The sequence below is a fragment of the Bombella favorum genome (assembly GCF_014048475.1).
In the GTDB taxonomy this organism is placed as follows: Bacteria; Pseudomonadota; Alphaproteobacteria; order Acetobacterales; family Acetobacteraceae; genus Bombella; species Bombella favorum.
Genome location: NZ_NWUS01000001.1, coordinates 344,672 through 402,342 on the forward strand (window position 1 = coordinate 344,672; position 57,671 = coordinate 402,342).

53 protein-coding genes and 3 tRNA genes (2 of these 56 running past the window's edge) are annotated in these 57,671 nt (G+C 49.3%); 31 read left to right on the forward strand and 25 right to left on the reverse strand.

The features are described from left to right. The 3 genes in view from CPA57_RS01630 to CPA57_RS01640 are tightly spaced (at most 22 nt apart) and all read left to right on the forward strand, a layout consistent with a single transcriptional unit that may run on beyond the window. Window positions 1-1,360 carry the 3' portion of an ATP-dependent helicase gene (locus CPA57_RS01630; RefSeq protein WP_182081763.1) on the forward strand. Its footprint begins 851 nt before the window's first position, so 1,360 of the gene's 2,211 nt are visible here — the last part of the coding sequence; its start codon lies off the left edge, out of view; the stop codon is at window positions 1,358-1,360. A gap of 17 nt (window positions 1,361-1,377) precedes the next feature. Continuing rightward, window positions 1,378-2,283, forward strand: coding sequence for a 50S ribosomal protein L11 methyltransferase (locus tag CPA57_RS01635; RefSeq protein WP_182081764.1), 906 nt, complete (start codon window positions 1,378-1,380; stop codon window positions 2,281-2,283). Between the two features lie 22 nt (window positions 2,284-2,305). After that, window positions 2,306-4,087: an aminopeptidase P family protein gene (locus tag CPA57_RS01640; RefSeq protein ID WP_195805404.1), complete on the forward strand. Its 1,782-nt coding sequence runs from the start codon at window positions 2,306-2,308 to the stop codon at window positions 4,085-4,087. A gap of 80 nt (window positions 4,088-4,167) precedes the next feature. On the opposite strand, the gene CPA57_RS01645 is transcribed toward CPA57_RS01640, so the two are convergent. After that, a complete protein-coding gene (locus CPA57_RS01645) occupies window positions 4,168-4,392 on the reverse strand; it encodes a DUF3126 family protein (protein ID WP_077395500.1) in 225 nt (74 codons plus the stop codon). A gap of 138 nt (window positions 4,393-4,530) precedes the next feature. On the opposite strand from CPA57_RS01645, the gene CPA57_RS01650 reads away from it, so the two are divergent. Beyond that, complete coding sequence (locus CPA57_RS01650) at window positions 4,531-5,241, forward strand: hypothetical protein (RefSeq protein ID WP_229709183.1); 711 nt, start codon at window positions 4,531-4,533, stop codon at window positions 5,239-5,241. 57 nt (window positions 5,242-5,298) lie between these two features. Here CPA57_RS01650 and CPA57_RS01655 read toward each other — a convergent pair whose 3' ends face one another. From CPA57_RS01655 to CPA57_RS01670, 4 genes are read right to left on the reverse strand one after another with little or no spacing between them, the layout of a single operon-like run. Next, window positions 5,299-5,994 (reverse strand): pyridoxine 5'-phosphate synthase, encoded by a 696-nt coding sequence (locus CPA57_RS01655; protein ID WP_182080933.1) that lies wholly within the window; start codon window positions 5,992-5,994, stop codon window positions 5,299-5,301. A gap of 19 nt (window positions 5,995-6,013) precedes the next feature. Next, the gene (gene pdxA, locus CPA57_RS01660) at window positions 6,014-7,018 is read right to left on the reverse strand and encodes a 4-hydroxythreonine-4-phosphate dehydrogenase PdxA (protein WP_182080935.1); all 1,005 of its coding nucleotides are present in this window, start codon (window positions 7,016-7,018) and stop codon (window positions 6,014-6,016) included. An 18-nt stretch (window positions 7,019-7,036) separates the two neighbouring features. After that, the gene (locus CPA57_RS01665) at window positions 7,037-8,461 is read right to left on the reverse strand and encodes a M20/M25/M40 family metallo-hydrolase (protein ID WP_182080937.1); all 1,425 of its coding nucleotides are present in this window, start codon (window positions 8,459-8,461) and stop codon (window positions 7,037-7,039) included. Continuing rightward, the gene (locus CPA57_RS01670; protein WP_182080939.1) at window positions 8,445-11,648 is read right to left on the reverse strand and encodes a glycosyltransferase; all 3,204 of its coding nucleotides are present in this window, start codon (window positions 11,646-11,648) and stop codon (window positions 8,445-8,447) included. Before CPA57_RS01670 ends, CPA57_RS01665 begins: the two co-directional genes overlap by 17 nt. A 236-nt stretch (window positions 11,649-11,884) precedes the next feature. On the opposite strand from CPA57_RS01670, the gene CPA57_RS01675 reads away from it, so the two are divergent. The 4 genes from CPA57_RS01675 to CPA57_RS01690 all read left to right on the forward strand — a co-directional run bounded on the left by CPA57_RS01675 (window position 11,885) and on the right by CPA57_RS01690 (window position 13,714). After that, a complete protein-coding gene (locus tag CPA57_RS01675; RefSeq protein ID WP_182080941.1) occupies window positions 11,885-12,217 on the forward strand; it encodes a LapA family protein in 333 nt (110 codons plus the stop codon). A gap of 12 nt (window positions 12,218-12,229) precedes the next feature. Next, window positions 12,230-12,949 (forward strand): orotidine-5'-phosphate decarboxylase, encoded by a 720-nt coding sequence (pyrF, locus tag CPA57_RS01680; RefSeq protein ID WP_182080943.1) that lies wholly within the window; start codon window positions 12,230-12,232, stop codon window positions 12,947-12,949. After that, entirely contained in the window at window positions 12,946-13,599 is a 654-nt protein-coding gene (locus CPA57_RS01685) for a phosphoribosylanthranilate isomerase (RefSeq protein WP_326831332.1), read from the forward strand. The genes pyrF and CPA57_RS01685 overlap by 4 nt, the downstream gene beginning before the upstream one ends. A gap of 24 nt (window positions 13,600-13,623) precedes the next feature. Continuing rightward, window positions 13,624-13,714: transfer RNA gene (locus CPA57_RS01690), tRNA-Ser, on the forward strand. A gap of 109 nt (window positions 13,715-13,823) precedes the next feature. On the opposite strand, the gene nfsB is transcribed toward CPA57_RS01690, so the two are convergent. Next, window positions 13,824-14,480: an oxygen-insensitive NAD(P)H nitroreductase gene (nfsB, locus tag CPA57_RS01695; RefSeq protein ID WP_182080945.1), complete on the reverse strand. Its 657-nt coding sequence runs from the start codon at window positions 14,478-14,480 to the stop codon at window positions 13,824-13,826. A gap of 359 nt (window positions 14,481-14,839) precedes the next feature. On the opposite strand from nfsB, the gene bfr reads away from it, so the two are divergent. Then, window positions 14,840-15,334: a bacterioferritin gene (gene bfr / locus CPA57_RS01700; protein WP_182080947.1), complete on the forward strand. Its 495-nt coding sequence runs from the start codon at window positions 14,840-14,842 to the stop codon at window positions 15,332-15,334. A 39-nt stretch (window positions 15,335-15,373) separates the two neighbouring features. Here bfr and CPA57_RS09060 read toward each other — a convergent pair whose 3' ends face one another. Further along, window positions 15,374-15,691, reverse strand: a complete 318-nt coding sequence (locus CPA57_RS09060) for a (2Fe-2S)-binding protein (RefSeq protein WP_407647552.1) — start codon at window positions 15,689-15,691, stop codon at window positions 15,374-15,376. Between the two features lie 395 nt (window positions 15,692-16,086). Here CPA57_RS09060 and CPA57_RS01710 point away from each other — a divergent pair, with 395 nt between their 5' ends. Then, the gene (locus CPA57_RS01710; protein WP_182080951.1) at window positions 16,087-17,382 is read left to right on the forward strand and encodes an MFS transporter; all 1,296 of its coding nucleotides are present in this window, start codon (window positions 16,087-16,089) and stop codon (window positions 17,380-17,382) included. A 190-nt stretch (window positions 17,383-17,572) separates the two neighbouring features. After that, window positions 17,573-18,325, forward strand: a complete 753-nt coding sequence (gene gpmA / locus CPA57_RS01715; RefSeq protein ID WP_182080953.1) for a 2,3-diphosphoglycerate-dependent phosphoglycerate mutase — start codon at window positions 17,573-17,575, stop codon at window positions 18,323-18,325. 51 nt (window positions 18,326-18,376) lie between these two features. On the opposite strand, the gene CPA57_RS01720 is transcribed toward gpmA, so the two are convergent. The 8 genes from CPA57_RS01720 to gatC form a co-directional block, all read right to left on the reverse strand. Continuing rightward, complete coding sequence (locus CPA57_RS01720) at window positions 18,377-19,831, reverse strand: LTA synthase family protein (RefSeq protein WP_182080955.1); 1,455 nt, start codon at window positions 19,829-19,831, stop codon at window positions 18,377-18,379. Between the two features lie 534 nt (window positions 19,832-20,365). Next, window positions 20,366-22,456 carry a glycosyltransferase family 2 protein gene (locus tag CPA57_RS01725; RefSeq protein ID WP_182080957.1) on the reverse strand — a complete coding sequence of 697 codons (2,091 nt, stop codon included), beginning with the start codon at window positions 22,454-22,456 and terminating at the stop codon, window positions 20,366-20,368. A 253-nt stretch (window positions 22,457-22,709) separates the two neighbouring features. Then, entirely contained in the window at window positions 22,710-23,867 is a 1,158-nt protein-coding gene (locus CPA57_RS01730; protein ID WP_182080959.1) for a polysaccharide biosynthesis/export family protein, read from the reverse strand. Window positions 23,868-23,876: 9 nt separating this feature from the next. After that, on the reverse strand, window positions 23,877-24,932 hold the full coding sequence (locus CPA57_RS01735) for a hypothetical protein (protein ID WP_182080961.1): 1,056 nt from the start codon (window positions 24,930-24,932) through the stop codon (window positions 23,877-23,879). A gap of 1,261 nt (window positions 24,933-26,193) precedes the next feature. Next, window positions 26,194-26,286, reverse strand: a tRNA-Ser gene (locus tag CPA57_RS01740). A 94-nt stretch (window positions 26,287-26,380) separates the two neighbouring features. Continuing rightward, complete coding sequence (gene gatB, locus CPA57_RS01745; RefSeq protein ID WP_182080963.1) at window positions 26,381-27,841, reverse strand: Asp-tRNA(Asn)/Glu-tRNA(Gln) amidotransferase subunit GatB; 1,461 nt, start codon at window positions 27,839-27,841, stop codon at window positions 26,381-26,383. Then, window positions 27,838-29,325, reverse strand: a complete 1,488-nt coding sequence (gene gatA / locus CPA57_RS01750) for an Asp-tRNA(Asn)/Glu-tRNA(Gln) amidotransferase subunit GatA (RefSeq protein ID WP_182080965.1) — start codon at window positions 29,323-29,325, stop codon at window positions 27,838-27,840. Before gatA ends, gatB begins: the two co-directional genes overlap by 4 nt. Continuing rightward, window positions 29,325-29,612, reverse strand: a complete 288-nt coding sequence (gene gatC / locus CPA57_RS01755; protein ID WP_077395469.1) for an Asp-tRNA(Asn)/Glu-tRNA(Gln) amidotransferase subunit GatC — start codon at window positions 29,610-29,612, stop codon at window positions 29,325-29,327. The genes gatA and gatC overlap by 1 nt, the downstream gene beginning before the upstream one ends. 71 nt (window positions 29,613-29,683) lie before the next feature. Here gatC and ruvX point away from each other — a divergent pair, with 71 nt between their 5' ends. Beyond that, window positions 29,684-30,148, forward strand: coding sequence for a Holliday junction resolvase RuvX (gene ruvX, locus CPA57_RS01760; protein WP_182080967.1), 465 nt, complete (start codon window positions 29,684-29,686; stop codon window positions 30,146-30,148). A 66-nt stretch (window positions 30,149-30,214) separates the two neighbouring features. On the opposite strand, the gene CPA57_RS01765 is transcribed toward ruvX, so the two are convergent. After that, window positions 30,215-31,459, reverse strand: a complete 1,245-nt coding sequence (locus tag CPA57_RS01765) for a Gfo/Idh/MocA family protein (protein WP_182080969.1) — start codon at window positions 31,457-31,459, stop codon at window positions 30,215-30,217. A gap of 1,605 nt (window positions 31,460-33,064) precedes the next feature. On the opposite strand from CPA57_RS01765, the gene CPA57_RS01770 reads away from it, so the two are divergent. Then, entirely contained in the window at window positions 33,065-34,147 is a 1,083-nt protein-coding gene (locus CPA57_RS01770; protein WP_182080971.1) for a peptidoglycan-binding protein, read from the forward strand. Here CPA57_RS01770 and CPA57_RS01775 read toward each other — a convergent pair. From CPA57_RS01775 to CPA57_RS01785, 3 genes are all read right to left on the reverse strand, one after another. Continuing rightward, window positions 34,028-34,558, reverse strand: a complete 531-nt coding sequence (locus CPA57_RS01775; protein WP_182080973.1) for a hypothetical protein — start codon at window positions 34,556-34,558, stop codon at window positions 34,028-34,030. The genes CPA57_RS01770 and CPA57_RS01775 overlap by 120 nt on opposite strands. 47 nt (window positions 34,559-34,605) lie before the next feature. Further along, window positions 34,606-34,797 carry a hypothetical protein gene (locus CPA57_RS01780; protein ID WP_182080975.1) on the reverse strand — a complete coding sequence of 64 codons (192 nt, stop codon included), beginning with the start codon at window positions 34,795-34,797 and terminating at the stop codon, window positions 34,606-34,608. Window positions 34,798-35,273: 476 nt separating this feature from the next. Then, window positions 35,274-35,348, reverse strand: a tRNA-Val gene (locus CPA57_RS01785). A 14-nt stretch (window positions 35,349-35,362) separates the two neighbouring features. Between CPA57_RS01785 and CPA57_RS01790 the strand changes: the two genes are divergently transcribed. After that, window positions 35,363-36,277, forward strand: coding sequence for an N-formylglutamate amidohydrolase (locus CPA57_RS01790; protein WP_268235191.1), 915 nt, complete (start codon window positions 35,363-35,365; stop codon window positions 36,275-36,277). 29 nt (window positions 36,278-36,306) lie between these two features. Here CPA57_RS01790 and CPA57_RS01795 read toward each other — a convergent pair whose 3' ends face one another. The 4 genes from CPA57_RS01795 to CPA57_RS01810 all read right to left on the reverse strand — a co-directional run bounded on the left by CPA57_RS01795 (window position 36,307) and on the right by CPA57_RS01810 (window position 39,225). After that, window positions 36,307-36,663 carry a hypothetical protein gene (locus CPA57_RS01795; protein WP_182080977.1) on the reverse strand — a complete coding sequence of 119 codons (357 nt, stop codon included), beginning with the start codon at window positions 36,661-36,663 and terminating at the stop codon, window positions 36,307-36,309. Between the two features lie 142 nt (window positions 36,664-36,805). Next, a complete protein-coding gene (locus CPA57_RS01800; protein WP_182081768.1) occupies window positions 36,806-37,180 on the reverse strand; it encodes a VOC family protein in 375 nt (124 codons plus the stop codon). A 776-nt stretch (window positions 37,181-37,956) separates the two neighbouring features. Beyond that, window positions 37,957-38,265: a hypothetical protein gene (locus CPA57_RS01805; RefSeq protein WP_182080979.1), complete on the reverse strand. Its 309-nt coding sequence runs from the start codon at window positions 38,263-38,265 to the stop codon at window positions 37,957-37,959. 588 nt (window positions 38,266-38,853) lie between these two features. Then, window positions 38,854-39,225: a hypothetical protein gene (locus tag CPA57_RS01810; RefSeq protein ID WP_182080981.1), complete on the reverse strand. Its 372-nt coding sequence runs from the start codon at window positions 39,223-39,225 to the stop codon at window positions 38,854-38,856. 313 nt (window positions 39,226-39,538) lie between these two features. Between CPA57_RS01810 and CPA57_RS01815 the strand changes: the two genes are divergently transcribed. Continuing rightward, a complete protein-coding gene (locus CPA57_RS01815; RefSeq protein WP_182080983.1) occupies window positions 39,539-40,939 on the forward strand; it encodes a hypothetical protein in 1,401 nt (466 codons plus the stop codon). A gap of 71 nt (window positions 40,940-41,010) precedes the next feature. Here the strand turns inward: CPA57_RS01815 and CPA57_RS01820 are convergent, their stop codons facing one another. Next, the gene (locus CPA57_RS01820; RefSeq protein WP_182080985.1) at window positions 41,011-43,083 is read right to left on the reverse strand and encodes a GNAT family N-acetyltransferase; all 2,073 of its coding nucleotides are present in this window, start codon (window positions 43,081-43,083) and stop codon (window positions 41,011-41,013) included. Then, the gene (locus CPA57_RS01825) at window positions 43,058-43,858 is read right to left on the reverse strand and encodes a hypothetical protein (protein ID WP_229709186.1); all 801 of its coding nucleotides are present in this window, start codon (window positions 43,856-43,858) and stop codon (window positions 43,058-43,060) included. The genes CPA57_RS01820 and CPA57_RS01825 overlap by 26 nt, the downstream gene beginning before the upstream one ends. A 203-nt stretch (window positions 43,859-44,061) precedes the next feature. On the opposite strand from CPA57_RS01825, the gene CPA57_RS01830 reads away from it, so the two are divergent. The 16 genes from CPA57_RS01830 to CPA57_RS01905 form a co-directional block, all read left to right on the forward strand. Continuing rightward, the gene (locus tag CPA57_RS01830; protein ID WP_182080989.1) at window positions 44,062-46,893 is read left to right on the forward strand and encodes a hypothetical protein; all 2,832 of its coding nucleotides are present in this window, start codon (window positions 44,062-44,064) and stop codon (window positions 46,891-46,893) included. Further along, the gene (locus CPA57_RS01835; RefSeq protein WP_182080991.1) at window positions 46,890-49,406 is read left to right on the forward strand and encodes a hypothetical protein; all 2,517 of its coding nucleotides are present in this window, start codon (window positions 46,890-46,892) and stop codon (window positions 49,404-49,406) included. Before CPA57_RS01830 ends, CPA57_RS01835 begins: the two co-directional genes overlap by 4 nt. Before the next feature lie 72 nt (window positions 49,407-49,478). Next, window positions 49,479-50,177: a hypothetical protein gene (locus CPA57_RS01840; RefSeq protein ID WP_182080992.1), complete on the forward strand. Its 699-nt coding sequence runs from the start codon at window positions 49,479-49,481 to the stop codon at window positions 50,175-50,177. A 16-nt stretch (window positions 50,178-50,193) separates the two neighbouring features. Next, a complete protein-coding gene (locus tag CPA57_RS01845; RefSeq protein ID WP_182080994.1) occupies window positions 50,194-51,258 on the forward strand; it encodes a major capsid protein in 1,065 nt (354 codons plus the stop codon). Then, window positions 51,255-51,692, forward strand: a complete 438-nt coding sequence (locus CPA57_RS01850) for a hypothetical protein (protein WP_182080997.1) — start codon at window positions 51,255-51,257, stop codon at window positions 51,690-51,692. Before CPA57_RS01845 ends, CPA57_RS01850 begins: the two co-directional genes overlap by 4 nt. Before the next feature lie 7 nt (window positions 51,693-51,699). Beyond that, window positions 51,700-51,996: a hypothetical protein gene (locus CPA57_RS01855; RefSeq protein ID WP_182080999.1), complete on the forward strand. Its 297-nt coding sequence runs from the start codon at window positions 51,700-51,702 to the stop codon at window positions 51,994-51,996. Between the two features lie 6 nt (window positions 51,997-52,002). Further along, on the forward strand, window positions 52,003-52,971 hold the full coding sequence (locus CPA57_RS01860; protein WP_182081001.1) for a hypothetical protein: 969 nt from the start codon (window positions 52,003-52,005) through the stop codon (window positions 52,969-52,971). Next, entirely contained in the window at window positions 52,968-53,417 is a 450-nt protein-coding gene (locus tag CPA57_RS01865) for a hypothetical protein (RefSeq protein WP_182081003.1), read from the forward strand. The genes CPA57_RS01860 and CPA57_RS01865 overlap by 4 nt, the downstream gene beginning before the upstream one ends. Further along, a complete protein-coding gene (locus CPA57_RS01870; RefSeq protein ID WP_182081005.1) occupies window positions 53,414-55,045 on the forward strand; it encodes a glycoside hydrolase family 32 protein in 1,632 nt (543 codons plus the stop codon). The genes CPA57_RS01865 and CPA57_RS01870 overlap by 4 nt, the downstream gene beginning before the upstream one ends. A gap of 8 nt (window positions 55,046-55,053) precedes the next feature. Next, on the forward strand, window positions 55,054-55,680 hold the full coding sequence (locus CPA57_RS01875) for a hypothetical protein (RefSeq protein ID WP_182081007.1): 627 nt from the start codon (window positions 55,054-55,056) through the stop codon (window positions 55,678-55,680). Further along, on the forward strand, window positions 55,677-56,111 hold the full coding sequence (locus CPA57_RS01880; RefSeq protein ID WP_182081009.1) for a hypothetical protein: 435 nt from the start codon (window positions 55,677-55,679) through the stop codon (window positions 56,109-56,111). Before CPA57_RS01875 ends, CPA57_RS01880 begins: the two co-directional genes overlap by 4 nt. A gap of 67 nt (window positions 56,112-56,178) precedes the next feature. Beyond that, window positions 56,179-56,517, forward strand: coding sequence for a hypothetical protein (locus tag CPA57_RS01885; RefSeq protein ID WP_182081011.1), 339 nt, complete (start codon window positions 56,179-56,181; stop codon window positions 56,515-56,517). Window position 56,518: 1 nt separating this feature from the next. Then, window positions 56,519-56,926 carry a structural protein P5 gene (locus CPA57_RS01890; RefSeq protein ID WP_182081013.1) on the forward strand — a complete coding sequence of 136 codons (408 nt, stop codon included), beginning with the start codon at window positions 56,519-56,521 and terminating at the stop codon, window positions 56,924-56,926. After that, window positions 56,923-57,174: a hypothetical protein gene (locus CPA57_RS01895; protein ID WP_182081015.1), complete on the forward strand. Its 252-nt coding sequence runs from the start codon at window positions 56,923-56,925 to the stop codon at window positions 57,172-57,174. The genes CPA57_RS01890 and CPA57_RS01895 overlap by 4 nt, the downstream gene beginning before the upstream one ends. Before the next feature lie 42 nt (window positions 57,175-57,216). Further along, the gene (locus tag CPA57_RS01900; RefSeq protein ID WP_182081017.1) at window positions 57,217-57,525 is read left to right on the forward strand and encodes a hypothetical protein; all 309 of its coding nucleotides are present in this window, start codon (window positions 57,217-57,219) and stop codon (window positions 57,523-57,525) included. Then, a protein-coding gene (locus tag CPA57_RS01905) for a hypothetical protein (RefSeq protein ID WP_182081019.1) crosses the window boundary here: on the forward strand, window positions 57,522-57,671 show its 5' portion. Its footprint extends 87 nt past the window's final position; the window shows 150 of its 237 coding nt (coding positions 1-150); the start codon lies at window positions 57,522-57,524; its stop codon lies beyond the right edge, outside the window. Before CPA57_RS01900 ends, CPA57_RS01905 begins: the two co-directional genes overlap by 4 nt.

Genomic DNA, 57,671 nt, shown 5'->3' on the forward strand with positions numbered 1-57,671 from the left:
AAAAGATTTTCCCGGAGCAAAAATCATTCGGCTGGAACAGAATTATCGTTCTACGCCTCGTATCCTGAATGTAGCCTCACAGGTTATTGCCCATAATGAAGGTCGGTTGGGCAAAGTCTTACGTCCTGGACTGGAGACTAAAGATGGTGAGCCTATCGAAGTGATCAATACGCCGGATTCAGATGATGAAGCCCGTGTTATTGGACGGCGTATTCAAGATTTACATACAGCAGGTCAGCCCTACGGTTCTATTGCCATTCTCATGCGAGCGGGTTTTCAGACACGTCCCTTTGAAGATGCACTCATGAAAATGGGGATTCCCTATCAGATTATTGGTGGTTTAAGATTCTATGAACGGGCTGAAATACGAGATGCTATCGCTTATATGCGAGCGGTCTTATACCCTACTGATGATCTCGCCTTTGAACGTATCGTTAATCTACCTAAGCGAGGCTTTGGTAAGGTTGCTTTAACCCGTTTGCGCACGGCAGCAAAAAGCATGGGGAGGTCTCTTCAACAGACCCTTCAGTATCAATTACAGCAGGGAGACTTGAAGGGTAAGTTAGCGTCTAGTTTGACGGACCTAATGAATCTTCTTGTGAAGATGCGGGAAGTTGTCAGTAAGGAAGGGCATGTTGTCGCAACGGATATGGTGCTGGAAGAAAGTGGCTATCTGGATATGTGGCGGGATGATCCTAAAACCGTAGAAGCAGCAGGACGCCTTGATAATATACGGGAATTGCTTCGGGCAATTGGTGAATTCCCGACAATGGATGCGTTTCTGGAGCATATCGCCCTTGTTATGGACAGCGATAATGCACAGGATGATCCGGATAAGGTTAGTTTAATGACCTTACACGCTGCTAAAGGGTTGGAATTTCCGAATGTTTTTCTCCCTGGTTGGGAAGAAGGTCTCTTCCCTTCTCAGCGTTCTTTGGATGAAGGGGGGAATAAGTCCTTGGAAGAAGAAAGGCGGTTAGCTTATGTTGGATTGACCCGCGCTCGTGAGCGGGTAGTTATAACGTATGCGAATAGTCGAAGACTTTATGCCAACTGGCAAGATTCTGTACCAAGCCGTTTCCTTGATGAACTACCTGAAGACCAAATCATCAGAAATGTTGCAAAAGCTGGACATGCCCTAGGTTCAAAAACATTTTTTAATCGTCAGGCTCCTTCGCCAACAAAACGCGCCATAAACCCCTCCCCCGTACAATCGACTATCCCTATAGGGGCAACTGTACGCCATAATCGTTATGGTGAAGGGGTAGTCATTGGGGTGGAAGAAGATCGTCTGTCTATCAATTTTGAAAATATCGGTCTGAAACGGATCATGGCCGGTTTTGTGGAGATCGTATCGTGAAGACTAAACAAAGTCCCATTGCCCCGTCCCATGTTGGCACCCGCCACGCCCGGGCATTGGAAACACTCTCCATCGTAGTAGAGGAAATTCATGTGCCTCTCTTCGAACAAGCTCTTCTTGGAGTTTGCGATACAGTCGGGATGTTTGAAGAAGATGATGAACAACGTTACTGGCGGCTAGAGGCCGTTAAGGAGAAAGGCCGGAATGAAGAGGAGTTAGACAATGCCCTAGCCCTTGTCCGTGCCATGACGGGTGTGGAATCTCCCCTACATCGGCAGAATACCGAGGCAGAAGGCTGGCTTGCACGCACGCAGGAGGCTTTCCCTCCACAATATGTAGGACGACGTTTCTGCATCCGGGGAACGCATTTGCAGGAAACACCCCCTTCTAACAAACTAAACATCACATTAGATGCCGGCATCGCCTTTGGTTCTGGAGAACATGGTTCTACCCGTGGGTGTCTGCGAGCACTAGAAATGATTGCCCATCGCCATCCCCGGCATATTCTGGATATGGGGTGTGGGTCGGGCATTCTTGCTATGGCAGCGGCCAGTCTACTTCGTCGCCCTGTTCTGGCCGTGGATATTGAGCCATGGTCTGTCCGTGTCGCTGCCTCGAATGCTCGGCTGAACGGTATTGGCCCACTGCTTGACTGCCGCTTCGGCAATGGCTGGCATACAGAAGCCGTCCGCCGAAAGGCACCGTACGACCTTGTATTTGCCAACATTCTAGCCCGCCCGCTTTGTCGCATGGCCAAGGACCTCGCCCGTAACCTGCAGGCTGGAGGAACGGCCATTTTGGCTGGTCTTCTCAATACGCAAGCTCGTATGGTGCTAGTGGCCCACCAGAGACAGGGATTAGTTCTAGAGAAACAACTTCGTGAAGGCCCCTGGAGTACGCTCATCCTTCGGAAACCCGCCTAATCTTTCCCCTTCCGTTTTTTCAATGGTAGCGCTTGTGTCTCTCTCTTCCATCCCCCTGCAGGAACGTCCTGCCCTCGTTCGCCAATATTTCAATAAACTGGGCATTTCTGGGGTCATCATCACGCGTGGCGATGAGTATCTAGGGGAATATGTCGCCCCACATTCCGAAAGACTAGCTTGGCTAACAGGATTCACTGGTAGTGCTGGGCTTGCCATTCTTCTGGGAGAAAAAGGCAGCGTCTTTTCAGATGGCCGCTACACAGTCCAAATGGCCGAACAAGCACCTTCCACTTTATGGGAAACTCATCATAGCGGGCAAGTTCCTCCCCGGCAGTGGCTATCCCAAAATGGGCAAGATCTGCGTATTGGATATGACCCCAGACTAACTAGCCAGAGGGATCTCTCCTCATGGCAAACTGCTGGAGTTCAGTTGATTCCTCTATCGGAAAACCCGATTGATTTGGCTTGGCACGATCAGCCTCCTCCTCCAGCTGGTCTAATTTATCATCAACCTTTCAACCTTACGGGCGAAACCAGCCAGAGCAAGCGAAAACGTCTAGCCCAACAGCTGCGTGAAGAAGGACAGGATGCCATCATCCTTGCGGACTGTCCGTCCCTTGCTTGGCTTCTAAACATCAGGGGGCAAGACATTGCCATGACCCCCGTTGCTCACGCTTATGGTATCCTTCATGCTGACAGTACGGCGACTATTTTCGCCGATGCTTCACGTTTTCATGATAAAATTGAAGATCCAGGTATACACCCATGCCACCCTAATGAACTTCCCGATGCTCTGAAGGCTCTTTCCAACAAAGTGGTCCGAGTAGACCCGGCGACCACACCCGTCTGGTTTAACATGATGTTAAAGGAGGTCGGAGCTCATATTGTTGATGCAACGGATATTTGCACCCTTCCGAAAGCCATCAAAACAATTGTGGAGCAAGATGGCAGCCGTCGGGCGCATGAGCTGGACAGTGTCGCTCTTGCTCGTTTCCTTTACTGGCTGGAAGAGCATGGTATCGGCCACCATGAAACGGAACTGGCAGAAAAACTTGAAGCTTTCCGCGCTATGTCCCCAGCCTATAAAGGTCCCAGTTTCGAGACGATTTCAGCTGCTGGACCAAACGGAGCCTACCCTCATTATCGGGCAGAGGCTGGACGTGATAGCATCCTCCAGAAAAATAGCGTTTATCTGGTTGATAGCGGTGCGCAATATCCTTTCGGCACTACGGATATTACACGAACAGTCTGGACCGGCCCGGATGAGGCTCCCTTTAGCATCCGACAGGCTTTTACGGCTGTTCTAAAAGGTCATATCGCCCTCAGTCGCCAACGTTTTCCCGTGGGCCTCCCCGGTTACCGACTGGATAGTCTCGCTCGCTCAGCCCTTTGGAATCAAGGGCTAGACTTTGATCACGGAACTGGCCACGGCATCGGCAGCTATCTTTCCGTGCATGAAGGGCCTCAGTCCATTTCCATGGCACCGCGGCCAACTGGCCTTGTGCCGGGAATGATTCTCTCCAATGAGCCGGGCTATTACGAAGTAGGTGCTTATGGCATTCGTATCGAAAATCTGCTTCTTGTGCGAGAAAGCTCCCTCCCCGAAAACACTCGACCTTCCCTTGAGTTTGAGGTTTTAACCCATACACCTATCGATCGCAGACTTATCGCCATAGAGCAGCTAACCACAGAAGAGCGTTACTGGTTAGACCAATATCACGCTGTGGTTTTAGACAAATTGCTCCCGCTGTTGGAAACAGAACTTCATCCTTGGCTGAAGCGTAATTGTGCGCCTCTATCGTGAAGGCGAAAGCATTAAAAAAAACCTCTCACTTTTTAAGGTGAGAGGTTTCATATTAGTGATCAACAGGTTGTCCTGTTTAATCAGGCTGGGGGAAGATCTTCTTCCAACACCGTCATGTTGATGGCGTAAGACACTTCGCCTTCATCTTCATCACGATAAACGGTTCCAACGACCTCACCAGCCACTGCAATTTCTACACTCATGCCCTTACGGGGTGGAAGCTGCACCGTCAATTCCGGCGAACCCAGAAGGCGACGTAGTGCTTTCTGCAAACGGGGGGCTTCAGCAGCTGAAATATCGGCCATAAAGAAAACTCCAAAAATGGGAAACGGCCCTCTTCTCTAACCGATTGCTCCAGAGACTAAAACCCATCTTTCCGACAGAAAGAAAAACATGATACAGCATCTCATACTTACCTGCCTTTCTACTCTTATGGAGAGAGAATGACGTTGCGGAAAATCCTATTCCGGCTTACCTGTCTACTACCCATACCTTTGTCTGCTTGTGGTTACTGGGATGCTCTAGAAGCCCACAAAGCACAATATGAAATGGTGGGCATGACAACATTTGATCTGCAGGCCTGCGCGGGGGCACCCAACTCTACCAAAGCCCTAACCAATGATGTTGCCATATGGGAATATGATATAACCCGCTCTGTTGCGACAGTCAGCAGTACGCAAGGTACATCTCTTTTTCCTATCAATATCCCTGATGTCATCAACGGGTATCAACAGCTTTTTGGTAAACCAGGTTCAGCATGCCGCATGCTCGTCCGTATCGACCATGACCGCATCTCTGAGATCCATTACGCTGGAGACAATGACGAATATGTCGGTGAAGATGGTATCTGCTCCATGATCACCCGCGGCTGCGCACGGCAGCCTGAAGGCACAATGCGCAGTGCCCCAGGCTTCTGGCCAATGGGGCCGATTTCAGCTTTCCATTCTATGCCAACAGAAGAGCAACGCTCAGAGGCTACCTATTCCGACAAATCTGGAAAATTTGTTCCAAACTACGATCATAAACGGAGCGAACCTCTTATCCAGCCCGCTCCCAAGGATGGAGCTATCCCGAAGGTCTATCGGAATAATGGATTGCTCAACATCCATCAGGGCAACGACGGTTTGCCCATTATCAACATGCAATCCAAGTAACAACAATGGGAGAGTTTCCGCATCGGCAAGGAAACTCTCCATAAAAAACTACTTCTTTTAAGAAAGTAGATCTTTCATTCGCCGTACAGATTCTCCCAACCCTACAAAAACAGCCTCACTGATCAAAAAATGCCCAATATTGAGTTCTTTCAGGCCAGGCAGTTTTGTAATGGGAGACACGTTTTCGTAAGTCAGCCCATGCCCTGCATGAAGTTCCAGCCCACATTCTATGGCAATTTGAGCAGCCTTGTGCAGACGCTCCAATTCACCTTCCTTCCCCAAGGCATAGGCCCCCGTATGTAGTTCAATCACCGGAACGCCCAGCGAAGCTGCCATACGGATGGTTTCTGGTTCTGGATCAATGAACAATGAAACACGGATCCCCGCTTCCAAAAGACTTTTGATAGGCAGCGCTATGCTATCCCGTAATCCTACGACATCCAGCCCCCCTTCAGTCGTCAGCTCTTCCCGTCTTTCAGGAACGAGACAACAGGCGTGAGGCTTCAGGTCACAGGCCATAGCGACCATCTCATCCGTAACCGCCATTTCAAAATTGAGGGGTGCAGACAGAGCTCTAAGACGCCGTATATCCTCATCCCGAATATGACGACGGTCCTCACGTAGATGGGCAGTGATGCCATCAGCCCCATGCTCCAGAGCAAGCCTAGCGGCACGGACAGGGTCCGGGTAACACTCACCTCGTGCGTTACGCAATGTCGCAACATGGTCAACATTGATACCAAGACGGATCATGGACCGTTCCTTTCCCTCTTTATGAAGTCTGCGCATCACTCATGATACGCTGGAGAGCCATATCATGGGCCATAGCGAGAGCAGACAAAAGGCTTGAAATACTTGCCTTTCCTGTTTCTTCCGGCCCAACAGCAATATCAAAGGCCGTGCCGTGGTCTGGCGACGTGCGGATGATCGGCAGCCCTAACGTGATATTCACACCTCCAGCCATATCGAGCGTCTTAACTGGGATCAGCCCTTGATCGTGATATAAACAAATAGCCGCATCATACCGGGGGCGGGCAGCTGCGCTGAACATCGTATCTGGTGGCATAGGACCGATTACATTCATTCCTTCTCTTCGAAGGGCCTCTACAGCGGGCTGGATGGTCCGAATCTCCTCATCCCCCATCATACCTTTTTCCCCGGCATGAGGATTCAAGCCTGCTACAGCAAGACGTGGCTGTCGGAGGCCAAAATCACGTCGGAGTGATGCTTCTGTCACCCGTGACACAGCGACGATTCGATCCACTGAAAGTGTATCAATAGCTTTCTTTAAAGAAATATGGATACTAGTCAGCGTGACCTTGAGCTCCGGGCAGGCCAACATCATGACTTCCTGCCCAGTTGCCCCACATAAAGCTGCAAGAAATTCTGTATGTCCCGGATGCGGAAAGCCGGATGCGGAAAGCACATGCTTGGCAATCGGATTCGTCACAACAGCACTAGCAGCACCTTCTAGAGTGTAATGGACAGCCTTTCTGATACTCTCAATCACCGTTACGGCATTACCCGGCGAAGGGCGGCCAGGATAGACCGGCTCCGGGCAAGATAGCGGCAGCACTGGCAAGGAATCAGCAAAACAGGCGGCCGCTTCTGAGGGATGTCGTATCTCCCGATATGGAGTACTCCTCCCCAGTAAAGTAGGGTCACCTATCCAGAAAAACACCTGCTCACTGGCCTTAAGGCTGTTCCATACACGACGCGTCAATTCTGGCCCTATGCCGGCCGGGTCTCCCATAGTCAGGGCAATAGGCAATACCATATCAGCCTCCTGTAGGGATCAACGCGCCAGAGCTGCCAGTATACGCACCCATGAGCGGATGCCATGGAAGAACGAATCCAGACCATATTGCTCATTGGGCGAATGAATCCGATCATCAGCCTGAGCAAAACCAACCATGAGTGCATCCATCCCCAGAGCTTCACGGATTTCCTCGGCTACCGGGATCGACCCCCCGCACCCAGTCATGACGGCCCGCTGCCCCCACTCCGCACCTAACGCCTCCAACGTTGCCAGCAGGAAGGGACTTTCGCCATTCACCGCAAAGCCAGGGGAAGCTCCATGACTCGTAAAAACAACGTCGACATCTTCAGGAAGAGCGGCACGAACGTAAGCCCGAAAAGACTCTCGAATCTTTAAAGGGTCCTGCCCCGGCACCAGACGGAATGACAATTTTGCGGAAGCCCGTGCAGGAATGATGGTCTTGAACCCATCATCCTGATAACCGCCCGTCAGGCCATTGACTTCAAAACTCGGACGGCACCACGTCTGTTCAATAGCACTGAAACCCCGCTCCCCTGCCGCCTGAGAAAGACCACCCCCCTCCAGCAGGGCCGCATCATCAGGATAAAGAGCCCGCCACTGCGCACGCACCTGCTCATTTGGTTCAGTCACACCATCATAGAAGCCGGGCAGTGTAACCCGTCCCTGTTCATCACGCAGGCCACTAATAATCTGACAAAGCAGAAAGGCCGGATTGGCAGCTGCATTGCCATACATGCCAGAATGAAGATCCTGACAAGCAGCGACAAGTTCTATCTCCTCTGCCACAGTGCCACGAAGAGAGGTCGTGATAGCAGGTGTCTTCCGGTCCGGCATGGCGGTATCGCAGATCAGAGCGACATCGGCTTGTAGTTCTTCCAGATTTGCCTTGAGGAAGGGTAACAGATTCTCCCCTCCGGATTCTTCTTCACCTTCCAACAAAAAACTCACGGCGACAGGCAATTCACCGTGGACAGCCTTCCATGCCCGACAAGCCTCAATAAAGGTCATCACCTGCCCTTTATCATCACTCGCCCCCCGCGCCACGATGACTTTACGGCCATCATCAGTTTCCTTCAGGCAAGGTTGAAACGGGTCTGTGTTCCAAAGCACTTCAGGATCTGTCGGCTGCACGTCGTAATGACCATAAAATAAAACATGCGTCTGCCCGCTCTTTACCTTTTCTTCATTGGCTTCATCATGCCCAACTACCATCGGATGCCCGGGCTCTGCCCATGAGACCTCTCGAAGAGAGGCTGTAAAACCAAGCCCCCGCAGTTCATCAACCAACCAGCCCGCAGCTTTTCGGCAATCATCGGTGTGGTGCTTTTGTGTAGAAATGCTGGGAATACGCAGCAGATCACACAGTCTTTCCAAAGCCGCATCCCCATTGCTCTCCACATAGCGGAGAACCTCTGCCATTCTTTCACGCATTTTCAGCATCCTCCTTCTGGCCCCGCTGTTCCTCTGGCAATGTCACGCCCAAACGGGTGGGGAGTGGCATGAGTTCGTCTTCCAACTCTTCGTCAGGCTCTTCTGAATTTTCTTTTACAGAGGATGACGTCTCGCCACCGGACTTCAGCACAATACGCAGGGGGGATGGCGCAAAAGCCCGGCGCTGTGGCCTGCTCTCCTCCCTAAAAGGCCGTTCCATCGTGGTAGGCCCCTTAAGCAACGTCTCAATAAACTGTCCGAACATCCTATGCAGACGGTCATGACCATGCCTTTCACGCACCGTGTCATGCGCTTTATGGCGTATCCGGCTCCAGAGCTGCGGGTCCTCGTAAAGACGGATGATCTGCTGAGCAAAGCGCTGCGGATCATTAAATCCACCATCCAACGCTTCTTCTTCATCTTTCCAGCCAAGACGCTCCATTTGGACGCTATTCAATACGGCAGGCACTCCCCGCCCTGCAGCTTCCAGTATTTCGGTAGCCTGTGTTGTGAGAACTCGTGATGGATCCATAAGAATACGGCAGCGATCCATCATGCTCGGCAATGTATCCATCTCGGCTAGTCCGTCCAGCGGTGCCAAACGTTCATAAAAGCCTAAATCAACCAGAGGGTGATGATACCCCCCAATGCCGATAGAGGGCTGTGTACCGAAGTGGCGTTGCAGATACGGCATTACAGAAAGGCAAAACCAGTCAAAACCATCATGTCCGGCATCTCCGGTACGATAGATGGACAAGGGAAAGAGAATACCCTGACGCCGCCCGAATTCGTCATCCCTCCCCAACTGGCGAGAAGAAACGGCATAAGGAAGAGACGTTACGATGCCATAGCCTAGCCTGTGCAACAATGCAGCCGTCTGCTCATCTCCTGTTACAATCCCCTGACAGAGCCAAGCATATTCCAGCTCCTTCCGGGCCTCTCTCATGAGGCGTGCCGGTTCATCCACGACACCAACCAGACGCCGTAGATGCTCCTCCATAGCCTTGAGGGACGTGCCATCCTGATTGACGGTATCCAGAACGATCAGCCTGTCTTGGACAGCAAAGTCTCCTGTCGCAAGAACAGGGCCAAGGCTGGACAGAACCTGCGTCCCACTAAGCCAAAGCATCTTCATATCGGCCTGCCATTCCCGCAAGAAGGATGGAAAATCCTCTATGCCTCGCCAGCATTCCACATCAGCCGGATAATCATGGGGGACAACCAGCCGATCCTCATGCCTCCGCTCCAGACCAACAATAAGCACACGCCACCCTAGCCAGCGGAAGGCGTCAATCTGTTGCATAACCCGCTGTGTTGGCCCCCCCTCAACCAAACGTGGCAGATGAGGGAAAACCATCATAACAAGAGGACGATAACTTTTCCCAGTTTTGACACTTCCTCCAGCTATGGCGTGGCCGGGCAGAAAGATAGGAAACAATCGCCGTAATGCCTCTCTTTCCATGGTCCGGCTTGTGTAACTTTCCGGCGTGGTATTTAGCATTTTGGCCTGAACAGTGGGCCAATATGACAACGTCCTTCCCGTTGCCCTCAATGCTATGGAGAAACAAGGAAAGAAAGGTTCTGCTTTGTACCCGTTCAAATACCCCAGAGCGTCTTCCAGTCCTTTGCGATGGCAGAATAGCATCCCTCCCTGCACAGCCTCCACAATTCGCTGGAAACTGACGGACTGCGCTTGTGCCTTCTCTCCTTGCCCGTGGCAGGTAATACTACCATCACGCCATACGGCACTGCCTGCCTCCAGCACAGTATTGATGCTTGTTAGCAGTTTACCGCCACCTTCAGTTCCTTCCTCCATCATGAAGGTCAAAGCGGTAGGAAGAGTCATTGGCAGCAGCTGCACACCAGATTCCAACAACAGAATGCGCTCTCCAGCAAGAAACGGGATAGCCCGTTGCAGTTGCTGCGCCAGTGGCAAGAGCTTGTCACTGACGATATGCTGCAGACCTTCAACGGCCTGATCTAGCCGTTGCCGGGACAGAGCATTACCCGTCCCCACTACGATAACCTGTAGATTAGGAAGACCCTGTGTATGCAGGGAGGTCAGCGTGGCAATGTCGAGCAGGTAATTACCCTCTGAAAACAGAACAACACTCAGCTGCGGCTGCGCTTGCTGGACAAATCTCAGTGGACGACGAAAAAGGGAAGGCAGGCTGGCCTCTACCTTCTGCAATGCCAGCTTGTTGGCTGCTGTTACGGATATCTCGGGAGAGGTAGAACTAATCTGCCCCTCTTGCCGCAAAACCCACAGCAGAAATGGATTATCAACATGTGCTAGATTAAGCACACGGGGCAGGTCCAACGTTGCCACAAAAGACCGGAAGTCTAGGTCTGAAGATGGGCTGCGCTGCTCATCAATGCCCGCCCGTATGAAGTGGGCATAACCATTGCGGAACACTCCGCTTCTAACGGCTTCCGCAACATCGGGATTCTGTGCCAGATAATATGATTCATCGAAATACGGGTTCGGATCATAATCCCCCGGATTGTCACAGCTCATGTAATGATGAAGAGGACTTACAAACACCCCATCATTGATCAAATCTGTAACCTCAGGATAACGTTCAAGATACCAAATAGGGTCAAAGTACCATGATGTTCTAATCGTCCTGACATCCGAATTCTCAAGGGACAGGTATTGGCTAAAAGCCCCTTGCGAAGGATCGAACGGAATATTCTCCCTTAAACATTCACGAATAAAAAGTTCGGCATCAAACAGAAAATGGGGTGAACGGAACCCATAATCTCCCACACAAAGGAAATGGTCATACGCATTAACATAGCCAGCATCACGCATGGCCCGGAGGCTATAATCTGTATTTTCTCTGAGATAATACTCGGCCAAAAAAAGCCAGTGCCCTGAACAACTTTGATAGCCAACATCTACGTAATGTTGGAAACCACTCTGGAAAATGCCTTTTTCCTGCACGCCACGCCGGACATCGGGATAGGCTTTCAGATACCATTCTTCATCAAAATATCTGTTGGGAGATGCGCCTTCTTTTTCTTTATGCCCCTGCCATCTTTCGGCGAGCTGGGCATCCGTCCAAGTAGCTCCTGATTCTGCCAACTGACGAGCATAACGGCGGCGATACCACGCAGCATCAAATTCACACCAGACAGGAGCCCTTGCCCGATCGTCTACAACTGCTTCCAAAGAGGTCCCGTCCGTGTTCATTTTGTTTCCACAAGCCCTTCCATCATTAGGATGACGCCCAAGTGGCTATACCAGAGTTTCTTCCTTTTAGGGAGGATAACACCTCCCCCCATTAGGGGCATCATGTAAAGATGAAACCCATAGATGACATAATGGGAGAGTTCTTCTAAAGTCCGCCAACGACATTCAACAGCATTCTTCATCCCTCTCTTGGTCTATCTTGTTCACTGCCATGAGGCAGGATAGGAGCAGTCTTCATGATTCGCCTTTTAATCATCGTTCTTTTTCTGGCTTTCACAGCCATTTTTGCCATGAGCAATCTGGATGATGCGACCGTTTGGTTGGCGTCATTCGGTTTCTCCATCAAGATGGGGAAACTTATCGCTCTTCTCGCTGTCCCTTCCCTTATGCTGGGAATTCTGCTCGGCCTGACCGGTGAACTGCGCCAGCGTCGGCGGGCTCGCAAAGCCGAATCACAGCTGCGCAGCTCCCACAAACAGCTCATTGAGCTCCATCAGCGTCTAGACCAGCTCAAGACCAGCAGTTCTGCCTCGGGCACAGAGACGGCCCAGCTTTCCTCACAGAAATAAGATCTACTCCCTATGTCTGCTCATCGTACCCGCCTCATCGCCGCACTGGATACCGCTTCTTATGACCAAGCCCTACACTGGGCAACTGCACTTGATGGCATAGTTGATGCCATCAAGCTGGGGCTGGAATTTACCTACGCCTGCGGGCTAGATGCCGTAAAAACTCTGGGGAACCGGCAAGATCTGTTTCTTGATCTGAAACTGCATGACATCCCCAATACAGTTGCCTCAGGCCTGAGAGCATTAACCCCTATCAAGCCAAGCTTGATGACCATTCATGCACTCGGCGGTGCCGAAATGATCAGCCGCTCCCGTGCTACGCTGGAAGATGCTTTCGGTAATGATGAAAAACGGCCCAGACTGCTTGCTGTGACCGTATTAACAAGCATGAATGAACAGAGCCTTAGTGAAATTGGCATCAATGCCACTCCATTAGACGAAGTAGTGCGTCTAGGGCAGATGGCCATTCGCGCTGGGGCAGATGGACTTGTTTGCTCCGCTCATGAGATCACAGCACTGCGTGATGCTCTAGGCGATGGACCGGAACTTGTTGTGCCTGGTATCCGCCCCGCTGGCAGCAATACAGATGACCAGAAACGCATCATGACACCCGCACAGGCTGCACAGGCCGGGGCTGACTGGATTGTTGTTGGTCGCCCTATTACTAAAGCAGATGATCCAGCCGCGGCAGCGCAAGCCATTCAGAATGAATTGCGAGCCATTGCCCCGTGAGTGTTGACGTCAAAATATGCGGCTTGACACGGGTCGAAGATATGAAGGTCTGTGCTGCGATGGGTGTGCGATGGGTGGGGCTGGTCTTTCATCCAGCCTCTCCCCGCTTTGTACAGCCAGAGCAAGCCGCTTATCTCCATGCAGCTATTCCAGCTCCTGCCCAGAATGGCCCTCTTCGTGTCGGGCTCTTTGTTAGGCCGACATATGACCAGATTGCAGAGGTTCTGAATCATGTTCCTCTGGATATTCTGCAACTTTATACGGACGAAACCACAGCTCTTACTCTGAAAAAACGAACAGGCCGGTCAGTCTGGCTTGCCCGTGGGATAGCGCAACAAAGCGACCTGCCCAACTTAAACACCCTGGATGGCTATGTCATTGAGGCTCCAGCCCAGAAAGGGGATACCCGACCTGGCGGGTTGGGCCGTACTTTTGATTGGACACTGACACGCCAATGGCAGGCCCCTACCCCGTGGCTTCTTGCCGGGGGGCTGACACCTGATAACGTAAATCAAGCAGTACAGGTCAGCCACACTCAGGCAGTTGATGTCTCATCTGGCGTGGAAGAAACCCCTGGTATTAAGTCCGCTCTTCTCATTGAAAAATTTGTAAAAAATTCTCAAAAAAGGTCTTGCACTTCCGAGGAATAATGATATTGTCCCCTCATCGCTCGCGGAGAGATGGCCGAGCGGCTTAAGGCGCACGCTTGGAAAGCGTGTGTACGTTAATAGCGTACCGAGGGTTCGAATCCCTCTCTCTCCGCCACTTCCCTAAATGAAAATGTCTGCCTTGCTCTCACCCCACTAAAGTAGGTGTTGGTGAGCTTTGTCCATCATAGAGGGAACAAGTCCCTCTACAATGGATTGAGCATGTCTCAAGCTTTCGAGAATACAACCTCGGCGGACAGGCGAGACTTAGGCAATCTCGCATTCCCATCTTTATCAGAGTGATAGCCAAGCGAAATCATGACCAGGGGCGTCAGCCCCTTGCTTTCCAGATCAAATTCCTCCGCAATAGCCTCTGGCAGGAAACCCTCAATGGGTGTTGCATCCACACCAAGCAAGCCAGCTGAAAGCAGCAGGACCCCTTGAGCAAGATAGACCTGCTTCTGGTTCCAATGGGCTACATCCCCAGCATCAATATGCTGCTGAACGTAACCGGCACGAGCGGCAGCGAGCCATTCCCGGGCTGCCTTGTCAGCATAACGACCGTCTTGTTCTTCCTTGTTTAAAACTTCTGTCAGATATGCCTCCGACAACTCGTTACGGGCACACAGCACCACAACATGAGAAGCCTGTAAAATCTTCGGCCTGTTGTAAGCCAACGACCCAACATCAGGTGTGGCCTTAGCAAGACGCTGCTTGCCAGCCTCATCATCTGCCACAATAAAATGCCAAGGCTGAGCATTGACCGAAGACGGGCTATAACGCAAAGCCTCCAAGAGCTGCGTCACCGTTTCTTCCGGAATACGCCGTGTCGCATCGTAAGCTTTGGTTGCGTAGCGTGTTTTTAGCGTATGAAGCAGGTCCATAAAGTCCGTCCTTATGTTTTTGGAACTATGTTCTATGGGTATCAAACAAAAAGCGTCCGGTAAAGTAGCCTCTCCTCTTCCCGCCGCCATGATGGCATGGAGCTAATAATTGGACCAATGAAAAGAAAAATTTATGCGAATGATCGTATTTTTAAATATGTATCGACACAACAAAGAATAACCAGAAATACTGCTACAATAAATTTGATAATCATTTTCACAAACCCTCTTTGATAATGATTATCAAATACGAATACATGCTTCACACATTTTTTTATTGCGTTCTCTTTTTATGAAGACTATACCGACCTCCGTTGGAGACACTCCTACAGTTCACGTTTTATACGATGGAGAGAGACATGGCTGCAAAAGACCCGAAGGTTATTGAATATCTCAACGCTCAGCTTGCTAATGAGCTGACCGCTATCAACCAGTACTTCCTTCACTCCCGCACCCTGAACCATTGGGGCGTTACTAAGCTGGGTAAGAAAGAATACGAAGAATCTATCGAAGAAATGCGTCATGCTGACTGGCTGATCGAACGCATCCTCTTCCTTGGTGGGCTGCCCAACCTGCAGCACCTGAACCCGCTTCACATCGGTGAGAACGTCAAAGAGATTCTGGAATGCGACCTGAAGGTCGAGGCTCTGGCTCTTGAGAAAATTCGTGAAGGCATTGCCTATTGCGAAAGTGTCCGTGACTTCGTGTCTCGTGACCTGCTATTCCGCATTCTGGCAGACGAAGAATCCCATGAGGACTTCATCGATACACAGCTCGATCTCATCAAGCAGATCGGTCTGGAACGCTATATCACCCTGAATTCTGAAAGTGCTGACCAAAATAGCGGTCACTAATCGCTGTCAGACTTTCTGACCGTATGAAAGAAGCCTCTCTTACAGGGAGGCTTCTTTTTTTTGTATCGGCCCATCATTATTGACAGCCTGCACCGCCAAACTTTGCTCAATAGCGATAGTCGTCGGGCAAGGGCAGTTCTTTCGTTTGGCCTCTTTCAGAAGGCAAGCCACCCCCTTCACACAATTCCCGCACTTCACCTGACATTGGCGTGCGGAATAGATCTCAGAGACTTTCACGACCCCGGCTTGAATGGCAGCCTGTACGTCCCTGTCAGACAAACCGTTGCATGAACATATAATCATCCGAACCTCGCCCTTTGATCTGGCTCTGTCCCTAGACGCTAATGATAATGACATTCTTTCGCAACTAAAAAATTCTTTCCTGAACCGTATTCCATTTCAGAATGACATCGAAACAGATGTCAAAAAATCCCTGTCTCCATAAGAAAGAAAAGCAATTTATAAATAGGTTTCTGAAATACGCTTACACTTTTCCCATCCCCTTAGGGAATAGGTCAAAAACAAGCCGAAAATATTCGAAATTGAAAAAAAATTACCTCTATGATATGTACGACGTACTTCTTCGGTAAGGAGTGCATCTTATATTCTTATCTAAGAATATAATAAAATAACTCCTTCATACGAATGATCATTTAAAAGGCCTGAGCACTCTCGTAAGGCCAGTCAATCATCCGAGAGGAAGGGATCAGAAATGTCCCTCAATTCCTTTCACAGCAAGCGGAGAGATTTCTATGGCTGATAAGCCAGACACCAAACGACACTTTCTTGAAAAAATAGGCATACCAGCCGCCCTTTTCTGGGCGTTTCTCGGGCAGCTCCTCTTCATGGTCGGGGATGGTGTCGAGGCTGGATACCTTGATACGTTCATGCTCCATGCTGGCCATCCCCAAAGCTTCGTCAACGAGCTTTTCACCTTCTACGGCATCACCGTGATGATTGCGGCATGGTTTGCTGGTCCATTATCCGATCTCATGGGCCCTAAAAAGGTCATGTGGATCGGGTTGGTTCTCTGGGCTGTGCTGGAGGTTGGTTTCCTTGTTTTCGGTCTGACACCCAATAATAGCACATGGATTCTGACGTTCTACGCCCTACGTGGATTTGCCTACCCTCTATTCGCTTACGGCTTTTTGGTCTGGATCGCCGCCGCCACGCCTACATCCATGCTGGGAGCAGCTGCAGGCTGGTTTTGGTTTTCCTTCTCGGCTGGTCTACCGACTCTAGGTTCTCAATTCGCCCGCTTTGCTATCCCAGCTCTAGGCGAAATCAATACATTCTGGTGCTCTCTTGGGCTGGTTATTCTCGGGGGGCTCATGGCCCTACTCTTCACCAAAGAACCAACCGGAAACCGTCGCCTTCTCCCTGCCAATGTACCTGCCAGACAGATCTTTCTTGGGTCCATCAGCATCATCTGGCGAGAGCCTAAAACCCTTATTGCCGGAATTGTGCGTACTGTCGATACGTCTTCAGAATACGCTTTTCTGGCCATTATGCCGGGCTTTTTTGTGGATCATCTTGGTTTCACTCTGGGGCAATGGCTCAATCTTCTGTCGCTCATCTTCCTGAGCAATATCATCATCAACCTGGTATCCGGCATGGTCGCCGATAAGATTGGTTATCGCTTTGTCGTTGCTGCGTTCGGAGGTGTTGGCGGGTTTGTTTCAATCCCCCTCTTCTACTATGTTCCCCTCTGGTATCCAGGCAATTTTGCCGCGGCTGCTGTAGTCGGTGTTCTCTATGGGGCTTCCATTGCCGCCTTCGTCCCTCTCTCTGGCCTGATGCCGCAGATATGCCCACGAGAAAAGGCCGCCGCCTTGTCCATTCTCGGATTAGGCGCTGGAGCTTCCACCTGGGTCGGTCCAGCTATCGTCTCATTCTGTGAAATGATTTTCGGTGTCGGAATGTCCTATGTCATCTGGACATTCGCTATTATCTACCTTCTGACAGCCGGTCTAACCATGACCTTGACGGTATCGCCAGAAGCCCGTCAGTTCATCAAAGAACAGGAAAAGAAACAACCCACTTCCTGACCTATCTTGCCGGTAACCGAATGGAGTAAAGGCCATCTCCTGTGGATGGCCTTTACTGTCTGCCGTCGCCATGCTTCATAACGGCTATGCTCTGATAGATGAAATGAAGTGGCCTCAAGCCCTTGCAGTTGGGGCTCTAGTGGCGCAATCTTCCCACGTTGTTAAAACCTTATACATTAAGGAGTTCATCATGGCCGTAACAAAGCTTGTTCTGGTCCGTCACGGCGAAAGCCAGTGGAACCAGGAAAACCGCTTCACCGGTTGGTACGACGTTGACCTATCAGAAAAGGGGCGTGGCGAAGCCAAGGCTGCCGGGGAATTATTGAAAAAAGAAGGGTATTCCTTCGATTACGCTTATACGTCCGTCCTGAAGCGCGCCATCCATACACTTTGGAACATTTTGGACGGTGTGGATCAGGCCTGGCTGCCGGTCGAGAAAAACTGGCGTCTGAACGAGCGTCATTATGGCGCCCTTCAGGGTCTTAACAAGGCTGAGACGGCCAAGAAGTATGGTGACGAGCAAGTCAAGCAGTGGCGTCGTGGTTTTGCTGTCACACCGCCTGCCCTGGAACGTTCTGATGAACGCTTCCCCGGCCATGACCCTCGCTATGCCCACCTGAGTGCTGAAGAGCTGCCCGTCACTGAAAGCCTGGCTCTGACCATTGAACGTGTGATTCCCTATTGGGAAAAAACCATCCTTCCACGCATCAAAAAAGGCGAGAAGGTTATCATTGCCGCTCACGGGAATTCCCTACGTGCCTTAGTGAAGTACCTGGACAACCTGACGGAAGATGAAATTCTGAACCTGAACATCCCAACGGGCGTTCCGCTGGTTTATGAGTTCGATGAGAACTTCAAGCCGGTAAAACATTATTATCTGGGTGATGCTGAAGAAATTGCTGCCAAGGCAGCAGCTGTTGCCAATCAGGGCAAAGCTAAATAATCCCGTTACCCTGAACAAAGAAGGCGCCTTCCTTGAAGAAGGTGCCTTCTTTTATAAACTCTCCTCCCCATCGACATGCCGCAAAATACTTCGATGAAGTTCGGCTGGCGTCATATCAATAGGATCAGACGACTTATGCACTCCATTAAGCGCATTAGGTCGCAAAATCACATAAGGCGTACTTCGTTCGAGCCCTTCAGAAGCAGGTAAAGCCTCAAAGGTCGGTCGATGATCCCCGAAAAAAACCAGCATAATATCCCGGCCGCTTGCCTTGATTCCTGCAAGAAGCTCGCCAAGCATAGCATCGCCATTCTGCACATGCTGGCACCATGCAGAAGCAGCACTTGATTGGCCCAAGCGTCCCTTTTCCCACGGGCCGTGATTCTCAATCGTCACACAATATGCTAGAAAATGCTCATTCTTCCGAAGATACTCCAATAAATGTGTAGTCAAGGAAGCATCACCTACATATGGACCAACTTTGTCTCGCTCGGAGAAATATTCTCGTCCGATGATGTCGTTAAAACCCCACAAAGGTAGCAGACGTTTCCGCCCATAAAAGCTTAAATCGTAAGGATGCAAGAAACAGGCTTTTGGATAGAAAGCTTTCAGACGATTCGGCAGAGCATGAGAGGGAGATTGCTCTGCAGTTAGAAATGGATCAAAAAAACGGTATGATAAAACAGCTTCATCATCACCGCATAAGACGCCATATTCGCTACGCATTGTATAGGCACCCAACCCGCTAGGTAGGAGATGCCCCCATTGTACCGCTTCTTCTCGGCATTGAGCAAGTGCAGGTGGGCTTGTCCAATTTTTATCCAGATCAGCAGGATCAGCAAATGACTCGCATTGAATAATAATAACCGAGTCTGGCGCTGTTATATTTCGAGGCAAGGCCGTTCTCGCAGGCAAGGGAGGCAATCGGCAACAACGCATTGCATAGAGAAGCAACGTAGGAAGCAAACCATTGTCACGCATGTCGGCCCACAGATCAGGCAGCGGCCCTTCAGGACGACTTCCCCTTTCCAATAGCCACCAAAGAAGCCCCCCAGACATAACTGCCTCCAGGAAACCAAAAGCTCGCAGCATGATGCCCCATGTTGATGCACCTATCAAAAGATAGAGTAGCAACACTCCACCAATCACGACAGAGAGCCGCACAGATAAAGGAACTCCCTGAAGATAGAAGCGTGGATGTTTTACAAAGGCGCCTATCAGAGCAAAATCTGTAAAAACGAGCGGTTCATTCAAAAGGCGCAGTTTCAGATTAGATGCCGTCACCAAAACTGACATCAAAACGGTACTTAAAAGCAAAGAAAACCAAATAGAGCCGGTTAGGCACAGAAAAACACTATCAACAACCATAACTGGCAGACAGCGCAGAAGAATTAATGAGTTTTTCCGCAAAATCCGCTTAGGCTGCACAAGCAGATCAGTCCCCTCGCCTATAGCAAAACTCCCTACAGCCATGACCAAAAATACTATGACGAAATGCAACATCATTTATCCTAAAAATTTATAATGAAAATTTCCTCTAGATCATTCTACACAATAAAGATAAGTATTTATCTTCATAAAGTATAACTTTTAAAAAGTTAAAACAAATATCAAACTCCTTTCATGGCAGAATGCAATGCCAAAATTTATGGAATAAACTTGTGTTTGCCTCTGCTCCTTTCCTTCGAAAAATTTCGAGTAGCACAACATTGTCTCCATACTATGATCCTATATCTGCCATCCCTGCACACATCGACACAGCATATATTTAGCGTTACGCTTTTCAAGCAATCATGTACAATCGGAATGAAATAATAAGAGTTATGAAATATATTTACTCCTGATCACCACCAGTTCAAAAAGAGTTCTCCTGTCTATAATTTCTATTTAGCAACACTTACTATGCTTTTTTCATTTTTTAAAAACAATCTAACCCTTTTTCCAAATGGAAGGCTTCTATGGCTCCATAAAAACTTCAAGACATTTTACAAAATTAACATAAAAAAATATTAGGGAACAGAAATACTGCTCCCTAATATGTCACTTTCTACATGTTTTTAAGAATGTATCTTCCCATAGCTCTCTACACCTAAGTATTAAAAACTTCTCTAAATTAGAATAACTACTTACATCTTTCTTTTTCAACTTATCCTTCCAAAAAGAATATTTTTGAGGGCGTTCTGGTACACTTCCCATATGTCTAAGTGTAAAGGCAACATCAGAAATGGCTTTTTCAAAGGTAAACGAATTTAAGCCAGTACTACGCAATTCCTTCGTATATGCGTATGTCTTCTTTACCACAGGATAAAGGTTTTCAGCGTCATAGGGCGTCTGCAACCACTTCTTCTTTTTAAAAAGTAAAAGCTCTCTACTCGTAAGTCTCGCTATAGCAGGTGCTAAGGCCAATACTAACGGAGCGAAGATAATACCAAATTTGAAAAAAAACATTCCAAATCTACTATGTGGAATATGAAGTATAGCAAGCGTTCTATCGTTAATATACGGAAAAATAGACGTGACACTATATGCTATCAGAAGACATCCCAGTATGGATATAGGGTACAAACTCTTTATACAAACATCCCAAGATAAAAGTGTACCATCTCTATCCTGCGCACCCCAATGAAGCTCTTTTTGTTTCAACCAATCAAACAAAAATTTATTTATTAAACACATAGCGATCAATATAATATTACTTTGTACAAAAGAGAATATAAAATATGAAAACAAGTATTTCACATGCCCACCCATTTTTTTAATCAATTTCTTTTTTACGAAAGTAATATAATAGACTGTAATCTGCATTGAAGCAGGAACTAGCAAGAACATTGCGAACATAAAAAGATACTTTGTATAGCCAATTGCCTGGTATCTTTTAAAATAAAGCATAGCCATTCTAGTTTTGATAGGATGCATAAAAACATAATGCAAACCATAAAATGACAATATAAATGTGCACAGCCCAACCACAGCAGCATAATAAAACAATGCACGCTGAAACATATTAATCTTTCCAAAATTAGAAAGACTTTTAGACATAAAAAATCTAAACCACGTTTGGGCACCAACTAACCAACGCCGTTCCCGTGCAAAAAAAGTAAGAATATTATGCAACTGCTCATCAAACGAAATAATCTGCGGTAAAATCCATGTATCGTATCCTCCCCCTAGCAACAAAGACCCCTCATAATAATCATGAGAAATCATTTTTCCTGCTGCAAATGGGCCCGAGCGTTCAGCAATCGGCAAGTTACAACACTCCATAAATGCCTCTACCCTGACTATGGCATTATGGCCCATATAAAACCCTCGGCCAGGGTTAAAATAGTTATAATAATAGGTATACAAGTAATTATCAAACATAAACCTAAAATTACTTACCATACCAAAAAGTGTAGATGAGGTAATCTCCATAAACCTAGATTGAATAAGGGCAGTATTGTTATTCCCCTCCATAGCTCTTGCTAAAAGAATGCAAGATTCTCCTGGCAAAATACTATCAGCATCGAGCATAACAACATATTTATAGTTACGACCCCACCTTCTATAAAAGTCAGATATATTCCCAACCTTAGAAAAAGTGTTACTTATTCTATGCCTATAAGCTATATTGAAATTAGGAAATTTTTCTCTCAGTGTAAATAAGAGCAACTTCTCCTGTAAAACTATATCAACATCTCTACTATCTGATAGAATAAACCAGTCGAAGTGCGTAGCCTCTTCATGTTCCGAAAGTTCCTCCATCATTGCCATCAAACCACCGCCAACACGAGAAGGATCCTCCTCATAAATTGGCATTAAAATAGCAATACGGGTATCCCTTTTTAAAGGAATAGCACGGTTAATAGGATTCAATATGTCCTTTTCTACTGGACGCAGAGCGGTATACGCTCCAAACACGAACAAAAGAAAAGCTGACCCCCCTAAGGAGGTCAACAAGGACGAAAATAAACAAAGCGGCAAACCAACATATGGGTTAATCCCATTCAATGATATTTGAACGATGCCTACAGTCATTAACAATAAAAACTGAGCAACCGCACAAACAAATAGAAACAACCCTCTTTTTTTTCTTATAGATTTTAATAGGGTATCATATTCAGAATCTGTCAAATTCTTAATATAAGACATATTTCACCAATACTTTTTTTACCGCTTCATTCTCCCCTATAAGTTCTGTAGATAAGCGTTTCTTGATAGGAGGTTGCCAATCTGAAGACTCAAAAAGGGGCAGAACATGCTCTTTAACCTCACTCCAAGAGAGCATGGCTTCCTCACGACCTGACACAGCATGCTCACAACCTCGAGGCAAAATAGCCAAGAGGTATGAAGAGGGAATCCTATAAGAATTGCTCATACAGCACCCAATAATAAAGATAGAAAATTATCTAACTGACGCTGCTGACATACCCTGTCCTGCAATAAACATAAACATTCCAAGAACCTGTTGCATTGTAACAGAACGCGACACGGGCACATATACCATATCCCCATCCTCTACAGGCATAACCTGTGACGCTTCCATCCCCTCTACCAAGTCAAAATTAATTCTATACATTACGGACTGATCCTTCTTCATAACAAAGATAGAACGTCCCTGTGCCGTTTGAGGATTTAGACCATTAACAGAGGCCATAACTTGAGAAAGAGTGGGTATCTCTGCAAAAGGTGATATCCGGGGGGCGCTCCACCCAGCCCCTAGGCACAATACACGAACATTCGGCTTATGTTGCAGCGCAATTCTGTCCCCGGGATGCAATTGAATAGGATGCAACAAAGCCGTCTGTAGAGGAATATTATATTCCCGTTCTTTTCTAGCCAACAAAACATTCATGGCAAGATCGGTCCCATGCAACGGCTCAGAATTCATATAGCCGCCTGCTTGGGCAATAGCCTCAATGAGAGAAATCCCTCCTTCATTCCAATTTATAATTGTTGGTTTGTTCACCGCACCCATCACGACAATATTTTGCCCATGACTCAATGCTAATTCCAGCGACACATCCACGTGTTCAAACTGATGAGTTTCATCCAATTTTGAACGAACAACCTGCTGCGCTTGATGTATTGTCATACCAGACACATTCACCCAGCCTATGTATGGAATATCAATTCTGCCTTGAGCATCAACAGGATACATACCCATTTTAGACAGCGTAGGAGACATCGCCGTTTCCGACGAATTAACCCCTCCGCTTCCCTGTGTCCATATAATCAAATTTACTCTATCACCTGGATATATTCTACTCAGAATCACCTCAGGAGAAGGTTCGTTCACAGAGAGAAGCAATTCTTTCTCAAAATTTTCACTACGAACACGAACTTCATCCGCCAATTTTTTAGCTAATTTCGTATCAACATCAAATAGTGGTGGAGCCTTATGCTTCTTTACTTGTTCAACAATATAGTCATTATGTGGACCAACGGAGGGCATAAAGGCACATGCAGCGCTTGATGCAAGCAAAGAACAGGCCAGAGCCCCCCTTATTACCAGGCGGTTTGGGACAAACAAAGTGCGCACCAAATGGACATTAAAAACCATGACTCAGCCTCACTTGACGATTAAATACAGAATGAAAGACACACACAAGATGATAGCAGTCCACATTAATGCAAGAGGACGCGTAGGATTAGTCGGGTGAACAGGTTCTTCAATAACGTCTAAGTAATATGCATCCCGAATGATACTTTTCTCATTCTCCAGCATATTCTTTTCATCAAGTACAATATTCTTGATATCCTGATCCACTCTTTCTTCAGCCTGATTATAAGCTTTATAAACGGATGACTGACGTGCAACAGTATCTTTTTGCTTCGCAATCTCCCGGTCTAACGAGCTCAATTGCGTTTTTAGCACCTCAATTTGCTGGCCTCGTTCCGCCAAAAATGCTGTAGCTGCAGCCCGCGTACCAATGTCTACGCGCGCTCTCTCAGTCGCTGAAAGAGTAGACAACACGTCTTGATAGGCACTCTTTAGATCGGAGATACCAGCCTTTTTCTGCAAAGCGGATATACGCTCCAAATCGGCATCTAAACTTTCATTATCCGTATGAATCTTTCGCAGCAACATAGCATACTCGGCCTGATCCGCTTTAGTACCACTATGAGCTAGCTTTTCACGTGAGAAATCGAGAAGGTCTTTATTAAGCTGCGTTACGAAATCAGAGGAATAACCATCTACCGTTAAGGTTAACAATCCTGATTCTTCATTAAAAGAAGGCTTCACACGATATTGATAATATCCCCACAATCTCATTTTATTGGAAGAAAACAAAGAAAGCGGACCACCAAATCTAGAAATCAGATCCCCAGATGACCAATGCTGCTGCAATTTCTCAGGATCTAATTTTTGAAAAGCATCCCAACTAGCAATATATTGTGCAAGCACATAAGAGCCAGAAGAAGCCGTTCCTGCTCCTCCCATTCCTTCCATGGCTGCACTACCGCTGCCCGAAGAATCTTGGCCAGCGCCATAAACCCGGACTACAGCTGTACTTTCATATCGCGGCGTTGCCCATATGAACAAATAAAAGCACGAGACCAAAGATGGAATACCGCAAATCCACCAGAACATTTTCTTTTTGTAAAAAATTGTCTCAGTGCCCATGTTTTCCTTCCCGATAGCAAGCAATCTACCGCTAGATATAGATTTTTTCATGAAGAGCAAGATGCTAGATTTATGCAAAATTCTATCATATCGCCTCACACCACCTGGCGGTACCTTATATGTCATCAGAAATGAAATTGTCACTATGAATTTCCAGCTCACAACAAAGAAATTTTTATCACCGTACATAAAATACAAATTACGTAATCATATACCAAAAAAAATACAAATATATTTTATGAACAACATATTTTTTTATTTTATAAAATACATACTTTCTACGCAACTTAAGAAAGTAAGAGACTTTTGATCAACCAGCCATTATTAAGAAATATTCACCTCTCAAAAAGATACAAGCCCCTATCAAACATACCTCTATAGCCGTTCATTACCCTTGCCTTTGGATCGTTAACTGTCGCTTCATGTCACGGTGCAGCGCATCATGACGTTTTTTGGGAAATTATTTTCTAAGGCCTTTACCGTGGCACATCACCTAATAGCACATGCCCCGAGACGGAAGGACAACACCTACAGAAACGCACTAATCGTAACTTATCCTTATGCGACGCAAACATATAATACTTTTCCCAAAAGCTTAACAGCTTCTATCAAAAAGCGACGGAGCTATCCCGCCTAGAGCTGGGTCGCCCCGATACAGGATATTTCAATCCCCGTGTTCCCCATCCCGCATGGGGCAGTACGCCGTTCCTAAAAGGCTTTCTACGTTTCCGGATCCATATCGACCACCCCAGCCGTATTTTCAATTTTTAAGGATCACACACGCTTCAGTCTAAAACTTGCTTTTATCCCCTTCTGTGTCTCAAAGGTCACATCATACGCTGCTAGATAGAACGCTACAGTCCTAATTGCCCCACTCCATAATGGAAAGACTCTATTACTGCTCTGCATCTGGGACAGTATCTGTTGTGCAACCTTAAAAGCCACCGAAGAAACATCAATGGCAAAGGTGTATGGCCTGAAATCCTTCACCATAGATGAGGGGGCACAATCTTTTCTAACGAGCTGCATAGTCAAGAACGCTAAGCTCTTGGCGACAAGAGGTTATCTGTAGAGTTTCTCTAAGGTTTTAGCCGTTTCACGGCGATGTCGGTCAGCACTTGCCCACTATAGCCGTTCATTACTCAAGAAAATACCCACACTCTTGGGTCATTAACTGTTATTCCATGTCACGACATGATGCACAATAACGTTCATTTTTGGCTGTTTTCTACGGTTTCTGTCACTGTATGACTGAAAACCGTGGCGGAGGGGATGGGATTCGAACCCACGATACGGGAGTTACCCGTATAACGGTTTAGCAAACCGCCGCCTTCAGCCTCTCGGCCACCCCTCCGCTGTAAACGGTTTTTACACGGCGTTTGCAGGAGTGTTTGTAGGGGGAAATGAAGCCCACGTAAACCCCCTACAAACACTCTTTTTTATATTTTTCAGGAAACCAGAAGCTTTTTCAGCAGCTCATTCACCATAGCGGGGTTTGCCTTCCCCTTCATGGCCTTCATTGTCTGTCCGACAAAAAAGCCGAAGAGCTTATCCTTCCCACTCTTATACTCAGCCACCTTATCAGCATTGGCTGCCAGAATGTCATTAATAGCGGCTTCGATAGCTCCCGTATCCGTCACCTGACGCAATCCCTTGCGGTCGACAATGACAGAAGCCTTCTCCCCTGTCTCCACCATATCCTCAAGGACTTCCTTAGCGATCTTCCCATTAATGGTAGAATCACTGATGAGGGACAAAAGCTCACGCAGGGATTCAGCTGAGACTGGGCTGTCTTCAATAGTCCGCCCCGTGCGGTTTAGCGCAGCGAAGAAATCACCCAAAATCCAGTTTGTCGCCAGACGAGCGTCAGCACCACGGGCAACCGTCTCATAGAAATCCGCGACAGACTGCTCAGCCGTCAGAACACCCGACTCATAACGAGATACGCCATATTCTTTTTCCAAACGGGCCCGTTTGTCTTCTGGCAGTTCTGGTAAGGCAGCTTTCAGCTCATCCACCCAAGACTGTTCAATAACCAACGGAAGCAAGTCAGGTTCGGGGAAGTAGCGGTAATCATGAGCATCTTCCTTCGTCCGCAAAGAACGTGTCTCGCCCTTCACATGGTCGAAAAGACGGGTCTCCTGATCAATCTCACCACCAGACTCCCAGATATCAACCTGACGCTGCGCTTCGACCTCAATCGCCTGCATGACGAAACGTACGGAGTTAACATTCTTGATCTCACAACGTGTGCGGTATCCCTCCTCCCCTTCACGGCGAACGGAGACATTCACGTCAGCACGCATGGACCCCTCTTCCATGTTACCGTCACATGTCCCCAGATACCGCAGAATCTGACGTAGCTTACGAATGTAAGCCCCAGCCTCTTCCGGTGAACGGATATCCGGCTCACTGACAATCTCCATGAGCGCAACGCCAGCACGGTTCAAGTCAATGAAAGACCGTGTCGGGTCCTGATCGTGAATGGACTTGCCCGCATCCTGCTCCATATGCATACGGGTCACACCGATATGGCGGATCTCACCATCAGAAAGCTCAATCTCGACTGTCCCTTTACCGACAATCGGATGCTCGAACTGGCTGATCTGATAGCCCGTGGGCAGGTCAGCATAAAAATAGTTCTTGCGGTCAAACCGGCTGAACAGATTGATCTGTGCCCGCAAGCCTAGCCCCGTTCGCACGGCTTGTGCCACGCACTCACGATTCAGAACGGGCAGCATCCCTGGAAAGCCCGCATCAACGAGGCTTACATGTGTATTAGGCTCCCCGCCATATTCTGCAGAAGCACCAGAGAAAAGCTTGGACTGACTAACGATCTGGGCATGAACTTCCAGCCCGACAATGACTTCCCATTCGCCAGTTTCACCCGTGATACGATATGCGCTCATGCTGACACCCCTGCATGAATGGTAGGACGATGGGTAAAGGATGCGGCCTTCTCCAACACGGAGCCAGCCGCCAGCAGCGCTTCTTCATCAAAGAAACGGCCAATCAGCTGAAGCCCGAGCGGCACGCCACGACTGTCCAGACCTGCCGGAACAGACAATGCCGGAACACCCGCCATGCTAGCCGGTACCGTAAAGACGTCATTCAGATAGACTTGAACAGGATCAGTTGGCTTTTCATCCCACGCAAAAGCACCGGAAGGTGCTGTCGGTGCTAGAATGATATCAACCGTCTCATAAGCCTTCAGGAAGTCACGCTGAAGCAGCGTGCGGACCTTCTGGGCACGGAGATAATAGGCATCATAATAGCCGGAAGACAGCACATAAGTACCCAGCAGGATGCGGCGCTTCACCTCATCACCGAAGCCAGCGGCACGGGTGGCTTCATAGAGCGCATCCAGAGACGCACCACTAACACGCTCCCCAAACCGGACACCGTCATATCGGGCAAGATTGGAGGACGCCTCGGCTAAGGCGGCAATATAATAAGCAGGCAGACCATACTTCGTATGTGGCAGGGAAATGTCCACCACCTCAGCACCAGCTTCTTTCAGCCAGTTGATCCCCTGCTGCCAGATAGCTTCAATCTCGGCAGGCAGACCATCAATGCGATATTCCTTGGGAATACCGACCTTCAGTCCCTTCACGCCACGACCTAGAGCAGCCTCATAATGCGGAACCGGCTTATTCACACTGGTGGAATCCTTGGGGTCAAACCCGGCCATGGATTCAAGCAGAATGGCGCAGTCCTGAAGGTTGCGAGCCATCGGACCAGCCTGATCCAGAGAGCTAGCAAAGGCAATCGTCCCAAACCGGGAGCAACGACCATAAGTCGGCTTGATACCCGTAATCCCGCAGAATGCCGCTGGCTGACGGATGGATCCACCCGTATCCGTTCCAGTTGCTCCCAGCACAAGCCCGGCGGCCACAGCCGCCGCCGACCCACCGGAAGACCCGCCGGGTACCAATTTTGCATCAGAATCACGACGCTTCCACGGATTTTCCACACCACCAAAGGCTGATGTCAGGTTGGTGGACCCCATGGCAAATTCATCAAGATTCAGCTTACCCAGCGAAATGGCGCCATCACGCTTCAGATTGGCCGTCACCGTGCTTTCATACGGTGGCACAAAATTGCCCAGAATTTTACTGGCGGCAGTCGTGCGAACGCCTTCTGTGGCAAACAAATCCTTGATCCCGATAGGCAGACCACACAGGCTTCCACCTTCACCCTTGGCCAACAGAGCATCTGCTTCCTTGGCAGCAAGACGGGCCTGCTCGGGCGTGCGTGTAATAAAACTGTTCAGGCCATCATCAAGACGTTCAATGGCGTCAATATGGGCATCCACCAACTCAACGGCAGAAATCTTACGTGCCCGAAGGGCCTCACGAGCAGAAGCAAGAGTATAATTAAAAACGCTGCTCATTATTCCACCACCTTCGGCACAGTATAGAAGGGGCCTTCACGATCTGGTGCGTTTGAAAGCACCTTTTCCCGGCAATTACCGTCTGTCACCTGATCATCCCGCAGTCGTGGCTGGGCCAGACCTGTTCCGATCATGGGTGGGACATCCGTCACATCGACCTCATTAAGCTGGTCAACCCAGCCAATGATCCCCTGCATTTCTTTCTGATAGGTATGGACCTGCTCATCCGAGAGGCCAACCCTCGCCAGTCTGGCCATTTTTGCCACTGTTTTCGCATCAAGCGACATGTATAATCCTGCTTTCAGACATCAATCACATCAGCCTCTTACGGCTATGAAAGCGATCATACCCTTTTGCCATGACACTATTCAATCCACATGATCTGCGTAATCAAATCTCAGCAGCACATTCCATTCTAGGACTGGACCCCGGCAGCAAACAGGTCGGCGTAGCTTTATCCGATACAGCACTCATGCTTGCTTCCCCTCTAACCGTGCTGAACCGTGGCAAAATGAAGCAAATGGTCCCGGTATTTCAGGAGCTCTGCCAGAAACATGAGATTGGTGGACTGGTAGTTGGCCTGCCACTTTCACTGGATGGCAGCTTCGGCCCTGCAGCCCGTGCAGCCAGCGACTGGGCCAATGACCTCAGTGATCGGCTAAGCCTACCCGCCTGTTTATGGGACGAAAGGCTTTCTTCTAGTGCTGTGAACCGATTTCTTGTGCAAGAAGCGGACATGACCCGCAAAAGGCGCAACGAAGTTGTCGATAAAATGGCGGCGGCCTACATGCTGCAAGGCTGGTTGGACGCTACAGCCTCCTGAATAATAGAAAAGGAGACCGCGCAGAACACGGCCTCCCCTTCTGTCATTTCATCTAATCCGAAAAGATCAGATGGTCTTGCGCCAGTCGCCCCAGTCCGTAGAGACCGGACGGCTACCGGAATTGGCAGACTGGTACATAGCACGGATCAAACGGACATCCTGCATGCCTTCCTCACCTGTGGCAGCCAGCGGCGTGTTATTCGCAACACTGATGGCGAGATGGTCCAACTGTGCGGAGAACTGGTTCAGGGCCGGAATGGTGAACATCGGCGTAGACCATGTATGCGTGTCCCCGCTCGTGCAGTGGCTGACACTGTTGCACCAGTAGCTTGTTGCCGGGTCCATCCGCAGGGATGCTTCTGTCCCCTGCAGGTTAAAGCGGGACATGGCGTTCACGTTAAAGGAGGCACTACCATGTGCTACCGCACCTGAACGGTACCGCATAATCCAGACAATCGTTTCATCAATCTCACGGAACATCGGATCCGAAGGCGGCATGATTGTAGCCTGCACTTCGATCGGGTCTTCATTGAGCATATAGCGTGACCCATTGACGCCATAGATACCCAGATCCATTAGCGCCCCACCACCAGACAGGGCACGTGTTAGACGCCACTGGTAGGTCGGATCGGTCGGATCGGTATTATCCCCGTTATCCGTGCTGATGATCTGCGGTTTGCCGATGCTGGTACGGGCCAGCTCAATCGCTTTATGCGTGACCGGGTCGAAGTGACAACGATAACCGATCATAAGTTTCTTACCGGCCTTCTTGCCAGCAGCGATCATACGTTGACATTCTTCAACGGTGACAGCCATCGGTTTTTCACATAGCACGTGCTTTCCAGCCCGGAAGGAACGCTCTGTAAAATCAGCATGCAGAGAGTTCGGCAGGATGATGTAAACAGCATCAACCTCCGGGTCCTGCGCAATTTTATCAAAATTATCGTAAGTATAGAGGTGTGATTCCTCAATACCGTAATGCTTGCCCAGACGGCGAGCCTTACTCATATCTCCACTGACCAGCGCCGTTACCTTGGCATATTCGCACTCTGCAAAAGCTGGCAGAATCTGATTAACTGCATATTTACCCAGCCCCACAATGGCATAACCGAACTTGCGGGAACCATCATTCAAAGGACGAAGTAGGTTAGGATATGGGCGCTGCCCCAACCCAGCAGGCGGTGCGGGAAATCCAAGAGACTGGGCCATAGCCTTACTAGCGCCACCAGCCAACACAGAAGCACCAAGTGCTCCAAGAACATGCCGACGACCTGCATTTACCGGTTTATTGGACGGTGAGTGAGAGCTCATCTTCAATACATCCTTTTCACTCAATAGGCAGCCCCGCACGATTACAAAGGCTGATGACGAACGGGTGGCTCTACTGTCCTCCGTGCCGCCGCCTCAACGTTACGACCCTATGAGAGAAAATTGCAATTAACCATGAAAAAGGAATTATTTTCACCGATAAGATACTAAATAAGTAAAATCTATTTTATAAAAAAAATCATTATATTACAGTATGTTATAATTAGATTAACTTTAGTCCAGTTTAAATGCGTCAACTGTATGGTTGGGCTGCGTTTTAATCATGTCACTGCAATATGGCCGTATATCATCCCCATAGAAAAGATACGCCTGCCTTCTCAAAACACCTAACCTACTTCAGGTGTCACATCACATTTTATGGAATGCACAAAGCCTATTTCCATCAAGATCCTGCAAATAGGCTAGATACAACGTCATGCCCATAACGGTACGTTCCCCTAGTGGATTTTCAATGCTTTCCCCCTACCTTGATCAGCTTTATGCCAACTACACACCGCTTCTGTTGAAGGCAAAGCAAGCCCATAAGCTTAAATGAGATTGCGTGATGCTTGGAGCAATGATTTTGATGGAAAGTCATACTTCAGCCATTTTGCTCGCAGAGGATAGGCAGACTGGCATGCAGAGTCAGGAAGCCACTCAAACACCGGGACAGACCGAACAACTAGTATACATGCCGGTATGTAGCCTCACACATTCCCGGCCCCAAACCATTTGCCTAGAGAGACGCACATGACCATCTCACGGATCACATATTCTCTCCAGAAAGCCGTACACCCCGATATCGAGGCGGTTTTTGGCCGGGAGGTTTCTCCATGTTGAGCCATACGCAGATCATTGCCATCTGGAGCACCATCCGGGTCCTGTCTCCCCATGACGGGCCGACAGAAGAACTGCAATCGAGACTTTTGAGAATGGGAGTTTAGCATGAACAGTCGTTTTGTTGATATGCTTCACCGTGCCTTGCCCCTGGTGCCGCTGGCTCTCTGCATGTCTGGTCAGGCCAAGGCCGCACCGTCACCCTCCCTGTGTGCTCCAGACGAACAGGTCGCCTTCAGCTGCCCCATCGCCAGAAGCCACAAGATCGTTTCGCTCTGCCTGGCCCCGGGCAAAACCACCCCTCCCGCTGCACGCTACATTTTCGGAACAGCCTCGCACCCAGAATTGATCTATCCAGCCGAAGGGCGGGCACGTGCCAATTTTCGGACATCTGTTCTCGGATATGCTGGAGGTACAGGCGGCAACACTTATTCCTTTGTAAAAGACGGCACTCAATATATCCTATTCTACCTATCTGGTGCCAGTTTAGAAAATGCTGGAGTGATAGTAAAACCTGTCAACCAGATATATGCTTCTGCTGAATTGGACTGCCGACCCAGCACAGCGTCACATGCATTGGATGATGACCTCTTGGATATCACGAACAGTTGGGGAACTGACCCAGAGCTAGATGGGAAAGCACTTCCTGTGACAAAAGATATAAGTATACCTTTATAATTACAAGAAGACCTGCGCCTTCCACAGGCTGCCCTGGACCTTAAGCCTTGAGGTTCAGGGTGGGTCTGTGACCTTGACGGGATTGAGAGAAAAATGTCGAAAGAAAATGCTGACCTAGTCCTGAAAGCGGCCATGGATTCAGGCATCACCAGTCGTAAAGAACTTGCCAATTTCATGGGTCAGGTGCAGGTCGAATCTGGCAACTTCCAGCATCTTGAAGAGAATTTACATTATTCCCCAGAGAGGCTTCTGAAACTATTTTCTAACAGAGGAGTGAAAACCCTGGACCAGGCTCGTTCAATCGTCGCAGCTGGTCCTGAGGCTGTAGGTAATACTGTCTATGGTGGTGAGTGGGGACAACGAAGGGGAGGCAACACTGAACCGGGAGACGGTTATGAATATCGTGGGCGTGGGTTCATTCAGTTAACTGGACGTAAAAATTATCGAGAGGTAAGCGAGCATCTAAATATAGATCTGGTCAATCATCCGGACGATGCCGCCAAACCAGAAATTGCCGCCAAAGCCGCAGTCGATTATTGGAAAATACACGTGGTTCCCCGAGGAGGTCAGGAAAGCATTACTCTAGCAACGCACATTATTAACGGCGGATACAACGGTCTGTCAGAGCGCATAAAGGCAGTGCAGGAGTGGGAGGCACGCCTGGAGCTGGGCTACAAGCCCGGGATGGTGGACCCGCTGGCCCCCACGCCAACATTGCGACAGGGCTCTCATGGCAGTCAGGTCTCGCAGGTCCAGAATGAACTCAGGGACCTTGGTTACACGAATAAGGGCAGCCGGCTGCTTGCCACTGACGGGAAAATCGGCCCTTCGACAAAACAAGCGGTTGAAGCGTTCCAAGCGGACAACGGCCTGAAAGCCGACGGTATCATTGGTCTCGCAACCCGCCACAGGCTCGACGAAGCGCACCAGGCCATCCAGAACACCAAGGCCACTACCCCTGACAATGCTCCAACCGAAGCCAAAAACCGTACGTTTGCTCCTGAAGCAAAAGCGTCCCAGATGGCCGCATCGTCGAACGGTAAGCTGGACGAAGATTCATACTTCAGGAACCTTCTCCGCAGAGAGCAGGAGATCAGGCAGACCACCATGCAGAGTCAGGGAGCCACTCAGACACCGGAAAAGACCAGAACAGTTGGCATACATGCCGGTCTGTAGATCCACAATTCCCTGCCCGAAACCATACTCATCAAAGATACGGCTCAATGCCCCACGGAAACCGGGAGCGGAAGTGTCTCCTGCATCGCTCTCGTTTGGCAACGTCCAGAAAGAGAGAAGCTTCTTCGCTTTCGGGGTGATGTCAAAATAGTAATGGAACCATGTATCCTTGAGATTATCCCCCTGCGCCAATGAAAGGTCTGTTAAGGAAGTATGGATGTCCTTACCGCACTCTACCAGCCCGGACAGTCCCAATCTGCTCAAAGCATCCAGTGCATTCTGATACCATTGACGATCATCAGGGCCATCAGGCCAGCCTGCCAGAAAGTACATGCAGTCATCATCTTCAACGTTTAAATAAGACAAGACATTTTGATAGAACTGAATGGAATATTTATCTGTTACGGACATAATTCTCCCGTGAAGTCGTATGATAAATCATTTAGGGAACTGAAAATTTATTTTTTTGACCCGGTAAGGGAACGAATATCTTCATTATGGCCAATATCCACTGCTACCCAGCCCGTTGGCGTTACCTTGCTAGCACTGTCCGATGTTCGGATGATCACAACTGTCCCGTCGAAATAATTAGTCCGCTCGATTGGTTTTCCCTTGGAGTTGTTATCCGGTCCATCTGATAAGGTGCTCACACCTATTTGCCCCATGTAGTGCATAATAACCTGCCAAAACTCACAGGCGCTAGCTAGCGGATCATCAGAAGCAAACATGAGCCTGATAAGCTCACCTTCCTTTCCGAGTTCTCCTGCCAAACTCCCATTCGTCTTCCGGCTCGAGCAGGGGCCATCGGGCTTGTATCTGGCATCCGACTTTCAGATGTCGGAGACGACATCTACACCTATCAAGAGGCAGGAGAGCGCCACCATTCCCTCAGGCGGCGTGCTGGTGAACAGCTATGCCCCCTCCACCACGCCGAGATAGCACTACCACAATTGTGACGAGCACAAAGAAAGGCACGCCAGAAATAGCAACTGAGACGGGCTGGTTTTGTGTCACGTTATATGAGGGATCGTGCACAAAAGACACAATCAGCCCCTCCGAGAATAACGGAAAGGGCTATCGTCCGTAAAAATGCTCTTATTTTTCAAGGAGATAATCACCAGAGGGGTGGTGGGCGCAACAGGGATTGAACCTGTGACCCCTACCATGTCAAGGTAGTGCTCTACCGCTGAGCTATGCGCCCCCGTCTGGTGTGAAATGGTATTTACCTCAGCCTATGAATTGTGGCAAGCCCTTATTGTGAAAAAAATTCAAAAACATCCATGCACTAGCACTGCACGCCCGTCTTCCGCCGTTGGAATACACCTCCCCTCATGCCGGAACCGGACACCCTTCCTCCTGTCATCGCCCCATTCAGGGCGTAATTATCCGCAGGACTTCCTTGATATGACAGTGCTGCCTATGGCCGAGCTGGAGCGCATGGAGGATCGTTTTACCGATCAGCTTCTGCAACACGCCCCCGAAAATGGCTGGAGCCTCGTACAGGCACTTTTTCCCCGCAGCTTCTGTGATGTGAACCGAGACTGGAGAGAGCTGGACGCCACCATGTTTTCTCCTCCCCTGCTCGAAAAAGACCTCATCCTCAGTACAAAGGTCAGTGCGGGATATGGTGTCATTCCTCGCTGCACATCACCCGGGAAGAGCATTTACCGCTATTGTCTGCCTTTGGAAGAAGCCGGGCGCCGTCTTTCACAATATTGGGAACCGTATCACGCAGCACTCGAGCAGACGCAAAAAACACTGCACGAACAATTTGGGGCTTCCATTCTACTGGATATTCATTCCATGCCACCACTGGCACAGTCACGCCCTTGCGATATCGTTCTAGGGAACAGGCATGGAAAGACCTGCTCCAGTGAACTGATCAACACAGTCGAACAACTGTTTACTGAAAGGGGATACCACGTTCAACGCAACACACCTTATTCAGGTGGCTACATAACGGGCAGATATGGACGCATGGATCAGAATCAACAGAGTCTACAGGTGGAGATCAACCGTGCCTGCTATCTAAATATGCAAACACTGCAACCCAATCGTCATTTCCCAAAATTACAACAAGACATCACGGACATTTTGTCCAAAATGACACGCTCCCACCCTGCCCTATAATGGGCAGAGCGGAAGCAGCGCATAGACCCTTATTCCCCTAGCAGGAAGGCCACTCCAGCAAGGCGGTTACTCTGTGCAACCTGCGCCACAGCCACACCCTTCGCATTGTGGACCACGCCTTTCGCATCAATCGACCCTACGATAGTCCCCGTATTGTCATACACAACGCCAGCACGGTCGATTTCCCCGATGATTTTCCCCGTCTTGTTATTCTCTACAGCCCCTGCCGGGCTCACAGAGCCGGAAAACGGCGTCGTAAGCTGCTTCAGCTCCCCTTTGGAAGCCGCGGCACCATGCGCAGCAGCAAACCCTATAGAAGAACTACAAATCCCAAGGACCACGCCGCTCAGCAATAACGCACGTGCCATTGTCGATGTTAAAGACATAACCACCTCCCTCTCCCGGCCACAATCAGAACAAACTGAAAAACCAGAAAAGTACTTTTACACAAACAAGACGTAGGGGCACGCAAGCACCTACCTACGAAACAGAGCGAATAGCTCTACCAATCCCGCAATTACCTTACTCTCACATATCATACCGAGCACAGAGTTTATTACCATCTGGATCCCGCAGATAAGCCAAGAAATACTTACTGCCTCCAACGGTCCGCACACCAGGAGCGTCCTCTATGGCTTGCCCGCCATGTTCAATCCCAACTTTATGCCACGCCTCCACAGCCTCAGAACTCGGCAACGAAAAGCCCAGAGTAAAACCATTGGCAACGGTGGCAGGATGGCCATCAATAGGGTGACCGATCATAAACATCTGGCCATCCTTCTCGTAAAGAAGCTTACCCTTTAGCTCACCGAGGGCTTTCCCTCCGATAACCTCAAAAAGGGCATCATAAAACGCCTTGGCCCGGGCCAAATCGTTCGTTCCGAGAACAACATGCGTATACAGCATACACACTCTCCGTCCACCTAATAGACACCTCAAGCAGATCTAAACATGGGGGGGATGGAAGAAGAGTTCAATGTTCGACGGAAAACTTAAAATTACGTTCCGGCCTCACAATATAAGCCAACCCTCTGTAACAGGACAAAACTAACGATATTTTCAGATATAATGCCTGACACAAAAAGCTATTTTCTAGCTTGAAACGCCTTTCTCTATGCGCCATCGTATCTCGATTTTCTGCCCCCATGACAGAGATCAGCCCCATACCCCGAAACCGGGATTTGAGCAGCATTTAAAGGCCGTTGCCGTGTTCCAATTTTCAAAACTTCTTTCGTAATGGAGCTCCGCATCAAATCACACGCTATGCTCATCAAACAGATGGCTCAACGCTTCACGGAATCCGAGGATAGGAACACGGTTTACATCTTCCCCGTTGGGCAACTGCCAAAAAGTACATGCAGTCATCATCTTTAACGGCTAGGTCCGGCAGGACGTTTTAATAGAAATGGATAAAGTCTTTAATCCGTCACGGACATGCTGCCCTGTAAAGCACAGTTAACGGTCCACACCGCTCACAGCTCTACTATGGGACAGCCCGTAGAAAGAATACATCATGATTGATCAGTGTCCAATTATCCAAATAAATATATAAGAGAAAAATAAATAATTATTTTTTATTAAAAAAATCAAAATACCTATCAAGAAAATTGATCAAAAATAGAGAAACAACCATTGCGCATGCTTCATTTATTATATTTGAATGAGGGAAATTAAAATACCTAACAAGATGCTCTATTAAAAATCCCAACAACAACAATAGCGCGAAAAATATTATTAAACCCATCGACTTTCTTACCAATCGAGACATTAGAGACCCCCTTGCACAGGAAATGCGGCCCACCAAGGAGCCGCACATAATAGAACACAATGAAAACAACGATGGTGGTGATGATGCTAATTATGATAGCTACTCCACCGATAAGTGCACCCACCTTTCCCCCTTCAGGGAAGGCTGCCTCACCGGCCAATTGGCCCATACCAGTAATTACAAATTTACATGCTTCTACGGTATTATTGTAATTGACCACATTAGAACCACCCCAGCGGCCACGTTATTTTCGCGATCAGGCAGTAAAAACTGCCACAAAAATCAGAAAATAAGAAATTATCATGTATAAATCAAAAGAATTTCCCTTGCTTCCAGAGTAATTTATTTACTAAAATTTTAATTAGCGGATGTATATTTAAAAAAACATTGAAATTTATCCTGACGACAGGATATAATCGTGTCTCATGCATTCCTAGCGACATGAGCGCACCAGCCTATCGTAATGACCTACGTAACATTGGCATCATGTCTCAAAAAAATATAATACAATTACATTTTCTTACTTTTCTTATTTTTTCTTGCTTTTTCATAAATAAAAGGAACAATTACACTTGGTATTATGACAATCGATAATGTAAAAAATATATTTTTATGCTTAATTCCAAAAACATAAAATATTGATAGCGTGAAAACTGCAACAATAATGGTTATTAAAAATGTTATGAAGAAATCAATAAAAAGTCCCTTCAGAAAAACACTCGTATATTTAATTATTTTTTTCATTTTTAATACCCTATTCAACAAAAGTGCGATCCTAAGACACTAGGACCGCACCCTGAGAAGACTATCAATGATGGTGATGTTGATGCTGCTGGTGGTGGTGATGATAATAATTTATCACGCCATTGATTGCAGGGGCACAATACTTTTTACCCAAATTCCCCCCCATAAAATTACCAGCCATTCGACCAATATTGCCTAAGACAGGCTGTCCAAACGGTATCAGACCGACAATTCTACCTCCCAAAGCAGCTCCAGCCGAGCTAGCCGCTATTTGGCATAGGGACGTTGCATTCTTTTGACTGAAAATATTACCGTCTTCGTCTTCGAGCAGCGACGCACCAGGGAAATCATCGCCCCATCCCCCAGCAATAACGGAGATCTCATAGGCATTAAGCTGCCTGATACTATCTTTTCTATTGGACGCAATAGCAGTCATAATCTCTGACTCCGAAGTTATTTGCCCTCACTTCCAAAGTAATGGAGCGGACAACATTTTTATTACCTCCATTATATTTAAAAAATTATGAAAAATAATCGATAATGATAATTATTATTAATAAAAAATAATTTAATATTATCTCACTGAAATTAAATGTTTTTCTTCTCACCGTGCCGTACCAAAGTTAGCCACACGAACATATACATAGAATATTCCTATAATTTGGGTGCACAGAAATTACACCCCCGCAAAATGATCATCTTCCTCACCTTTCACTCCAAGGGACACACCTCTAGGGCAGGCGCTTCAATTGCCGCTCAAGGTCAGGCTGTTTCCAACGGGACGCAAGAAAAACCTATATGACTCTCAGACACGGGATGCGAGGGCGTCCCTGCATGGTCAGATCAATGACCTGTCCTCTGCCTATATGAATGGCAACACGCAAAATCAGGTGCCTGAACAACAGATCAGGTCACTCTACCAGCCGGATGAAGCTGACCGCATCGTCTCTGGCCTGAATGAGAGGCGGCAGGCTGGCCTTGCCCTCAACGCTCTGAAATGGGCCTCTCCTGCACAGGTCGGGGCCTACATGCAGGCGTCTCAAGCCGCTCTTGGTGATGCGAATGTGGACGACTACGCCACCCGTGCCCAGATACAGTCCCATCTACAGCTTGCTATGACCAAACGGGCACAAGCTCTTAGGGATGACCCGGCAGGATATGCCGCCGGGCACCCCACCGTGCAACAGGCATGGCAAGACTACCAACAGAACCAGACACCGGAAGCCTTCAATGCCTATGCTGGTAAGCTGCGGGCCGTACAGCAGATGATGGGCGTGGCTAACCCCCGCTATCTAACGGACGATCAGGCGCATAACATTATTAGCGGGCTTTCGGGCATCGACCCGACAAAACAGGCAATCTCCCCCATCATGGACGGCATGAAGCAGCATTACGGCAAGGCATGGAATGGCATTCTGGACGAGCTGGTGCAGAAGGGCCTGCCAGCCCCCTATGCGGTCATCGCCGACATGGACACGCCCCAGCAGGGAGCCGCACGGGCCGTTCTCCAGCGCAATATCCAGACCGGGACGGATGACCTCAAGCGTCTGGCGGGGCCTGATGCAGCCCAACTCAATGCCACGGCCAGCAACAACCCTGTGGGCAACAGTCTGGCCGACCTGCGCCAGACCATGCTCCTCCAGCAGGGCGGACCAGCCAGCTACAGGAACTTCTACGACACGGTGAAGATGCAGGCTCTGGGCTATATGGGCAAAGGCATGAACGTGAATGACGCCCTGGCTCAGGCCCGCAAGGACATGGTGGACCTGAAGTATGACACGTCCGGCTACCTGCGGACCCCGAAGGGCGAGATGGACACGACGCAGGACGCCCTCGCCACCTTCATGTCCCGGCTGACGCCTGATGATGTCTCGGTCAGGCCACTGCCCGGTGTCAGTGAAAAGCTCTCCAACGAGCAGGTGCTGGCCAATGCCAGAGCATCCGGCAAGTGGGTCTCAGTTTCGGACAACAGCGGCTACAGCCTGGCCATTCCCAGCAAGACGGTGCCGGGAGAATGGCAGTACCTGCAGGGGAAGGACGGTAACCAGATTGTTGTCCAGCGTAGCGATATCATGGCTGGACGGTATACCCCCAATCGCCTGACAGATATCAGAATCAAAAATTGGCTACGACCTAAAGGGGCTCTATAGAGCAGCAACGAAGGAAGACAGCCTTAATTTACTTGTCTACAAACAATAGGATATGAGATGGAAATTTTTATTTACTCTAAATAACTATCTTGAATAACCTTGAAGGCACCATCAATATCATCACAGTCAATTACATATAATTTTATACCCAAGTCAGAAGAAATTTTTTCAGCTTGGGCACGAGATATATCCTGATGCTCCTTTAATATATCAACTGAAAAAATTGGACGATTTCTAGATTCATCTTTCAATCTATTATTAAAAATACGATTTGGGTCAGCTTCTAGATGGATCATAATATTGACATCAATCTCTTTAAAAACTTCGCTATTTATTTTAGATAAACCATTTCCGTTGTCAATAATTACATGCCCATCCACAATAATTAACCTACTATCTTGATCGCGCAAAGCATGAAAACCTTCAATCAAAAAACGTTGATTTTCGTCGATATCCATGTACCTCATTTGATCACGACTATCCGGCGATGTTTTGCGAGCAGTGGCGATAAGATTACCACCTGTAAGATGTTGAAATATGATCCTTTCGGAAAGTTTTTCTAAAAAAGTTGTTTTACCAACACCCGAAATACCAGTAACGGCAATTATATTTTGGGTCATTGGATCAAAATCCAGCTTGGCTCGCTTAATAAGTTTTTTAACCTTTTCGTGGGGAATTTCATATATCGACTGCTGAGGATGCTTCTTGATGATACCAAAAGACACTAGTTCATGTATTGAAATCTCTGGTTCTATATAAGAGACAAGGAGGTAATTAATAACTTTCATAGGTCTTGTAGGTGACTCATTCCATTTTTTTCGCAACTCATCCTCACTATAAACAGACCTACCTCCCGTAAACCTCATGAGGTCCGCTATAGATTTTGCTGTTTTGACACTATCCAATACACCTAATACAGTAATACACTGAGAAGGCTCGTTTTTTGATTTCCCTTTATAAAAAAATAATAATGATCCAGGAGGTCCTAGCTTAGATTGAGCACGACAAAGATAAACTTTTCTGATAGTATTCCCCGGTTTTTTAGATTTACTATCAAACATACTCTTCTGCCTAGGGTCATACAGATCAGGATAAAGTATATCATGGTAATCTTCTTTAATTGGTATACCAAAACTACGTGTCTCGTCATCAAATAAGAACCTAGGATAACTTTGACACGCCTGATCAAATGAATTAGTATCTTTTAATCTACATAATGGTTTGGAGGAGAACTTCCTTTCAAAAATACACTCTTTACCTTTATTTCCAAGATGAACAAACCCATAATACTCCAACAATGAAATCAATGAAGTTTGATCTTCATATGTTGTAAGATAGACAAGGTTATATCTGTTACGCTGTGCATACCAAAACACCTGCTTCAATAAAAGCTCACCCAGCTTTATGCCACGACTTTTTGAGGAAACCTTAAATGTACATATTTTTAATATTTTCTCTAACTTAGTTACAGCATCTGTATTGCTCTTATTTTCATCTTTCCACACAATTAAACCAGCCAACCCATCATAATCATCATATACCACCCAACAAGAACGATGCTCCCTAATACATTTCTCCTTCCACCACGTATTGAACTTAGGATATCCCTCTCGAAGGCTATCGAAAAAAGTATTACTAATATCTATCTCTTGAGCTTCTACTTTCTCAACATGACAAAATCTTACATGCCTTGGCTCATAAGTTTGAATGAGCAAATCTTTAGCATCATTTATAAAAAGAACACGCCGAGCTAAATCTGAAGAAAATCTCTGAGCACGTTGATGTATCCCTTTATCTTGGGTAACTAAAAAATCTACTGACCCCTGATCGAGAGAGTGTAAAATCTTCATATCCACGACATCGTTACGTTTCTTCATAGAACCAAAAAGATTCTTTAACTTCTCTATATCTACCCCACGCTGCCCCTTAAGAATATTATATTTCCCAATCTTACTCAGTGAAACATCACGGCGTTTTTCATCCCTATCTTGTAAAAGATCATCTCTGGCTGTTTCATGCACATAAATATTAACCTTATATTTATTTGCTAAAGCCAGAAATGCCAAATAAACCTCTTCAACCGTATGGTCATCTTCAAGCTCAATTAAAATATTTGTGTCAATAAGATACGATTGCTGGCTCATCTTGAAGTGCCTTTCTCAAATCATGCTTAGCGTATAAGAAGGACTGAGGTGGCTCAAAACCAAATCTTTCCCTCAATTCACTCAAAGGCAATGGACGAGTAAATGACTTCACATCACCAAAAAACAAAGCATAACCTTGGTCTACTCCTTCAAAGTATTTATCAAACATATGACGTTCAATAAAGGCTAGATGTTTGAATTCATCCCATATTTTCTCGACTGGCAATTTCACAACACCACGGATCAAAACCGTTCCAACAATAGCCTTCACAGGAGCACTTGAATAAATATAAGCGACAATACCATTAGGAACTTCAACAGGGAAACGACGACGCAACTCTACAGTCTTTCTACCAGAAAGAATTTTTTCAGAATAAATGGGCTTAATCGATAAGACTACATCACGATGTTTCTCGAATTTTTCTTCCTCCATTAAAGAAAAAACCAACTGACTATTACCACTTTTCTCATAAAAAAAATGTTTATCATGTAGTCTCGCATTAATAGGCGCATCAGCTGAAAAATGAGCATTCAAACGTAAAGAAGCTCCTAGTGCAGTAACGTATCGTTCGATAGTACTGAGATAAATCTCTCCACCATCTTCAATCTTAGATATCACTACGCACTCTTCGTTCATGGCCTCAGCAACCTGTGCTTGGCTAAGACCTGATATAATCCGCAACCTTTTAAGTTCATGACCGACACGAGACGCTGCGCCAGCACGTCCAATGGAAACGGCGCACATACTAACGATTTTCTCAGTAAGACCAACCAAATTTATATCCCTCCATTTTTTCATTCTTGTACAACAGATTTTTAAACAACATTGCTTAACAAAAATAATAATTTTCTATTAATACTAACCTCACAGCGCATAATAATATTATATGCGTTTTTAAATACCACAATTCTTAAAAAAAATAAAGATACACCAGAATTACAAACCCCTGACATGCTCCTCCCCCACCGGGAGGGGTTATGTCATTATTTGCGGGCGGACTGAACACACTCAAAAGCGTTCAGGATGAAGGGCTAGCAGGTCAGCAGTCATCTTTTGACCAGTCTTTAGGTACTTCCATTGTTGATGGCATCAATGACATGCCCACCATTCGCATTGGGAGCTGGCTACAGCGTAAGAATGAGGGAACCGAAGGAGATATTCTAACTCCAGAAGATGCCAATGCCCGCTATGGCATCAAGGATGTTCTCAATTTCGACAAGCCTATTTCTTCCTCGATTGCCCAAACCCTCAATGAGGATAAACAACAGCAGCTCATCAGGCAGAATACCATTCGGAACGGTCCTGGTGGTGTCATCAATCGCACATTAACAGCATTTGCCGGTGCGGCTCCTTCTTTTCTGGACCCCATAAATTATGCTGCGACATTTATTCCCGGCCTAGGTGAAAGCCGCATCGCCATGGTTTTAGGCCGTGCCGCTGCCCGTGCCGAGGGCTTTGGCCTAGAGAGTGTGGCTGATGGTCTTCTCAGTGCCGAAGGGCTAAATCGCCGTGTCGGGGCAGCTTTATCCAGCAATCTTCCCGGTCGTGTGGTCCAAGGTGCCAGTCAAGGTGCTGCTGGCATGGCGGCTTTGGAACCGCTTAATTTCTATCTTGATCGTGACGAACATAACGATTGGAGCATGGGGCAGGCTCTGGGGAACATCGCCTTTGGTGGTTTCATGGGCGGTTCTCTGCATGGTCTTGGCTATGCGCTCGGGAAGCGTCTGGACCGTGCAGGCACCGATGCCAAGGGGCAGGTTCTGGCCGATGGCATGTCATCAATGGCTAGCGACAGCCCTAGCAATGCCGAAAGCCTGCTAAATATCCATGAAGTACAGAAAACTAGAGAAGACCTTGACCGGGCCATGTCAGAGCATGGCGATACGCCCGACATTAGTGCTGGTAGTGATGAAAATTCTTCTGCTTCTGAGGGAAACGAAGACGGTGCGCCCGAGGCACAACAATACCCTCCCCTACGTGATAGGATATCCTCTGACCTCTCCGACATCAAAAAAAGCCATGCTGAAACGCTTGATGAGTCTGCGCTTTATGAAAAGCCAAACGATACACAAAATAATGTCGTATCTGCTGACCCAGTAAGGCTCAAAAAAACTAAAAACCCTCCATCACTTTTTACTTTTCTTAACCGTTATGGCGGGGTGATTGACCAAGGTGGAGATCTAAGAGGGCAAGACATCCATCGCCAGCGCATCGGGCTTATCAGACGCCGTGGTGGTATGCCGCTGGATGATGCTCGAAGCCTGGCCATTCAGCATGGCTACTTAAAGCCTGATGCCGACATAAACGACCTGATAAATGCAATGGTCGAAGAAAGCCACGGTCGGAAGGTGTTCCCCGATGGGCAGATTTTTGAAAAAGAACGTGACTTCGCTGCATTAGATGACCACTACCGTGAGATTGCCGCTGATGATGCCGATGAAGCCTCTTACAACGCTGGCATATCACTGACGCCAGAAGAACATAGACACGCTATTGAAGCCATCCTTTCGGGTATTCATCCAGATGCCGCCGTAGAAGAAGCGATGATGTCCTATCGTCATTCCACATGGGACCGCTATGCCGACATGATGGACGAAGGCAGGGCATTCCATATGGAGCGCATCGGCACAAAGCAGATGCTCCTTCATTCTATCGCCCGCCAGCGTCTGGGTCTTTATGCCAAACATCTTGATTCTGACATTGATAATCTCAGCCTATACGATCTAGCAGAATCAATTCTGAAACATGATAGTTCAGATGACGCCGTAGAACACGCCCTACGTCTCATCGAGAATGGCAAAGGCAAAGGCCATGATGCTTCTGCCTGGCAGGAAACTGTGCAGGAAGCCTATCAGGCAGCGCACCAGCGTCTCGATGAGCTGCAACAGGGTGCAGCCGAAGCCATCATGCGGAACCTGCATGGGTATGAGGACCATGAAGTAACGCAGAGCCGTGCAGGCCTATCTGCCCAAAGAGAAGCTGCTCCCAGACCGGAAACAGGGCAATACACGTCTCCACTTCCCTCTGGCGGCATTGAGCATCTGGACCTTTCAGCGGCAGGGAGCAACCCGGTTATGGTCGGACGGATGCCTTCCGGCATTGAGGGCGTTCCAGACTGGCCTGTCATTCTGGGTGATGGGGAACATGCTCCCAAACTGACAAAAAGCGGACGTGACATAGGTGGAGGTCATGGAAGGCTGCACATCTCCGCCCGTCATGGTGACGAAATCAGAGGTCGTGGTTTTGCTGACATTGATTCCTACATCCGTCACATCTTCCGGAACATGAACCAGATCAGGCAGGATGAAGCGAAAGGCGGCCATGACACTGGTTCCTACTTCTCCGTCCATATGGGCGATGCCAGAGGCAGGAAAGATAAGCATGATACGGCTGTCCTCCATCTCATGAAAGAAGGTGGCTATTACCGTGTCGGTACATCCAGTGCTTTTGAAACGAAATATCTGGAGAAACGAAAGCTGCTATGGGATGGAAGCCGCCTCAACCTATCGCACCCTGCCGAAAAGAATGCCGACCTTCCCCCGTCATCACCTAATAAATCCGGCAGTGATGCCGTGTATACCAGTAGCCGCCACAACAGCACCTCCGACAATGGAAATCTTGCCAGCAAAAGTCAAGCCATTATCGAAGCACAAACCTACTCTGACCAGATAGACCGTCAGCTTGCCACCCTAGGCGATCAGATAAGCCCCGAAGAACTGGCAGAGATCCAACGTGAGAAAACCCTCTCCGATGGCAATGTAGATGCCCTTACCTCCGCTGCTGCCTGCCTGACAAGGAAAGCCCCATGACCCATGATAACCCCTGCTACAACGAGGCAGAGAAAGCCGCTGGCCGTGAAATGTCCAAGGCAGAACTTGATGAGATGTTCGGGCGGCTGGAGAAAGAAGCCGGACGCTACATGAAACAAGGCCTGTCCCCACGGGAAGCACTGGAGAAAGCCGGTGCCCGCATGGCCGATGAGGAACGTCTGGCCGGTATCATCGAGGCTAATGCCCGCAAGAAGAACCTCATCGTCCGGGCCGAACTGCGCCGCCGCATCGTAGCTGGTGATGAAGCAGCCTCTCTGGAAGGTATTCTCGCTGGGAAGCAAAATGGGGAGCGTGATGCCGCCCTCTCTGTGGATGCTAACAGCCATGCCCGCATTGCCCAGCTTCTCGGGCCTCTCATGCACGATCTGGACAAAGCAGGAGTCTTCAAAGCCCTACTGAAGCGTGATGAACAATTTGATGCCGATGTGGCCCGTGAAATGTGGCGTCTGGATGACCCTAAATCTGGAGACGCAACAGGCAATAAGCTGGCTGCCGAAGCCGCTCGCATTCTGTCTGAATATCAGGACACAGTGCGACTTATGCAGAACAAGCAAGGCGCATGGATTGGCAAGGCCGACCATTACGTCACCCGCCAGAGCCATGACATGTGGAAGATACGGGGCGATGGGTCGGAACGCTCTTACCAGAACTGGCGGGACACCATCTTCCCACTGCTGGATGACCGTACTTTTGAGATGATGCCCGCAAAGCAGTCGAGGGAAGACTTTCTCCGTAATGTCTGGCTAAACCTCTCCACGGGTGAGCATGACAATGCCAACGGGCGGGATTGGCTTTCTGGCTTCAAAGGCACATCCAACAAAGCCAAGAAGGTCAGTCAGAACCGTGTGCTGCACTTCAAAGATGCCGATGGTTGGCTGGCCTATAACAAGAAGTTCGGTCAGGGCCATGTAGTGGACAGCATCTTCAAGGGACTCATAAACGGAGCACGCAATGCTGCTGTAATGGGCGATCTGGGCACCAACCCTGAGAACATGTTCCGCAGCATGATCGAAGAAAGCGTGCAGGCCGCTCGTGAGAGGGCTGATGCCAAAATGGTTGATAAGCTCCGCCGGTTGGAAAGAGGTGCCTTGATGGACATCGTGACAGGTAGAGCCAGACAGCCGGCCAACAAGACGGTTGAAACCATCGGGGCCTATGTTCATGCGTGGAACCAAGTGACAAAACTGGGCGGTGTGATGATCTCCTCCCTGCCCGATCTAGCCGTGAATGCCTCTGTTTTGCGGCATAATGGTGTTCCTCTACTGGAAAGCTACTGGAACAGCCTGAAATCCCTTGCACCCGGACTTGCCAGCGAAAACCCAGAAGAACGTAAAGAGATTGCCCGGATACTCGGCGTGGGTTTGCAAGGACATCTTGGGTCCGTCATGAGCCGCTTTTCCGCCAATGATGCCCCTCTGGGAAAGATGAGCGATCTCATCAACAAGTTTTACCGCATCAACGGCCTGCAATACTGGACAGACAGCCTATCAGAAGGCATCGGCATGATGCTTTCCCACAATCTGGGACGTAATGCAGGTCTGGCCTATGAAGCTCTTGATGGAAAGCTAAGATTCAGCCTGAAACGCTTTGGCATCACGCAGCCAGAATGGGACGTAATACGGCAGGCCGTGCGAACAGCGGCAGGAGAAGACCATATCCTACCCAGCGAGATGGGTCGCCTGTCTGATGAGGCTGTGGCTCCCCTCATCGAAAAAGGACAGACAGCCGAGGACGTACGAGACAGCCTGACCCGCAAGCTCTATGCCTACATCACCGACCAGACACGGGAGGGCATGACGGAACCTGATGCCCGCACTCAGGCAACCTTCCGGGGCATCAGCAACCGGCTGGATGACGTGAACCCACTGCTCGGGCAGGCCGCACGGCTGATGCTCCAGTTCAAGAGCTTTCCTCTCTCACATGTCCGCCGTTTCTATCAACGTGAAGTAAAGCGCAACGGGCTGGACCTGCCCGGTATCGTCCATATGATCGCCGCCACGACCGTGCTGGGATATGTTGCCATGCAGACAAAGGCCATACTGGCCGGAAAAGAGCCACGAGATGCAGGCGATGTCCGCACATGGATGTCCGCTATGGCTCAGGGCGGAGGGGCCGGCATTTATGGCGATTTCCTCTTTGGCCAGCAAAGCCGTATGGGGAACGCAGTACTGGAAACAGCGGCGGGTCCAACCCTTTCAGACATGACAAAACTGGCAAGAATTTTCTTCTCAACCCGTGATGAACTAATAGGCAGCCCCGATGCTGGAAAGGCCCGCACCTATCTGTCCGACCTTGTGCGCTTCGCTTCAGGGCAAATACCGGGTGGTAATCTCCCATTTATTAACATCGCACTGAAATATAGCATCATTTACAGCCTGCAAGACATGATAAACCCTGGCTACACGGCCCGCTATGAAAAGCTAGTCAAGCGCAATCAGGGACAGGGCTTCTTGGTGTCTCCTACGCATAATCTCTACAATGCGATCAAATAATATGAAAAGGCACACTAGAATTACAAACCCCTGACACCCTCTCCTCCACCATAAATGATGGAGGTTCTGGGGATGGCTGAAATCCCGACATCTGATGCCCCGGCTACTGATACCGGGACCAGTCAAACCACGACAGAAGCGGCAGACAACACCAGCCTGATGGGCAAAGATTCCTCTACCGGGAATAGTGAGGGGGAAACATCCCCCTCATCTGGCGAACACACTGCTGAAAAGACCGCAGAAGGCGAAGCCAACGGGGAAAAAGAGGCAGAAGATAAGCCCAAGGCACCCGAAAAATACGAGTTTACCCCACCGGATGGCATGGAGATCGACAAGGAAGCCCTGTCTTCCTACGAGGCTCTGACCCGTGAGCATGGGCTGTCTCAAGAGCAGTTCGATGCCATCACGAAACACGGGCTGGAGTTCTTCCAGAACCGCCTGACAGGCCTAGCAGAGCAACATGCCTCCATCCAACAGGGCTGGCGGGACACGGCCCTAAAGGACAAGACGCTCTCCGATGGGGAGAGTCTGAAACCAGAGGTCATGCAGAACGTGGCCCACGTCTTCAGCCAGTTCGGGGGCGAGAAAGACGCCCTCCGCAAGGCTCTGGTCGAGACCGGGGCGGGCAATCACCCTGCCGTCATCCATGCCTTCAATGCCATCGGGAAAGCCCTTGGGGCTGCCCAGACACCCGATCGGGGAAAACCGGCCAGCGAGCTGAAAGACAACAGCTATGAGGCCATTGCCCGCCGCCGTTATGGCTCCAACTGACAAGGACAACTGAACCATGTCGCTCAATAGCAGCACATTTCTGACACTGGCTGACTGGGCTGCCCGCCGTGACCCCAATGGCGGCATTGCCGATACCGTCAACCTGCTCTCTCAGACTAATGAGATTCTGGATGACCTGATCTTCAAGGAAGGAAACCTTGCGACCGGCAACAAGACGACCGTCCGCACAGGCCTGCCATCAGCCACATGGCGTATGCTCAATTATGGTGTGCCTCGTGGCAAATCCACCACCGCACAGGTAACAGATACCTGCGGGATGCTGGAAACCTATTCCACCATCGACAAGGACCTCGCCAACCTTGAAGGCGATGTCGCCGCCTTCCGTCTGTCTGAAGACCTCGCCTTCCTTGAGGGCATGAACCAGCAGATGGCCCGCACCCTGTTTTATGGCAATGAACAGAAGGACGTTGCCGCATTCACAGGTCTTTCTCCCCGCTTCAACACGCTGGATACTAGCAAGGCACCGTCTGCTGCCAACGTGATGGATGCGGGAGGTCGTGGCAGCACGAACACCTCCATCTGGCTCTGCTGCTGGGGGCCGACATCCGGCTTTGGTATCTTCCCCAAAGGGTCCGTTGCTGGTCTTCAGCAGAAGGATGTCACGACTGATGCGCCAATTCTTGATGAGAATGGAAACCCGTATCAGGCCTACCAGATGCATTACAAATGGGATTGTGGCCTAACCATCCGTGACTGGCGGTATTTTGTCCGTATCGGCAATATTGACGTCTCCAAGCTGACTGGCCCGGATGCAGCCAACCTAATTGCCCTGATGGCTGCTGCCTGCTTCAAGCCGCCGACCATGCCCAGCTCTGCCTCCAACGTGCAGGCTGCAACACGAGCTACAGGCGGTTCTCCGCTCTCCTTTGGTCGTCCTGCTTTCTATGTAAACCGCACGATTGCCTCTGCCCTGTCCATTCAGGCCATGAACAAGACGAACGTGCTGCTCACGCAGGACCAGTTCGATGGCAAGCCGGTGCTTCGCTTCCGTGGCATCCCCATCCGTGTGGTGGACGCCATCATGAACACAGAAGACACCATCACAGGATTTGCATCATGATTACCGACAGACTGCTCAATTTCTCCAATGCTCAGGACCTGACACAGGCCCCCGCTGGACAGGATACGCCTTCTACCAACGTCATTGACTTCTCCCAGCCCCGTGACTTCGGGCCGACCGAGGGCTTCAAGGTCTGGGTAGAGTTTCCCAATACACCATCTCCGAACAGTGGCAGGCTGGACGTGAAGATTCAGGTCTCCACTGACAACCAGAACTGGAACACGCTGGAAGAGCTGCCGGGCATCGACCTCTCCCTCATCGGGCCGGGCAGCCCGTTTGCTGTCCGGGCAAAACCGGCTTTTGCAAACACGCCTTACCGCTACATGCGCCTTACCTATAACCCGGCACAGGCCATGTCCAACTGCACGGTGACGGCTGGCATCAATCTCGATGTTCCTGCCCAGATTGCTTATCCTAAGAACTACGTAGCGTGAGGCGATCATGGCAAGATACCGCATCACACAGAATAGCTTCATCAACGGTCACTTTGTGGCCGCTGGTGAGGACGTTGATTATGCAGGAATCCCCGGCTTCAATCTTGATCCGCTGGATGATGAAGCTCGTGCCGCCAAGGAAAAGGCTGGCTTGCTGGCCCAGAGGGATGTGAACAGTCGGGAGTTTCAGGAAGACTTGACACGACCCGATGGTGCGGCTCCCCAGCAGGAAGACCTGCTTGCTCCCAAAGCTGATGAACCGGCCGTAGATGAGAAGGCTGGCAAGAAGTCTTCTAAAGGGTAAGGCATCATGACGACAGCCATTGACCTCTGCAACAGGGCCATGATGCGTCTTGGAACACAGAGCAACATCACAGCGTTTGATGATGGCTCTGTGGAGGCCAGTGTCTGCGCTGCCTATTATGACGATGTACTACTGAGCCTGCTGGCCCATCCGGCCAGCTTCGGCGGACCTTCCTACACATGGCAGTGGCCCCGCTGTGTGGGCACGGGCACGGCTGTCTCCAGTGATAGTCCGCTCTGGCGGTATGAAATCCTTCTTCCGGAAGACAGCGTGCGGGTTCTGAGGGTCGATGATGGGAAGACCGTCAAACCCGTGGACCAGCGCATGAAGATGTTCGACCAAAGGAATAGTTTTGGCGAGGGCATGGGCAAAGCTGGCGGGCCTGTTTTACGCCCTGTCATCCTAACGAACAGCCAGACCGTCAGTGTGACCTATATCACCAAAAGCGTGGATATCGACTACTGGCCGCCTGCCTTCCGCCGTGCCTTCTGGCTCTGTCTGGCCTCATCAGTTGCTACCACACTCGGCATTGACGGCAACACGATTGCAGCCGTGGAGCAGGAGGCCAGCCGTGAGGTAGAGCGGGCCTGTCTGGCTGACCAGCGTGTGGATGTTGTCAGCACTGAGACCATGCCTGACTGGCTGGGTGTGCGCTTCTCTGGCCTCGGCTATGGGCACCATATCCATCAGACAAGCAATACGCTGGATGCTGGTTATATAGCGGGTGGCAGCCAACCCCCCGCACCTGCTGCAGCTCCTTATGCGCCGCCCATGGGAAAAAATGGCGTCATCCCTACAGGGCTAGAGACCAGAGACATTGCAGAGGGAACTTATAATTACATTCCGTCTGATGTTCCTGATGGCCGCATAGGGATTTTGACTATCGGCAGAAGCCCCGTTGGTTGGCGTAGGCCATATCACACAGTCACTATCAACCCTACTGCTAGCGATAAGACGGGAGAATATGACCGATGAAGGATATTAGTTCATATCGTGGCAGTGCATCATTCCCACCATGGCGTGATGATTATATTCCAACGGCAGATGAGTGGCTAAATTGCTTCTCAAACAAAGCAGACTCATCAAGCATTGAAGATCTGAAAAAATCATTATTCCCAGATAAAAATGGAAGCAACGATAATAGTGAACAAAATAGTATTCTTAACAGCATTTTAAGCAGGGTAACTTCATTAGAAAATGAAGATAAATATTTATCTTCATTATGTTACCTAATTAAAAGGCCATACCATTACATCACAGGAACATATGATGATGTTGATGAAACATTCTTTTCCCGTGAGCAGGCCAGTATCGCCGTGAAACTCTCCTCTCAACTGGCATGGGCCGCCAACCAGCAGCAACAGGCACGGTTCACACAACGCCTGATTGTCGAAGCTAAGAAGGCAGGATTATACAAATGAGCGCTGTACTGACATCATCTTCTGTCCTGACAGATATTGTCCAGACAGCACAGGGGCGATCTTTCTCTAAATATGCTCCGCTAGCGCATTTCTCTGCCGCCCCCTTCCGCAACGAGATTTACAATAACCCCTATAGGGAAGGCTCTAATAAAAACGGCGTTGCTCTGTCGGCTAATGAATTCGCCATGATCAACGCTGGCCAGTATCGCCCATGGATTAACGACCCGTGCCGGGCCATCTGGGACGCAGACAACAAACTCTGGCGGGCCTTCGTATTGACCAACAATAACCCAGAGGATGACCAGCAGACCTGGGTTGAAGTTGTGTCTCCCGATCTTGAGAACTGGGTGGCCAACCGTATCCCCTTCTATCTCGGCAGCCTTGATCAGCCTGTTCTTTGGGGCGGTTCATTCATCGTGGATGAGAAAAACACCTCTGGCTACGGGGCCGGGTCTGTTCATTATCTGGTCTCTATCCCCGGCGGAGGTGGCTATAGCCAGCAGAGTGTGGCCAGATTTATCGCCCCCAAACTGGGACTATCTCCTCTTTACGATGGGGTGGTTCTGGGCAACCCGGGGGTAGGCAACATCGTCCACGCTCCCGGCATGGATTTCCGTGATCCGCGCGTAGATTGGGATGATGCCGCCGGACACTGGCTAATGAAGATCACCGTGGGTTATGGCATTGCCTTCTATTCATCCCCCGATCTGAAAACATGGTCATTCCTGAGCATCATCGATCTATCTGCCTGGCAGCAGATCGAAACCCCCGATCTGGTCCCCATGACGGCACCAGACGGCTCCCGGAAATGGGTGCTGTTCTTCTCCCTGAAAACATGGGATGGCCAGCCATATTCCACCGTGGGTTATCTGGTCGGAAACTGGGACGGAACCACGTTCACGCCCGATTTCTCCACTCCCAAGCTCCTAAACTGGGGCAGCGATTATTATGCCCAGGCTATCTGGCAGCATGGCGGGACAACCTATTGCTGGGCATGGATGGGCAACTGGAATTACAGCCAGATGCTCCCGACACAGGGATTTGCCGGGAACCAAAGTGTCGTCACAAAACTGGGACTAAGGAAAGATACTGATGGAAAGCTGGCTTTACACATCAGTCTGCTCGAAACTCAGCGACGGCACTATCCAGAGTTTACACAATACTGGCAGATCAACCTCTCCACATCTGGCACAAGCAGTTGGTCTCCAGATGTGGCTAATCCGGGCATTTCATGGCGGGCAGATTTTTCCCTATTGCGGCCCAGCCCGACAGCATGGGCTGATGTCACTTTTGAGTTTTGCTCAGACGGCACAAACTACACCCGCCTGATCATCCAGCCCAGTGCAGGGACTATCACGCTCCAACGCTCCCAGTCTGGGGCCGGACCATTGCAGACAAACGCTCCAACAGCACATGCGCTCTGGCAGAAAGACCGTGTTGCCCCTCTGCCTGCGCAGCTGGAATACAAGGTCACAGTCATCTTTGACGGCAGCGTAGTGGAAGTTCTCATCAATGAGCGAACTTACCTTTCCAGCCTGATTTTCCCACCGGAAACAGCGTTCGGCATGAGCCTGTCTGCTTCTGGAACAGGTGGGGCAATCATCCGTTCATTCAAACTCTCTTGCTGAGGTAACTTATGGCTTTTCTTCAACAAACAGACCCTGTAGCGGGGCAGCCCGTCACTGTCACTCTTCCGTATCTGGATCAGAACGGAACATTGCAAATGGGGCAGATTAAGGTCGCACCGGGCAAAGATGCCGTGCTGCCAGATAATATCCTGACATCTGACGAAATACAGAATTACGTTCTGGGTAACCTCGGCAGTGGTGATACGGACCAGAAAGCCGTTGGTGTTCACTGGAATGGCTACGCCGACACGCCAATGATGGTTGTGGGCAGCCTACCGGACCAGAAATATTCCTCACTCTTGGGAACAAACCAGAATGGCCTGTACCTGACAAATTTCGGGAACATTATTCCCGAGATGCCTGCACAAAGCCGCATGATGTTGCAGACATTCACAGCCACGGGTGTTCAGGACGGTAATACAATCACGTTCCCACAGGCGTTCACTAGCGATGATGTCAAGGTGTTCATCACACCGAAAACACCGTCTGCAACGGGGTCCTGGTCTCCACCTATATGTGGCTGCAACAACATCAATCGCTATGGTTTTGGTCTGACACGCTTCTTTACAGATGGCACACCGAAAACATCGGTTGGTGACATTTCAATTCTAGCAATCGGGAAAATCGGCGCATGAGCAACAAGTATTATGCTATCGTTAAAGCAGGTTCAGACCTGACAAAGCCCTGCCTGGTCGTTGGGTGGGTTGCCCAGCCTATTCTACAGGATGGCACGAGCACTCCTTACCAGGCAGCCCCCGGTTTTGAGGAGGTTCCCCTTGAAATTAGTGATGAAGACTGGGCAGAACGGATGGCTAGCCCGCAGAACCCCACGCAGCTAAATCAGGGCAAGCTGGAGCCATATGTTGCCCCTGTTCCGAGCCTAAAAGAACAGGCCACCAATGCCCTCCAGCAGGCGCGGCTAGACGTCTACAACAACTACGGAATACTCGGCGAACCGACACCAGCGGCGTGGGTCACCTATCTCCGTGCGCTAATGACGATCTCAAACGGCACAGACACCACCAGCACGTCCCTGCCAGAAGAGCCCAGCGGGTCTGAGACCTGATACCGCCTGCCAAACGAGACAATGAACAGCCGCCCATGAGGCGGTTTTTTTATACCCAGAGGATACAATGACTGAGATCACCCGTGAGGAGTTCGAGCTGTTAAGGAGTGGCCATGCGCAACTTACCGAACAGCATAACCAGACCCGTGAAAGGGTAGCCGCTGGCGAAGCGATGCAGGCCCGTCACGACGATGACCTTGCAAAATTGAGCAACAAAATCGACAGTCTCGCTGAAAAAATGACGGGGTGTATTTCCGCACTGAGCAATCAGCTGCGCGAAAGCAATTCATTACGATCCAGAATTGTGACAGCTGCCATATCAGGTGGCGCAGCTGTCGGTGGTGGCGTTGCGGTGGGGCTGTATCAGCTGATCCACACTCTCTATCCCCATTTTTTCGGAGGCTGACATGACACCTCGTGGCATCCGTAACAACAATCCGGGCAATCTCAATTTCGCTCATCAGGCCGGGGCCGTTCTGGAACCCGGACCCAATGCCAGATTTGCCCGCTTCCCCACCGCCGAGGCGGGACTTGAGGCCCTTCGTGACCAGCTCATACGCTATATCGTGCGGGACAAGCTCAATACCGTAAATGCCATTATTGCGAAATGGGCCCCTCCCAACGAAAACAACACATCTGCCTACGCACAGTTTGTCGCTCGTAAAATTGGTGTGGAGGCCTCTGCCAATCTAGGGCCTGTTACCCCAACCCTAATAGGGGAAATGATGACGGCCATCATTGAATATGAGAATGGCCAGAACCCTTATGGGGACCTAGTCGCACAGGTGGCCGGTGTGCAGGAGGCCGCAGCATGAAGCCCCTGCACTGGCTGCGCCAGCCGACAACCCTTCAGGGCCTGTCCCTCATCATTGCCGGTCTGGCCGGAGCAAGAACAGGAGCACTGAGCAGCGGCCTGGCCACAACCCTCATCGGGGCTGCCATCCCGCTGCTGCTGCCAGACAACAGCACGGCACGGGCCATCGCCTCCGCTGCCATCCCTCCGGTTGTCGAAGTTCTGGAAAAGAACGCCATAGCCGGGAAGGAACCCCGCAGGCCGGGTTGACTGAACCCGGCTCTTTCATCCCTCCTAGAAAAGGAAATCACCATGTCTGACACCAATACTGCCTCTTCCGTCATTGACGGTCTGTTCTCCCTCATCGAGAGCGCAATGGGCGACAGCGAGAGCGTGAAAACCAAAACACGCCTGCATCTGGCGTCCACTATCCTCGGCGGCATCTCCGATGAAGCGGCCTCTCTTCTGGCTGATCGCTTTGATACCTCGGCCCTCTTTGCTGGCATTAGCCGTGTTGAGAGTGGGCTATCCGAAGTGGAAGGGGGCATCCATGATGTGCTGGCCGCCATGAAAGAGAAGAAGCCTGCGCCGAATGCGGCACAGGTCAGTTCCGCAGCATGATGTATGTTTATGCTGGTTTGGGGGTGGCGACAATCGCCGCCCTCACCCTATTCGGCTGGGTGCTGTACCGGGCCGGACGAAACGCCGCCCGTGTTCTATCTGAACAGCAGAACGTAACTGAGGCCAATGCCCAGAACGCCACCATG

Coding starts and splice junctions, on each gene's coding strand:
- CPA57_RS01640 (WP_195805404.1), top strand. CDS start 2,306: ATGGTAGCGCTTGTGTCTCTCTCTTCCATCCCCCTGCAGGAACGTCCT.
- CPA57_RS01645 (WP_077395500.1), bottom strand. CDS start 4,392: ATGGCCGATATTTCAGCTGCTGAAGCCCCCCGTTTGCAGAAAGCACTA.
- CPA57_RS01650 (WP_229709183.1), top strand. CDS start 4,531: ATGACGTTGCGGAAAATCCTATTCCGGCTTACCTGTCTACTACCCATA.
- CPA57_RS01655 (WP_182080933.1), bottom strand. CDS start 5,994: ATGATCCGTCTTGGTATCAATGTTGACCATGTTGCGACATTGCGTAAC.
- pdxA (WP_182080935.1), bottom strand. CDS start 7,018: ATGGTATTGCCTATTGCCCTGACTATGGGAGACCCGGCCGGCATAGGG.
- CPA57_RS01665 (WP_182080937.1), bottom strand. CDS start 8,461: ATGCTGAAAATGCGTGAAAGAATGGCAGAGGTTCTCCGCTATGTGGAG.
- CPA57_RS01670 (WP_182080939.1), bottom strand. CDS start 11,648: ATGAACACGGACGGGACCTCTTTGGAAGCAGTTGTAGACGATCGGGCA.
- CPA57_RS01675 (WP_182080941.1), top strand. CDS start 11,885: ATGATTCGCCTTTTAATCATCGTTCTTTTTCTGGCTTTCACAGCCATT.
- pyrF (WP_182080943.1), top strand. CDS start 12,230: ATGTCTGCTCATCGTACCCGCCTCATCGCCGCACTGGATACCGCTTCT.
- nfsB (WP_182080945.1), bottom strand. CDS start 14,480: ATGGACCTGCTTCATACGCTAAAAACACGCTACGCAACCAAAGCTTAC.
- bfr (WP_182080947.1), top strand. CDS start 14,840: ATGGCTGCAAAAGACCCGAAGGTTATTGAATATCTCAACGCTCAGCTT.
- CPA57_RS09060 (WP_407647552.1), bottom strand. CDS start 15,691: ATGTCATTATCATTAGCGTCTAGGGACAGAGCCAGATCAAAGGGCGAG.
- CPA57_RS01710 (WP_182080951.1), top strand. CDS start 16,087: ATGGCTGATAAGCCAGACACCAAACGACACTTTCTTGAAAAAATAGGC.
- gpmA (WP_182080953.1), top strand. CDS start 17,573: ATGGCCGTAACAAAGCTTGTTCTGGTCCGTCACGGCGAAAGCCAGTGG.
- CPA57_RS01720 (WP_182080955.1), bottom strand. CDS start 19,831: ATGATGTTGCATTTCGTCATAGTATTTTTGGTCATGGCTGTAGGGAGT.
- CPA57_RS01725 (WP_182080957.1), bottom strand. CDS start 22,456: ATGTCTTATATTAAGAATTTGACAGATTCTGAATATGATACCCTATTA.
- CPA57_RS01730 (WP_182080959.1), bottom strand. CDS start 23,867: ATGGTTTTTAATGTCCATTTGGTGCGCACTTTGTTTGTCCCAAACCGC.
- CPA57_RS01735 (WP_182080961.1), bottom strand. CDS start 24,932: ATGGGCACTGAGACAATTTTTTACAAAAAGAAAATGTTCTGGTGGATT.
- gatB (WP_182080963.1), bottom strand. CDS start 27,841: ATGAGCGCATATCGTATCACGGGTGAAACTGGCGAATGGGAAGTCATT.
- gatA (WP_182080965.1), bottom strand. CDS start 29,325: ATGAGCAGCGTTTTTAATTATACTCTTGCTTCTGCTCGTGAGGCCCTT.
- gatC (WP_077395469.1), bottom strand. CDS start 29,612: ATGTCGCTTGATGCGAAAACAGTGGCAAAAATGGCCAGACTGGCGAGG.
- ruvX (WP_182080967.1), top strand. CDS start 29,684: ATGACACTATTCAATCCACATGATCTGCGTAATCAAATCTCAGCAGCA.
- CPA57_RS01765 (WP_182080969.1), bottom strand. CDS start 31,459: ATGAGCTCTCACTCACCGTCCAATAAACCGGTAAATGCAGGTCGTCGG.
- CPA57_RS01770 (WP_182080971.1), top strand. CDS start 33,065: ATGTCGAAAGAAAATGCTGACCTAGTCCTGAAAGCGGCCATGGATTCA.
- CPA57_RS01775 (WP_182080973.1), bottom strand. CDS start 34,558: ATGTCCGTAACAGATAAATATTCCATTCAGTTCTATCAAAATGTCTTG.
- CPA57_RS01790 (WP_268235191.1), top strand. CDS start 35,363: ATGGTATTTACCTCAGCCTATGAATTGTGGCAAGCCCTTATTGTGAAA.
- CPA57_RS01795 (WP_182080977.1), bottom strand. CDS start 36,663: ATGTCTTTAACATCGACAATGGCACGTGCGTTATTGCTGAGCGGCGTG.
- CPA57_RS01810 (WP_182080981.1), bottom strand. CDS start 39,225: ATGACTGCTATTGCGTCCAATAGAAAAGATAGTATCAGGCAGCTTAAT.
- CPA57_RS01820 (WP_182080985.1), bottom strand. CDS start 43,083: ATGAGCCAGCAATCGTATCTTATTGACACAAATATTTTAATTGAGCTT.
- CPA57_RS01830 (WP_182080989.1), top strand. CDS start 44,062: ATGTCATTATTTGCGGGCGGACTGAACACACTCAAAAGCGTTCAGGAT.
- CPA57_RS01835 (WP_182080991.1), top strand. CDS start 46,890: ATGACCCATGATAACCCCTGCTACAACGAGGCAGAGAAAGCCGCTGGC.
- CPA57_RS01840 (WP_182080992.1), top strand. CDS start 49,479: ATGGCTGAAATCCCGACATCTGATGCCCCGGCTACTGATACCGGGACC.
- CPA57_RS01845 (WP_182080994.1), top strand. CDS start 50,194: ATGTCGCTCAATAGCAGCACATTTCTGACACTGGCTGACTGGGCTGCC.
- CPA57_RS01850 (WP_182080997.1), top strand. CDS start 51,255: ATGATTACCGACAGACTGCTCAATTTCTCCAATGCTCAGGACCTGACA.
- CPA57_RS01855 (WP_182080999.1), top strand. CDS start 51,700: ATGGCAAGATACCGCATCACACAGAATAGCTTCATCAACGGTCACTTT.
- CPA57_RS01860 (WP_182081001.1), top strand. CDS start 52,003: ATGACGACAGCCATTGACCTCTGCAACAGGGCCATGATGCGTCTTGGA.
- CPA57_RS01865 (WP_182081003.1), top strand. CDS start 52,968: ATGAAGGATATTAGTTCATATCGTGGCAGTGCATCATTCCCACCATGG.
- CPA57_RS01870 (WP_182081005.1), top strand. CDS start 53,414: ATGAGCGCTGTACTGACATCATCTTCTGTCCTGACAGATATTGTCCAG.
- CPA57_RS01875 (WP_182081007.1), top strand. CDS start 55,054: ATGGCTTTTCTTCAACAAACAGACCCTGTAGCGGGGCAGCCCGTCACT.
- CPA57_RS01880 (WP_182081009.1), top strand. CDS start 55,677: ATGAGCAACAAGTATTATGCTATCGTTAAAGCAGGTTCAGACCTGACA.
- CPA57_RS01885 (WP_182081011.1), top strand. CDS start 56,179: ATGACTGAGATCACCCGTGAGGAGTTCGAGCTGTTAAGGAGTGGCCAT.
- CPA57_RS01890 (WP_182081013.1), top strand. CDS start 56,519: ATGACACCTCGTGGCATCCGTAACAACAATCCGGGCAATCTCAATTTC.
- CPA57_RS01895 (WP_182081015.1), top strand. CDS start 56,923: ATGAAGCCCCTGCACTGGCTGCGCCAGCCGACAACCCTTCAGGGCCTG.
- CPA57_RS01900 (WP_182081017.1), top strand. CDS start 57,217: ATGTCTGACACCAATACTGCCTCTTCCGTCATTGACGGTCTGTTCTCC.